The sequence below is a fragment of the Pedobacter sp. BMA genome (assembly GCF_001027745.1).
In the GTDB taxonomy this organism is placed as follows: domain Bacteria; phylum Bacteroidota; class Bacteroidia; order Sphingobacteriales; family Sphingobacteriaceae; genus Pedobacter.
Window position 1 is genome coordinate 1 of record NZ_LECU01000002.1, and the last position, 56,869, is coordinate 56,869.

Genomic DNA, 56,869 nt, shown 5'->3' on the forward strand with positions numbered 1-56,869 from the left:
GGTTATGACAGGTTCTCTTACGGACACGCAGGTTTAGAATTTGCTTTGGGAAGTAAAGAAAAACCACAATTACAAAACTACAGTTCATTAGCTGCTTTAAACAAATCAACAGCAGAAGAAAGTGCTGAATTAAGAAGAGCATTATCTACTGCTGAAGAAAATGCAGCCAGAGACAGAGCACAATATGCTAAAGATCTTGCTGATGATGATAACGATGGTGTAGCAAATAAATTTGACAAATGCCCTGGAACAGCATCAGGTACTGTTGTAGATGGTTCAGGATGTCCGTTAGCTGCTCCAACAACAAAAGTGATTAAAGAAACTACCGTAATTACTGAGGCAGATCGTAAAGTAGTTAGAGATGCCATTTCTAATTTAGAATTCGATTTAGGTAAATCAACTATCCGTTCTAAATCATTCTCAACTTTAAACAGAGTAGCCGGATTATTGGTAGAGAAAAACTTTAGCTTAAAATTAGCTGGTCACACAGATAACACTGGTGGCAGAGAATTAAACTTACGTTTATCTAAAGAAAGAGCTGAATCAGTAAAAGCTTATTTAGTATCTCAAGGTGCTAATGCATCAAGAATTGAAGCTACTGGTTACGGACCTGATCAACCAATTGCAACTAACAAAACTGCAGCTGGTCGTCAAGAAAACCGTCGTGTTGAGTTTACTTTATACTAGTCGTTAATTAAACGATAATGATAAATGCCCCGATGAAGTTCTGCTTCGTCGGGGCATTTTGTTTTACCGCCAGGCAGGTATGATTGATATGTGCGTAGATCGCCGTGATCAGCGGGAAATTGTCAATATAATATTCCGTCGAATGATGTCCCGCAGATTAATGAGATGCATGCAGACTTGTATTGGTTATCTGCGGAAATCAGAGTGATCAGCGGGAGGTTATATGCGCAATCTAAAAACGAAAGTAAAAAACTAAAGCAGTAATCTGCTGGCCAGTCCCAATATCAGTAAGAACCCAAAAACATCAGTAAATGTAGTGATGATGATGGATGAGGCGATAGCCGGATCGATACCCACCCGCTTTAAAATCAACGGGATCCCCGCTCCTGTTATACCTGCAATCAGCAAATTTCCCGTCATGGCTAAAAAGATCACCAAGCCAAGCAGTGGGTTCCCATCGAAAAACCAGGCGAAGCCAAAAACAATTAAGCCATTTGCTGCACCATTAATCAGCCCTACTGTAAACTCTTTTAAAACTGTTCGGTAAGCTTGTTTATCCGTTAAATCATATAGTGAAATACGCCTTACAGTTACTGCCAGGGCTTGTGTAGCCGCATTGCCGCCCATGCCAGCAATGATGGTCATGTAAGCCGCTAATGATGGGATTAGTTTTATTGTAGGGTCAAAATAGCGCACAACTGATGAGGCCAGAAATGCGGTGCCCAGGTTAATGATCAACCAGGGCAAGCGGGATTTCACTGCTTCAATCCAGTTACCGCTTAGTTCTTCATCTTCCGAAACCCCTGAAATTTTGAGGATATCTTCGGTACTTTCCGCTTCCATCACGTCGATAACATCATCGAAAGTTACCCTGCCGAGCAGCTTTTGGTTATCATCAATTACCGGAATACTGGTGAGGTTATATTGAGAAATCAGATTGGCAACTTCTTCCTGATCGGTAGATGGATGCACATATACGGCATCTATTTTAACCAGTTCAGTAATTTTGGCATTGTGTTTTGCCTTAATGATATCCTTAAGCGAAACTATTCCCTTGAAAACTTCTGCGTCATCAACAACATAAATAGTGTAAAACTCCTCCATTTCCTCACTTTGGCGGATAATCTCATCAATCGCATCCTTTTTAGTGAGGTTGATGTTTACGCAGATGAGCTCGGTGTTCATCAAACCACCTGCGGTTTTCTCGTCGTAGGTTAAAAGGTTCCTGATTTCTGTTGCATGTTCATCCTGCAGATCTTCTAAAATTTCATTCTGCTCATGGTCTTCGAGCTGGGAAATAATATCGGTTGCATCATCATAATCCAGTTCTTCGATTACTTCGGTACGCTTATCGGGATGAAGCTGAAACAGTAAATCTTCAGGGTGAGATTCCTCATCCATTTCAGAGATGATCTCTGATGCAGTTTCTGCAGGCAGCAAATTAATAATATGCTGTTGTTGTGACTTATCTAAACGCTCGAAGAGAATGGCGATTTCAGAGGCATGATACTCATCTAAAACCTCTTTTAAGATCTCATCACCAGCTAAGATGGCATTTTTAACTTTAAGTACGTCGCTTTTATCTATTTCGAATGATTGCATCTTTTTATATAACCAATTTTAGCCAGGGGTGCATGCTACACCGTATATATGATACAGCGCAAAACACCTTATTTACCTTTAATATAGCTAAAATTAGGCACAATAAATAGAAAAAGAGATTTATTTAAACCATCCCTTACGCCAGAAGTAAATTACCTGCACAACTGCGATTACACCCATCACAACCCAGGTCCAGAAATAACCATGGGGACTGTAGAGCTCCGGCATATTATCGGGCATGATTTTACCGGTTGCCGGGTCTTCACGACTAAAGTTCATCCCATAAATACCAGCAATAAATGTCAGTGGGATGAAGATGGAGGAAATGATCGTTAGTACCTTCATGATCTCATTCATCCGATTACTGGTAATAGAAAGGTTCATGTCGATATTCGCAGATGCAATCTCTTTAAGCGATTCAATAAAATCAATGATCTGGATGCAATGATCGTAGGCATCCTTCATATAGGTTTTCGTCAAATCAGAGATTAATGGGCTATCGGTTCTGATGATGTCATTGAGCTTATCACGTTCCGGCCAGGCCACTTTTCTGATTGTAATGAGCGAACGCTTGATCGCCTGGGTATCGTACATGATGCGCCTGTCCGGGTGATCGTATAAACGGTCTTCAATGGCGTCGAGTTCCTCTCCCCAGAAATTGAGAAGCGCGAAATAATTATCCACAATGACATCCATAATGGCATACATTAAATAACTGCTCCCACCGATACGGATATTTCCTTTGCCCAGTTCAAGCCGCTTTCTTACGGGCTCGAAGCAATCTTCATAGGTTTCCTGAAAAGTGATCAGGGTACGTTCTGAGAGAATAAATGAAATCTGATCGTTGGTTAAAACATCTTCGTTATTCAGATACAAATGCCGGCTAACCGCAAAAATGTACTTGTCGTTATCATATTCATCAAGCTTAGGCCGTTGGTAAGAACTTGTAATGTCTTCCAGAACCAGCCGGCTGATATCGAGTTTGGCATATAGTGTCTCGAAAATACTGGCGTCACCCAATCCCTTAATATCAAACCAATAGTAAAAGCTTTTGTCCTGTACCAGTTTATCTATATTATTGATGTTTTGCAACTCCTCTTTTTTATAGCTTTTGTCGCTATAGGTATGAAGGACTATTTTAGGTTTAAGCGCATCATCATCAATGGCATATAACCCCGGACTGGTTCCGGGTGCAGGAACGTTATAATGTTTGTGCCGATTACGTGGTTTGTTTTTACCCATAACTTATAAATATAACCGGGCTTGCGGGCCCTGATTAAATAACAAATCTACGATACTTAAGTTGGGTAAAAACTGATGTTTATCTTCAAAAACCTGATAATAGGGTTTGTTACAGGTTAGCTCGTCCGCTTTTTTAGGATTCATGGCCATTCTGAAATCAATTCCTTCCCCTATTTCAGTTTCGTAGGATGTAGTGGTATTGAGGCTAATGTTCAGTTTAAGTTTTTTATTCAACCATTCCAGAAGCTGAATGTTATAGTCGAACAGGTACTCAAACTTGTTTGTATAAAATACAGACAGCTCATCCTCATAATATTCAAAATAAGCGGAACTTCGATAGCAGGTTTCCAGACTTAACCAATGTAGACGCTGCCAGTTGAAATCATAGCTAATCTTCACGTCTTTCATCGTCGTATGCGTTTTGGCTCCTTTTACCAATGGAACGGTTAAATCCAGCTTTCCATTTGGAGAATATATACTTGCCCGGTTTCTATAAGTTTGCTTCACCAGGTGTTCATGCTTTTCGATCAGGAAATCCTGCCCGGCCTGTTGCAATAAACTGAAATAACCTACTGGAGGAAGATAAAATAAAGGAAGTATTGCTGTATTGTGCATTTGAAAATTTATGTTTGTAGCTGAAACGTTTAAAAATAATGATTAAAAGAGGATTTGCGCACCTGGGCGTATTTTTTTTATTTACGCTATCGCTGTTGCCATTGCCTATGCTCTTTTTCTTTGCAAGATTACTATATTATCTGCTTTATTACATAATTGGGTACAGAAAAAAAGTAGTCAGGGAGAATTTAACCAATTCTTTTCCTGAAAAGTCTTCGAATGAAATCATTGTTATAGAGAAGGAATTCTTCAGATTCCTTGCAGATCTCATTTTCGAAATCATCAAAATGTCTACCATTTCTGAAAAGGAAACCTTGAAACGGGTAAAGTTTACAGGGCTTGAGCTTTTGGAAGCACACTTCAAAGCCGGAAAAAGCGTATTGGCTTGTACGGGGCACTATGGGAATTGGGAGCTTGGCACACTTGCATTAGGGCTGAACATTTCTGCCAAAACCCTGGTGATTTATAAGCCATTGAGTAATGAAATATTTGGCCTTTGGTTTGATAAGATGCGCACCAGGTATGGTAATATATTCATCGCTATGCGACAAACATTGAGGGGGATGGCTACATATAAAAATGAACCCACATTGTTATGCTTCGCGAGTGATCAGGCTCCGGTAAAACACGAAACGAAGTATTTTGTCGATTTTCTTCATCAGCCTACTGCTGCACTTCTCGGCGTCGAAAAGATTGCGAAATCTACCGGGCGACCAATTTATTATTTCAAGGTTACAGTAGTTAAGCGAGGATATTATCACGTAGAAGTTTTACCCATGTGCCTTAATCCAATGGAAATGGATGAATATGAAATTACCCACCTGCACTTTAAATTTTTAGAAAATATAATTAATGAACATCCGCAATACTGGCTTTGGAGCCATAAACGCTGGAAGTTTAAACCCGAATAATGAGCATGAACCCATCTGTAGCTGTTGTCATTTTAAACTGGAACGGTAAGGCATTTCTAGAACAATTTTTACCAGGTATACTTTTAAGCGAATATGATAACCTGCAGGTTGTTGTGGGCGATAACGGATCTACCGATGATTCTGTTGCTTTTTTGGAACAAAACTTTCCTGCGGTTAAGGTGCTTAAAAATGATTCAAACTACGGTTTTGCCGGCGGATATAACCAGGTTTTAGCACGGGTTGAGGCTGATTATTTCGTTCTCCTGAACTCCGACGTGGAAGTAACGCCAAACTGGATTAAGCCGGTAATTGATCTAATGGAAAATGATCCGGCTATTGCTGCTGCGCAGCCTAAGATAAAGTCGCAGTTGAGCAAAAATTATTTTGAATATGCTGGTGCCGCAGGTGGCTATCTGGATATTTATGCTTATCCTTTTTGCCGTGGAAGGCTTTTTAATGTGTACGAGCAAGACAAAGGACAATATAACCAGCAATCGGAGGTTTTCTGGGCAAGTGGCGCAGCATTTTTCATCAAGAGTAAATGCTGGAAAGAAGCAGATGGCCTGGATGCCGATCTTTTTGCTCATATGGAGGAAATCGACCTTTGCTGGCGCTTAAAAAACATGGATTATAAGGTCGTGTATTGTCCTGATGCTGAAGTTTTTCACGTGGGTGGCGGTACACTACAAACCGAAAACCCATTCAAAACCTATCTTAATTTTAGAAACAGTCTCATCATTATGCAGAAAAACCTGCCTGCAGGCGATGCGGTGTTCAGAATCACCATCCGTATGTGGATTGATTTTGTGGCTTGGTGGCACTTTCTTTTGTCAGGTAAACCAAAATTTACCCTCGCTGTAAGCAAGGGCCACTGGCATTTTATAAAGTCTATTGCGAAAACAAACAGAAAACGTAAATCCTTTCAAAAGCCATATCAGTCGCATGCGGGTGTTTACGGCCACAGCATTGTTTGGTCATTCTTTATCAAAAAGATCAGGTATTTTTCGAAGCTTACTTAAGCGCCAGCGTCTCATCTATTGATTTTTTGAGCCAATACATGGTATTTGAGGCAAGTCCTGATGCCGAAAAATGAATCTTACCCGTACCATCGATGATTACGTGAGTGGGATAGTATTTCAGGTTGTATTTTGTGGTGATGGACCTGCCGTTGTCGATGATGTGATAATCAAATGGATTTGTTTTAATGAATTCTTTCAGATCATACTTTTCATCAAGTGCAACAGCCAGGAAAACGACATTTTCATTGCCCTTATATGCTGCGACGAGTTCGTTTAACTGCGGGATCTCCTGTTTGCAGGGTGGACATTTGATAAACCAGAAATTCAGCACCACAACTTTTCCATCTGCTTTGCGGAGGTCGCACTTGTTGCCGTTGATATCCGTAGCCTTAAATCCTGAAAACGCCTCCCCTTCTGTAAAACAATCGCTTGCTTTCGGTTTCGGTCGCCTGGCAAAATAGGCTTGTTGTTGGGCTTCAGAAAGCTCATAAAGCAAATATTCAGGCTTTCCACTATCCGTAAATGTCTGGCGGTTTTTTATCGCATACTTACCTGTTGATAACAACTTTCGCCACACGGAATAAGGATAAACGTTACCATCTTCAGCCCTGACAACGGATTGTTCATCCAGTTTATTTGTAGGATTGGTTTGGGCATTCACATTTGCCCAAAGTGTGGATAATAATAAAAAGAGAAGGGTTTTTTTGATCATAATATTATTTTTTAATGAGTAAGCTTTCCAGTGCCAGCCTATAGCCATTCATACCAAAGCCGGTTAGTACACCCTGGCAGTTTTTGCCTGTTAGCGAAACATGGCGATACTCTTCGCGAGCATAAATATTAGAGATGTGAACTTCAACTACTGGCGTTTTGATGGCTGCAATGGCATCGGCAAGTGCTACGGAAGTATGTGTATATCCACCAGCATTCAGTATGATACCATCATAGCTGAATCCAATTTCGTGAAGCTTATTAATTAATTCACCTTCTATATTGCTTTGAAAATATTCAATTTCAACATGTGCATAAATGGCTTTCAGTTCTCCGATATAATCCTCTATACTTGTATTTCCATAAATGGATGGTTCACGAACGCCTAGCAGATTTAAATTGGGGCCGTTTATAATTTGTATTTTCATGAATTTGCAACGCTAAAAATTGTAACGCTGCAATGTTATAAAAAAATCTTAAATAAAAACATGCTTTGGCAATCATATATTAAGGGATTTAGTGCTTATTTGAAGTTGGAGCGTTCGCTTTCAAAAAATTCAATACACGCTTACCTCACTGATGTGGATAAACTTACTCAGTATTTTGCGTCTGTTGGTTTATCGCCAGCTTTGAACGACATAACTCCATCTCACCTTAAGTCCTTTATCTCCTGGCTAAATGAGCTTGGTATGCTGGCCAGTACACAAGCAAGGGTAATATCGGGGTTAAAAGCATTTTTTACTTATCTATTAATTGAAGAGGAAATAGCGCTTGATCCGACTGCTTTGATTGAAGCACCTAAAATTACCCGTAAGCTCCCCGATACGTTGAACCTGATGGAGATCAATCAACTGATCGATGCCATAGATGCCTCGAGGCCGGAAGGCATGCGAAATAAAGCAATATTGGAAGTACTGTATGGCTGTGGCTTGCGTGTGAGCGAATTGACAGAGCTCAGGATTTCAAATCTCTACCGCCAGATTGAATTTATTAAGATTGTAGGAAAGGGAAACAAGGAACGCCTGGTGCCGATTGGCGGTGTCGCACTGAAGCTGCTCGACATTTACCTGCATCAGGTTCGGGTACACGCCAAAGTAAAAAAAGGAAGTGAAGACTATATATTCTTGAACCGTTTTGGTGCCAAGCTTTCCAGAATAACTGTGTTTACCATGATAAAAGGCCTGGCAAGCGCTGTAGGCCTTAAAAAAACCATCAGCCCTCATACCCTTCGGCATTCCTTTGCAACGCACCTGATTGAAGGAGGAGCTGACTTAAGGGCGGTACAGGAAATGCTCGGGCATTCCAGCATCACTACAACAGAAATCTATACTCATCTGGACCGGGATTACCTTCGGGAGGTCGTGACACAGTTTCATCCGCGATCGTAGCCGGCACAAATGCAAAAAGGGCTCTGGCATACCAGAACCCTTTTTGTTTCATACTCGCGAAATATTATTTTCCAGAGTTTTTCTTGTCAGTTACTTCTGCACGGATTTCTTGTGCTAAAACTTTAAGATCTTGCATTGCTTTACGCACACGAGTACCAGCAGCTGCATTGCCAGCATTATAAAATTTTTCTACATCTGCTTCGATAGCAGCAACAGCAGCTTTAACTTTTGAGAATTTTTCCATCGCTAATTGATGTTTTTAAAGGTTTAAAAAATTTATTTTTGTTCAATTATACATATTTACTCCGAATTAACAACAGAATGCAAATATTAATTTAAAATAAGTTTTGCACATTTTCACAAGTCAAAAATGCCGTGGAAATATAGCAGGACTATTTTTTTAAATTTTATGGCCAAATTTCTGTCTTTTAGTTCAGTTGTTTTGAGAGGTTGATCAGGTTGTTAAAGGTATGGTTTGCGCTGGCAATGCAGCGTTCATAGTCGGCTTCTGAAACCGTCTCGTTCAGGATGGATACAAAGGATTTCCATTTTGCACTTAACTCCTCGCCATAAACACCGTAATAATTTAATCCGCCCTCATCGTCTTTGAAGTTAGGATTTGCTAAAATATGCCTTTTAATCATGTTTCCGCCCAGTGTAGCCCCTTCCAGCACGTACAACGCACCCAGTACTTCAGCGTTATTTTTTTCCGGAATAAACAGATCGAAATTCAGGCCGGGCAGCGTAAGGCTATCAATGTTCCAGTAGGCTAAATCTTTTTCCAAAGCGGAGAGCTTCAACCTGCTTTTCATATCCAGTTCACTGGCCAGATCCGCATCAAGCATATTTGCCAGTTTGTTTTCCAGTTTCTGGTGAATAATGTAATTAATGGTTAGTAGTTTTTTATATTGTTCAACGCTCAATGAATTGTTTATAATTTCATTGACGTACATGAGTGATTCAAGTTCTTTGTGGCTTGCGGCCGTTTCGGTTCTCAATAAGTTGGCAATCATATTCGGAATTTTATGATATTAAAGGTTATAAAAAAGAAAAGATTCGAATGTAATGATTCGAATCTTAATATCAGTGTAAGTAATGTTAATTCAGTCGTAAGTGCTGGTTAAACCAGAAGTCGTGCACGGAGTGCAGGCATTTCACCAGATTTTCGTAACCATTAGGTTTGGCAAGATAAGCATTGGCGCCGAACTCAATAGAAGCTTTTACATCGTCCGGATTGTCTGATGTAGAGAATAATATTACGGGGATGCTTTTCAGGTATGGGATGTCTTTTATAAATTTAAGCAGGTCCAATCCTGATAAGCCTGGCAAATTCAGATCCAGTAAAATCAATTTTGGTTTTACCTTACTATCTACAAAGCTCTGTAGTTTGGTCAATGCCTCCTTACCATCTTCAACGATGGTTAAATTTAAAGTATCTTTTACCTCCTGAACCGCGCTCTGCATAAAAAATGCGTAATCGGTATCATCCTCCACGTAAAATATATCTGGCGTTTTCATTTTTATTAATTCTTAAAAGCTACGTAAAAAGTAGAACCCCCATTCAATTTGCTTTCAAACCACACCCGTCCTGAATGACGTTCAACAATACGTTTTACAATAGCCAGCCCTACACCGGTTCCTTCAATTTCCTTCACATTGTCCATGCGCTTAAAAAGCTCAAAGACCCTGTCATAGTAACGGTTATCAATTCCTATACCATTATCTTTAACAGCATAAACAATTTCTGAATTATTTTCTGTAGCTGTAATTTCGATTCTGGGTTTTTGTGCCGCTGATGAATATTTTACTGCATTGCTGATCAGATTCGTAAAAACCTGAGCAAGCATAGTCTTGTCGCCTTTAACGTCGGGCAGCTGCCCTAAAATAAGTTCGGCCTTGTCTGCTTTATAAGCCGTCAATACCTCGCTGGTAACCTCATTGATCAGGCTGGTCATATTAACCCTTTCAAAATTGATCTCCAAGCGGCCTACCCTTGCCAGGTTCAGGATTTCCTTGATCAGGAAGTTCATCTTATCTGCCCCTGTTAATATCCTGGCCAGCATTTTTTGACCATTTTCATCTATGCTTTTATTCTTAAGCATTAACTCTGCATAAGTTTTAATCGATGTAAGTGGCGTTCTTAAATCATGCGAAATGGTATAGCTGAAGGTGTCAAGCTCCTCATAAGCAGTTTGAAGCTTTTCATTAAGCAACCTGATTTCATTGGCTTTTTTGTTGATATGCGCAACAACAATTTCCCGTATCCGCAGTACTGAGGTAATTTCTTCCGGCAACCACTTTTCCGAAGTATTGTTAACTTGCTGAGACCAGATTTCGAAAGACTTTCGCGGGGATAATTGCAGCAATCCTTCAGAAGGAGCGGCGGCTTTGTCGGGATTCCCAGCCCAGTTTACCTTACTGATTTGTTCCGGTTTAAACCAGATTATGATTTCATCGGGGCTTTTGCTGATGGAACCGACTAAAATTCCCGATGCAACCTGTTTGTACATTTTAGCCGGATTAAATATTTCAGACAGGCGGTGCGTATAATAGATCGATTCGTCGCTATTGTTTTTCAGCCATTCGGCCAGTTCCCAGATGTCTTTGTCTTCAGGAGTATTTCCAATTGTTTTAAGTTTATTCTCGAAAATAATGGCTACCCCTGCGCCTTGTGTGGCATTCAGGATCGTGGTACTATGGCCGGTTAGGGCATCCACTAAATACTGGTCTCTTGAAAGGTGTTCAGCAAGTACAATAGCTGTGTCCTTAAACCCTTCCACAATTTCTGAATCCTCCTCCTCCTGCCTGAATTCCAGCGCAGAAGATAAAATTTCGCCGATAAGTTTAGATCCTTCCCTGGCTTTATAGTCAATAAACTTTGGACTATAGTTGTGACAGGCAATCAGCCCCCATAATTCTCCATTAGAAATTAATGAAATACTAAAACTCGAATGCACTCCCATATTTTTCAGGTATTGGATGTGTATCGGAGAAACTGCACGTAAGCTACTGTTGGTTAAATCTAAAGGTGTGTTTTCGCGAAAGGTCAGAATTGGGGCATCAATTGTATTTACATCTGCGATTAATCGTGTCAAATTCAGTTTATACAGCTCCCTGGCTTGTTTAGGGATATCTGAAGCGGGATAGTGCAATCCAAAAAAAGGCTCAAGATGTTTTTCTTTCTCCTCAGCAACAACTTCTCCATGACCATCTTCTAAAAACTTATAAATCATCACCCTGTCGTATTCAATAAGCCTTTTAACCTCTGCAGCTCCAGCTTTTAATAATGCTGGTACACTTTTCCCCTGCAGCATTGATGATGCGGAGCGGCCAATGGAGCTTTGAATGTCGTACTGTAGCGTAAGAGGCTCAAATTCAAGAAGCCAGTTTGTTGCAGATTGATTGATAATCAGGTAATATGCCTTATTGTTTATTTCCACAGGAAGCGGACTGATCGCGTCAAAACTTTTTCTGATCATGCCCAACTTAAGCAAATCTTCCAGATTGAAGTCTGGCTCCTGTTGTTTGATAAATCCCGTAAGCGATGCTACAGGCTGATCCAGTATATTTGAAACCGCGGTGCCTATGAAGGTTTCCGCATTCTCGCTTGCATAACTTATGCTATAGTTGGTTTTATCGATTGCAAGCAAAAAACCATGTGACTGCACTTTACCAGGAATGTGTATTGGTTCCTTATCGCAGTTGGTTAAATCAACGGAGAAATTATTCATAATAGGGTTAAGTATTGCAAAAGTATTAGATTTTTTGAATTTATAAATGCTAAGCTTTTATTAAGATACTCTAATTTGTTCTATACAGTATTATTGATCTGATTTTATTTTATCTTTGTTCGGATTTTTAAATGTTCCCATCGCACTTGGCAAAGAAAAATATACTCGTAGTAGAAGACAACCACGCAATTTTAGACGTTATCACCCTTATTTTGGAAAGTGAGGCCTTCAATGTAGCCGGTTTAAATAAAGGTGCAGATTTTATAGATCATGTTATCGCATTCAAGCCTGATGTAATCATTATGGATATTATGCTTCCAGATATCGACGGCAGGGTGCTTTTGAAGGAACTCAAGGCAACCGGCACCACCAAACATGTGCCGGTATTAATGATATCTGCACGTTACAATTCAACTAATTATGCATTAGATGGAATACTAGCTGATGACTTTATGGCTAAGCCTTTTAATATAGATGAGTTGATGGACAAGATTTATGCGCTAATTAAGAAGTAAGTTTTACTATTTAATAGAGTCTTCATGCCAATCAAATAGATGCTCAGGACTTTTTTTGCTTACTCGGGTCATCTTTTCTTACGTCAACTTTTTTTGCATCTTTTGCCGATGTTACCTTTTCATCCGCGCCTTTTGCTTTTTCTGTTTTTGCTGATGTAGCCTTGCTACTTTCTGCTGCTGTTTTTGAACCTTTCATATGGTAGTGTATTGGCAATGTTTTCAACTGGTGTAATTATTAATAGAACAACGTAAATACTCAAGATGTTTGCAGTTTCGGTAAATTCTGAAAAGTTGTAGGTATGGAAAAACTCTTAAGGATTTCATGGTGTTGTAAAACCAATACTTTGAAACAAAAATACCTATGAAAAACAATTTATTTAAATTCACTGCGGCCGTATGTACCGTAGCGATTTCCATGAGCGCTTGCTCAAGCGGCGATAAGTCGGCAAATCAAACGGATTCTATCATGGCCGATTCAGCAAAAACAGTTGGCTTAAAGCCTGCCGGGCCTGCTCCTGAATGGGGTAAAACCATTAAACCAGAAATGCAGGTTGTAATAGAAAAACTGGCCAGTTATGGTGATAAGCCAATAGAGACATTAACTGCAACCGAGGCCAGGAAAAATCATACTCCAACTGATGCCGTAATGGATTTGGCTAAAGAAAATAACGTGACTATGCCCGAGTCAAAAGTGGATACCATGGGTAAAGATATTGATGTGAGCGGAGCAAAAGTTCATCTGCGCATTTATACGCCAAAAGCAGGCAACGGGCCGTTTCCGGTAGTTGTGTATTACCATGGCGGAGGATTTGTAATTGCTAACCTTGACGTTTATAATGCTTCGGCACAGGGACTGGCGGAACAGGTAAATGCAGTTGTGGTTTCAGTAGCCTATCGTTTGGCTCCTGAAAATAAATTTCCAATAGCACATAACGACGCTTTTGCCAGCTACGAGTGGGTGGTAAAACACGCCGCTGAAATTAAAGGTGATCCGGCAAAAATTGCTGTAGTTGGTGAAAGTGCTGGTGGTAACCTGGCTGCGAACGTATCTATCGCTGCCAGAGATAAGAAAATCATGGTTCCGGTTCATGAAGTACTGGTTTACCCGATTGCACAAGCTGATATGAATACAGAATCGTACAAGATGTATGCAAGTGCCAAGCCCTTGAATAAACCAATGATGGGCTGGTTCACTAAACAGTACCTGAATACGATGATCGAGGCTCAGGATCCGAGAATGTCTTTAGTAAATGCAAACCTTAAAGGTCTTCCCCCTACCACAATCATTACGGCGGAGATTGATCCTTTGCATGATGATGGTGTAATGCTGGGAAACAAGCTTTCAGCAGCTGGTGTTAAAGTGAACAGCAGAAACTACGAAGGTGTTACCCATGAATTTTTTGGAATGGCATTATTGGTGCCAGAAGCCAAAGCGGCACAGGCCTACGCAGCAGAACAATTGAAAGAAGCTTTCAAATAACAGAAAGCGTTTAAAGTAAAAAAGGTCCCGGTATAAAACCGGGACCTTTTTTAATATCATTATCGCCTGGGCGAAAATTTCTATTTTACCGCATCAATCACTGCTTTGAAAGCTTCCGGGTGATTCATAGCTAAATCAGCTAATACTTTACGGTTTAAACCGATTTCTTTAGAAGCTAATTTACCAATTAACTGAGAGTAAGAAATACCGTGCTGACGAGCACCTGCATTAATACGTTGGATCCATAATCCGCGGAATTCTCTTTTCTTAACTTTACGGTCACGGTATGCATACTGCAAACCTTTTTCTACTGTGTTTTTAGCAACTGTAAAAACTTTACTTCTTGCTCCCCAATAACCTTTTGCAAGGTTAAGGACTTTTTTCCGTCTTCTTCTCGAAGCTACTGCGTTTACCGAACGTGGCATGTTGTTGTTGTTTTTTGGTAAGCGGCGTCCATTTAAGGATCTTTAATGCCTGATACCTGGTGAATTAATAAATTACTTTCCGATACAAAGCATACGTTTAACATTACCTGAATCTGCATCTGTTACAATTCCTGCATTTCCAAGAGCACGTTTACGTTTAGTACTCATCTTAGTTAAGATGTGACTTTTGTATGCTTTGTTTCTTTTGATTTTACCTGTTCCAGTAAGCGAGAAACGCTTTTTAGCACTGGAATTGGTTTTCATTTTTGGCATAACCTGTTTTTTAATTTATAAACCTATTTTTATTTTTTCACTACTTTAGGTGCAACTGTAAGGAACATTCGTTTACCTTCTAATTTAGGCAATAACTCTACTTTTCCTACATCTTCCAAAGCCTGGGCAAATTTCAATAATAAAATCTCACCTTGTTCTTTGTATACAATTGCTCTACCTTTAAAATGCACATAAGCACGAACTTTTTCACCGTTCTCTAAAAAGCTAATGGCATGTTTCAGTTTAAACTGGAAATCGTGGTCGTTGGTATTGGGACCGAAACGAATCTCCTTAATTACAGTTTGCTTTGCATTGGCTTTAATTTCCTTCTGCTTTTTCTTTTGCTCGTAAACAAACTTACTGTAATCTATAATCCTACAAACCGGCGGTACAGCATTTGGAGAAATTTCTACCAAATCCAGTTCCAGTTCATCAGCAAGTGCCAAAGCTTTTGCCAAAGGATAAATCCCCGGTTCAACATTATCGCCAGCCAAACGCACTTCAGGCGATTTAATGTACTGATTAATGTTATGTTCTGCTTCTTTTTTCTTAAAAGGCGGACGTGGTCCCCTGTTAAATCCTGGTCTTCCTAATGCCAAATTTGTATTATTTTAATTTAAACTGTTATTTCTGTTCTTAATAAATTGTTGAAGTCTTCCAACGTCATTTCACCTAAATCACCCTCGCCGTGTTTACGTACTGAAACTTTACCTTCAGCCATCTCCTTATCACCGATAATGAGCATGTAAGGGATCTTTTTAACTTCGGCATCCCGGATTTTACGTCCGATTTTCTCATCCCTAAAGTCAATCAGCCCGCGAATATCGGAATTATTTAGTTCATCTAAAACTTTTTTTGCATAATCTTCATATTTTTCTGAAATAGGAAGGATGATAAATTGCTCAGGGCTTAACCATAAAGGGAAGTTTCCGGCACAATGCTCAATCAACACCGCAATAAATCTCTCCAGTGAACCAAAAGGTGCACGGTGAATCATTACCGGTCTGTGCTTCTGGTTATCGCTGCCAGTATATTCCAGCTCGAAGCGTTCTGGTAAATTGTAATCTACCTGAATGGTTCCCAGCTGCCATTTTCTACCCAGTGCGTCTTTAACCATGAAGTCGAGCTTAGGGCCATAGAAGGCCGCTTCACCATATTCCACAACTGTATTTAAGCCTTTTTCAGCAGCAGCCTCAATAATGGCTGTTTCCGATAACCTCCAGTTCTCGTCAGAACCAATGTATTTTGATTTGTTCTCCGGATCTCTCAATGATACTTGTGCTGTATAATTATCGAAACCTAAAGATTTAAATACATATAATACAAGATCAATTACTTTTTTGAATTCTTCCTTTACCTGTTCAGGCATACAAAATAAGTGGGCATCATCCTGGGTAAAGCCACGTACACGGGTTAAGCCATGTAACTCCCCACTTTGCTCATAACGGTAAACGGTACCAAATTCAGCAAATCGAACCGGTAAATCTTTATAAGAGCGCGGTTTGGTTTTATAAATTTCACAGTGATGCGGGCAGTTCATCGGTTTTAAGAAGAACTCCTCTCCTTCTTGTGGTGTTTTAATTGGCTGAAACGAATCCTTGCCATATTTTTCCCAGTGACCGGAAGTTACATACAGGTTTTTATGGCCGATATGGGGTGTTACTACTTGCTCATAACCTGCTTTTGCCTGGGCCCTGGTTAAAAAGTTAACCAAACGCTCACGTAAGGCAGTACCTTTAGGCAGCCACAATGGCAAGCCCATACCCACTTTTTCTGAAAAGGCAAATAATTCAAGCTCTTTTCCCAATTTACGGTGATCACGCTTCTTGGCTTCCTCAATCATGGCAAGATATTCAGTGAGTTCACTCGCTTTCGGAAAAGTTACACCATAAATACGGGTTAACTGTTTTTTGGTTTCATCACCACGCCAGTAAGCGCCAGCTACGTTCATCAGTTTCACGGCTTTCACAAAACCAGTATTTGGAATGTGTGGTCCACGGCATAAATCTGTGAACGAGCCCTGAGTATAGAAAGTAATCTTTCCATCTTCCAAACCATCGATCAGATCCAGTTTGTACTCATCGCCTTTTTCAGTGAAATATTTAACTGCATCAGCTTTGCTTACACTTTCGCGGGTAAATGTTTCTTTCTGTTTAGCCAGTTCAATCATCTTGGTTTCGATGGCTTTGAAATCATCAGAAGAAAATTCCTTTTCCCCAAAATCTACATCGTAATAGAAACCGGTTTCAATTGCCGGACCGATACCGAATTTAGTACCCGGATAAAGCGCTTCCAAAGCCTCGGCCATTAAGTGGGCTGATGAATGCCAGAAAGTTGATTTTCCTGCGGCATCGTTCCATGTCAATAGTTTTACAGCAGCATCAGCTTCGATAGGGCGTGTTGAATCCCATACCTCTCCGTTTACTTCGGCAGCTAAAACATTACGGGCTAAACCCTCAGAAATGGATAATGCAATTTGATGGGCAGAAGTGCCCTTTTCGTACTGACGAACCGAGCCGTCAGGTAAAGTAATGTTAATCATCTACAACTATGATTTGTTCCTCGTTTTCATTAAAATCCGGAACGGTTTAAAAAATAATGTTAATTCTAAATCACATACAAGGTGATTTCTGATTGAGGCGAAGATAGCGAATTAAAATGGAAACGAAACAAAAAAGCCTGTCTGGTTTTATCCAAACAGGCCTGTATATTTATTTTGTTGTGATTATTAAAAAGGACCGCCACCAATGACTACTGCTCTGCCTCCACCGAAATTACCACCAGGACGGTTATTTCTAAAGCGTTTCATCATATTTTCCATCTTGATTTTGTATTCGTCAGCTGTAATTAATTTCGCTTTTTTAGGAGCGGTTACATCTTTACCGCTAACATTACGGTACTCAATACTGGTGGCAACAGATTTGTTTCCTCTGGCTTCAATGGCTAAAACAGCACCTTCAGTCCAGATATTTGGGTTTGGTGAAAAGTCAAAGCCTAAATCTTTAGTATACCAGATCTTAGTCTCTTCAACTACGTTTTTGTCCATATCCAGAATTTTAATGGCTCTTGTAGATTTAACGATAGCCTGGTGACAGGTAAAACCAAGTATTTGTTTCGTAGAATCAGTTTTGACTACTTCAATTGTCGGCTCTGCTGCAGGTTTCGCTTTTGCTGAGTCGTTCGGATTTCCGTTACCACCCATTCTCATTCCTGCCATTGGGTTAGCCAGGGAGAGTTTTAGCTTGTTGGGCATATAATAGGTGGTATCATTCAGATCGAAAACTTCAACCAGGCTTTTATCAGCAAATGTATAATAGTATTCACGGTTTCCGCCTGCACCACCAAAGCGCATCATCATACGACCCATTCCACCTCCGTTACCGCCACCACCATTACTGTCTTCCGTTTCTTCCACAGGCATGTAGCTTGCGTTGGTTGCGGTAAATAATAACTCGAAATTTGTTTTGCTTGATGAGGGCATTCTGGCTTTCATCTGATCAGGGATCTGCATTCCGCTTGCCGATGCCATTGCTGCCGGATCTATTGTGTTTTCAAATTGTATAGCTCCTGATGTTTTCTTTTGAGCGTTGGCCACCGACGCTATCGATAAAACGCCCAGTAAAGCGATGAATATTTTTTTCATTGTTTTATGTTTTGTTGTTGTTAGATATAAAACCCGGATGAAGGTTTAAACTGTAATTTATTATTTACCGTAACGATGATGCAGCCTTAGTATTCCGTACTTTCCAACCAGCCATTACATAAAACATCGGCTATGTGCATGGTCTTTATCGGCAGATTGTTTTTATCAATATAGCCCTGCAGGTGCAGCAGACAAGAAAGATCAGTAGAAATAATGTAATCAGCCTGCTGATCAAGTGCGTGATTCACTTTTTGCTCGGCCATTGCTGATGAAATGGCGTTGAATTTTACGGCAAATGTACCTCCAAATCCACAGCACATATCACTGTCTTTCAGCTCTAGCATTTCAAGTCCATGTACTTTCGACAACAGCTGACGGGGCTCATCTTTGATTTTGCATTCCCGGAGCGCGCTGCACGAATCGTGGTAAACGGCCTTGCCTTCCAGCTCTGCCCCAAAATAATCTTTTTTGGCTACGTTGATCAGGAAATCAGAAAGTTCCCAGATATTGGACTGCAAACTGCGGCATCTGTTGTGTACAATGGTATTGGTAAACAGGTCATTATATCCGCTCTTAATCATCCCTACGCAGGAGGCTGAAGGCGCAACAACGTAAGTATTTTCAGAAAAGTCGTTCAGAAATTTTGTTCCTACCTGTTTGGCTTCATCCCAATAACCAGCGTTGTAGGCGGGCTGTCCACAGCAGGTTTGTTTTGAATTGTATTCTACGTTACATCCCGATTTCTCTAATAATCTTATAGTATTAAATGCGGTTTCGGGATATAACTGGTCTACAAAACAGGGAACAAACAATTCTACTTTCATCTATAATAATTACAATTCGAGTTGCAAACTTACAATTTTAGTGATTCTTTAGCCTCGATTTTTTTCAAGAATAGCAAAAACACCAATCCAACGATAAAAAATGATGCCAATGCGATGATTGACTGACGCATGTTGTGTGTGATTCCCTCAATCATAGCGAAACTAAATAATCCGATCACAATGGCCAGCTTTTCTGTGGCATCATAGAAGCTGAAGAATGATGCCGTATCGTTGCTGTGTTCAGGGATGTGTTTCGAATATGTAGAACGCGATAACGATTGTATTCCTCCCATAATTAAACCAACTATTGCAGCTAAAGCATAAAATTGAGTTTCATTAACAATGGAATATCCGTAAATGCAACAGGCTATCCAAACCAGTACAACGATGATCAACACATTTGTATTGCCTATTTTTTTTGCCAGTAGCGACATGATCCAGGCACCTAAAATGGCCACCAGCTGGATAATTAAGATAACAGCAATCAAACTGCCCGATTCCAGTTTTAATACCTTCGCACCAAAACCCGCTGCCGCAAGCATAATGGTTTGTACGCCCATCGAATAGAAAAAGAACGCAAAAAGATAGGTTTTTAGGAACTTCATCTGTTTCAGCTGATTCCATACTTTTACAAATTCACTAAAACTGCTTTTGATAATCCCCTGATCTACATGCGAAGTTTGAGGTACATCTTTTGGTAATGCTTTAAATGGAATCTGGGCAAATACAAACCACCAGATTCCCACCAGCAGGAAAGAGATCTGAGCCGGCAATGACGGATCAGTTATTCCAAACAGATCGGGTTTCAATACAAAAACAAAACAGATCAGTTGTAGAATTACACTTCCGATATAACCATAGGAGAAGCCCTGGGCGCTCACCTTATCCTGATTTTCAGCTGTTGCGATGATTGGCAGATAAGCATTATTAAACATTACACCACCAACATAGCCCATTGCTGCCAACACAAAGCAGATGATTCCTGTTTCCAGGGTTTCGAGTTTAAAGAAAAACAAGCCCATACAAGCGAAAGAGCCCAGGTAGGTGAAAAGCTTCATGAAGAATTTCTTTCTGCCTTTCGCGTCGGCATAAGAAGAAAGTATTGGAAGCAAAATTACCATGATCAGGTAGGCAAAAGCAAGGGCATAATTAGATAATACCGTATTGATAAAGGTTTTCCCAAAAAAAGTTACCTCATCCCCATGTGCTTTGGTGGTGGTGATGGCAACATAGTATACCGGAAAAATAGTGGAGGTAATGACCAGATTATAGGCTGAATTGGCCCAGTCGAAGAAAGCCCATGATCGGATGGTTTTCTTATTGTTTTTTTCTATCATCGAGAGTTGAAACAGTTTATTGGCTAAAGATAATATTTCTTCCCGTCAGTTTTGATCTTACCTGCGTCTAATAATTCACGGATAGCTTCTATGCGGTCATTTTCAGTGCCGTTTTTAATACTGGTGACCAGGTCATCAAGGTTCAATGGTTGTTGTTGCAATAGCGATACGATCTCGAACTCCAGTTCATCATTGAGCTGCACTTGCTGCCCTGAGCGCTTTTCTGCCAGGCAAACATCGCAAACACCGCATTTAGGAGCACTGGGTTCATCGAAATAGCTCAGCAATTGAATACTCCTGCAAATGTAGGTTGTCGTGTATTTGGAAACGGCATCGATCTGTTTGAGCAGGATTTTTTTTCTGAGCTCCAGGTATTTTACATCTACGTCAAAATGATCCATATCTACCCTCGGCCTGATGTATTGCAATTGCGGCTGGTCTGTTTGCTGGAGGTAAGTAATCATTTCAATTTCCTGTAATTTATTCAGCACCGCAATAATATCTTTGTATGACAGGCCAATCCGCTTCGCCAGATCAGCTTCATTTATCTTTACAAATCCATCAAAGGCTCCACCGTACGACCGGAGAATGGTTTTGATCAGGTTGTCGTAGGCTTTATTTTCTATCTGGAAACGATATACATCTTCGTGGCCAACTATAAACATTAATCTGGATGGCAGAAAGACACTTTCGGATAAAGTAACATAACCATCGTGCTCCAGAAATTTCAGTGCAGAAATTGTTTTTAAAACGCTAATGTTAAATCTTTTGCAAAAGTCAGCGATGTCGAAGGTAAAGGTTAGCCCCTCACCTGCCCCAAAAGCCAGCTGAAAATAATTACCCAGGTAATGATAGGTTTTCCTGATTTCATCGGGCGCTGGAAAGCTGTTGATATACCTGGATTCAAGGCTGAGCACATCCGCTTGATTGGCCAGCAGTACGGCATAACTTCGTTTTTCGTCGCGTCCTGCCCTTCCGGCTTCCTGATAATACGCTTCCAGACTTTCAGGGAGGTCGAGGTGTACCACGAAACGCACGTCGGCCTTATCAATACCCATACCGAAAGCATTTGTTGCGACCATGATGCGGATTTTATTCATCTTCCAGTCTTCCTGTTTCTGAAAGCGAATATTCTTTTCCAAACCGGCATGATAAAAATCAGCCTTGATCTGGTTTCGGTTGATGAAATTTGATACTTCTGCAGTTTCCCTCCGGTTACGCACGTACACGAGTCCTGTGCCCTTTACATTTTTGCAAATCTCGATCAGCTTCTTATACTTATCTTCCTGATCAAAAACCACATAACTCAGGTTGTCTCTTGCAAAACTCTTTACAAATACCTGGGGCTCTTTCATTTCAAGTTTATCCACAATGTCCGCTCTTACATCAGCGGTTGCAGTTGCAGTTAGAGCCAGTACAGGAACATCGGGAACAATCTCTCTTAGTTTTGCAATCTGAAGATATGGTGGGCGAAAATCGTATCCCCACTGTGAGATACAATGTGCTTCATCTATCGCAATCAAATTTACATTCATATAGGAAATGCGCACGCGAACCAGGTCAGACAGTAGCCGCTCGGGCGAAAGGTAAAGGAATTTAATTTTTCCGTAGATGCAGTTATCCAGCAGGATATCGATTTCCCGTTTACCCATACCAGCGTATATCGCAATGGCTTCAATTCCTTTCGATTGAAGGTTCTCCACCTGGTCTTTCATTAACGCGATTAGTGGAGAAACCACGATACATATTCCTTCTTTAAGTAAAGCAGGTACCTGAAAGCAAATTGATTTTCCCCCACCTGTAGGTAAAAGGGCCAGGCTGTCTTTTCCTTCCAGCACAGCGCTGATGATGTCTTCCTGTAACGGACGGAAAGCCTGATGTCCCCAATACTTTTGTAAAATCTCTATTGCTGTCATAAATCGGAAGATTCAAAACTATAAAAAAGCTTGTGATATTGCTAAATTGCGCTCCTATATAATCCATATTTTAAATGAAATCACTCTACCTGCTATCTGCGCTCTCACTTTTCTTTATTACCTCAAACGCACAGGAAAAAAAATGGGACGTTGAAAAATTCCAGGGAACAACCAAAAACTTCACCTTAAACACTGATGAGGGTACGTGGATGAATCTCGATGTAAGCCCGGACGGTCAGGAAATTGTATTTGATCTGCTGGGCGATATTTATAAAATGCCGGTTACCGGCGGGGTTGCCAGTTTGATTAGCGGAGGGATAGCCTGGGATGTGCAACCGCGTTTTAGCCCGAATGGGAAATATATCTCCTACACCAGCGACAAAAGCGGGGGCGACAATATCTGGATCATGAACCGTGACGGAGGTGACAAAAAACAGATTACCAAAGAAACCTTCAGGTTGTTAAACAATGCAACATGGATGCCGAATAGTGAGTACATTATCGCCCGTAAACATTTTACAGCAGGCCGTTCGTTAGGCGCGGGTGAAATGTGGATGTACAGTATTAATGGTGGCGAAGGTATTCAGTTAACGAAACGCAAAAATGATCAGCAGGATGCCGGAGAGCCTAATGTGTCTCCCGATGGAAAGTATGTTTACTTCAGCGAAGATGTGAGTCCGGGTCCGAATTTTGAGTATAGCAAGGATCCTAACGGAACAATTTATGCAATTCGCCAGCTGGATTTAACAACGGGAAAGCTCACCACCCTGATTAATGAACAGGGCGGAGCATGCCGTCCGCAGGTTTCGCCTGATGGTAACCTGATCGCTTTTGTTAAACGGGTCCGTTTAAAATCTACACTTTATGTGCAGAACTTAAAAACAGGCGAAGAGTGGCCGGTAAATGAGGATCTTTCACACGATCAGCAGGAAACCTGGGCGATATTCGGCGTGTATCCAAATTTTGCATGGACACCTGATAGCAAGAGTGTTGTATTTTATGCAAAAGGTAAAATCAGAAAAACAGAAATCTCCACACTAATTAATTCTACCATTCCCTTTCAGGCCAATACCATTCAAACTGTTCAGCAAGCTTTGCATTTCGAACAACAGGTTTTTAATGCAGACTTTACCTCAAAAATGCTGAGGCAACTGACAACTTCCCCTGATGGTAAAGTGATTGTGTTTAATGCAGCGGGTTATTTGTATAAGCAGGAATTGCCGAATGGAACGCCAGAACGGTTAACAAATGGAATTGATTTTGAATTCGAACCCGCATTTAGTCCGGATGGAAAATATATCATTTATACCACGTGGAGTGATGAACTTCGCGGAGCCATTAAACGTTCGGATATTAAATCAGGTAAAACCATTACGCTGAGTGATGAAAAAGGTTTTTATTATTCACCGCAGTATTCTACAAAAGGAGATAAAATTGTTTTTAGAAAAGGCAGTGGAAATGATGTACTGGGTTACAACTATGGTCGGGGAACAGGTATTTTTACCATGTCGGCGAATGGTGGAGCTAAAACCCTCGTTTCAGATAACGGAATAAAGCCCTCGTTTAATAATACTGATACACGCATTTACTTTCAGAGTTATGCTGACGGAAAAAAAGCATTGAAAAGTATTGACTTAAACGGCGCGAACGAAATAACGCATTTCACTTCTCAGTATGCGAACCAGTTTGTGGTGAGTCCAGATAACAAATGGCTCGCTTTTAACGAGCTTTTCAACGTTTATATCACACCGATGATTAACATTGGTACAGCGCAGGATGCTTCGGCAAGTAACAAATCAATACCAGTTACAAAAGTGACTACCAATGGTGGTACCTACATACAGTGGAGTGCCGACAGTAAAAACCTGCACTGGACTTTAGGCCCTAAGTATTTTACGATTGATGTAAACAGTGCTTTTAATTTCGATGGCAGTACGCCAAAAACGGCAGCCAGTTCTCTCGATATTAACCTCAGTTTAAAAAGCGACGTGCCTACTGGAATTGTCGCATTAAAAGGTGCCCGAATTATTTCGATGAAAGGCGATGAGGTAATTGAAAACGGTACTATTTTAACGGATGGAAACAAAATTACTGCCATTGGGAAAACAGAATCTGTGACTATTCCTGCCAATGCAAAAGTGATTGATGTAAACGGTAAAACGATCATGCCGGGCATTGTAGATGTACATGCGCATCTGCGCACCAGTCCGGATGGTATTACACCACAAAGCGACTGGAGTTACATGGCTAACCTGGCATTTGGTGTTACAACATCTCACGACCCTTCGAGCAATACGGAGATGGTATTTAGTCAGAGTGAAATGTTAAAGGCGGGTCGCATGATTGGTCCCCGCGTATATTCAACTGGTTCAATTTTATATGGTGCAGATGGCGATTTCAAGGTTGTGATTAACAGTTTAGATGATGCACTGGCCAACCTTAAGCGCCTGCAGGCTGTGGGTGCTTTTTCCGTGAAATCATACAATCAACCACGGCGGGAACAGCGCCAGCAAATCCTGGAAGCGGCCAGGCAACTTAAAATGGAAGTGGTTCCGGAAGGTGGATCTACGTTTTTTCATAACATGAATATGATTGTCGACGGACATACCGGCATCGAGCACAGCATCCCGGTGTTACCGGTTTACAAAGATGTAACCAGCCTTTGGAACAGCACTTCTGTTGGCTACACGCCTACCTTAATAGTGGCTTATGGTGGTCAATGGGGCGAAAACTACTGGTATGATAGAACTAATGTATGGGAAAACGAAAAGCTGATGACCTTCACACCACGTTCGATTATTGATTCGAGGGCAAGAAGGAGAACGACTTCAGAATATAGTGATTATAATCATATCGACATTGCTAAGGCAACGAAACAAATCGCTGATGGCGGCACGAAGGTCAATCTTGGGGCTCATGGTCAGATTCAGGGCCTTGGGGCACACTGGGAATTGTGGATGTTCGTGCAGGGCGGATTTTCTCCCCTTCAAGCCATCAGAAATGCCACACTAAATGGCGCACATTACCTGGGTATGGACAAAGAAATAGGATCTTTAGAAGTTGGCAAGCTCGCTGACCTGGTGATTATGGATGCCAATCCTTTAGATGATATCCGCAACTCAGAGAAAATCAAATCTGTGATGATTAACGGCCGCTTGTACGATAGTGCTACCTTAAATGAAATTGGTACCCGCGAAAAACTACGTGGCAGGTTATGGTTTGAAAATGCGAAAGGGAACGGTTACATCGTACCTACCGGTGAATCAGAAACCTGGACGTTTACCGTGCCACACTGCGATTAATACCCTTAAATGATGAAGCCGGAGTGTTACAGATTTTTTTAACCTGTAATGCTCCGGCCTTTTCCTTGTAAGAAACTAGTTTACTGACAGGGAATTATCGCTTTTGTTTTTATCAGGGGTATGAACATCACCCATTACCACCTTCGATAATTTTTTGCTGGTTTTTAACTTCACTACAGTAGTCTTATTCCCCTTTTCCCAAACACCAATTGTGTTGTGGTTCTTTTCTACAGCTCCATCTGCATAGGTTAAAGTTAAATCGACCGGTAGCGCTTTCATTCCTTTATTTTCAATGGTTATGTTGTAGCCATCAGTTGCCTTATCCACAGCTGTTACAGCCATATCTAAAATTCCACCGTCGAAAAACCATGGTTTCCAGAACCAGTTCAGATTTTTACCACTCCCCTCATTCATGCTGTAAAAAAAATCGTAAGGCATTGGGTGTTTTCCGTTCCAGTTCTTGATATAGTTATGAAGGGCTTTCGTAAACAATTCTTCGCCCAGGTAATCTTTGATGTATAAATAGGCCAGCCCTGGCTTCGGGTACGAATTGGTAAATGAACCTGAGCCTTTCAAATCAGGAGTTAAAGTCATAATTGGTGAATCATCTTTACCTCCGGATGAAGACGCAGTGGGTTGGATGCCATATTCATCAACCAATGTAGAATCGATCATTGGAGAAATTAACCACTCGCCTATTGTTGCCCACCCTTCATCCATCCATCCGTATTTGGTTTCGTTAATCCCCATGTAAAAAGGGAACATGGTATGAAAAATCTCATGGTCTGTGAGGGTAATTGCATCTTCCCTATTGTCAACCGGATTATCGTTAACCATCATTGGATACTCCATCTGATCCAAACCATCGAAAACGGTTTCATGATTATAAGGGTAAGGCCACTTTGGAAATTTGTAACTCATGGCATCGACTGTTTTACGGGCAAAATCAATTACCTCATAATAGTCTTTGTGTTTAGGGTTGAAAACGGCATCCACACGCGTCCTTCTTTTGGTTTTCGGATCAACCATTAGGCTGCTCGATTTCCATAAATAATGATCGCTGACGGCAAACACGAAATCGGTTACATTGCTGGCTTCAAACTTAAAAGTATTAAAGGTATTTGGCTGGGTTACCCCTTTGGCCAATAAATCATCAGGCGTAATAATATCCACTACAGGATCATTTTTTTCGGCAGAAGCGATACGGGCAACAATTTGCTTTTGAAATACTTCAGCAGTGTTTTTCAGGTCGCCGGTAGCCCAAACGGCATAACCACCGGGAACTTTAACCTCAGCATCAAACTGATCGAAATCATTATAAAACTCCTCGGCACCTGTATAAGGAAACTTGTTCCAGCCATCAACATCGTCGTATACAGCAATTCGCGGAAAGAAATAAGCCACGAAATGCGATCCTTCATCTACCTGGCCTGTTCGCAGATGTGAACCTTTATTCAGCATGTAGCTATAGCTGATGGAGAATGAAATGGTTTTGCCTGGTAAAACCGCCGGAACGGCAACAGTCATGTTTGTTCCGTCGACTTTAAAGTCAGCAATGTTTTTTCCGTTGGCCGACAGCTGGGATATGGTTACCCCATTACCCTGGTCTGACTCTGAAATTTTAGATTTCCTGGGCGTTCCCTTTTTATAAAGGTTAGGATAAAGTTTAAACCAGATTTCATTAAGTGTATCCGGACTGTTGTTGGTATAAACTACTTCAACTCTACCAGACAACAGTCTGCTAACCGGGTTGAAATCTACTTTTAAATTGTATTTGGATTTATTTTGCCAGTACTTTTTGCCTGGCTTGCCGCTGGTGCTTCTTGTTCCGGCCTGGTAGGTTTTTTCAAATACTGGTTCTATTGGCAGTATAGTTTGTGCTTTTACACAAGCTGCAGAGAGCATTAAAACACAAAGGATGTTGATCGATTTCATTTTTGGATAATAAGGTATGAAGTAAGCGGCATTAAACCGTTTTGCTATTTTCCAAACTTCATTTTCAATTGTTCCAGCATATCATTGTTAACTGGCTGCGCAGGTTTCTCGGCAACAGGTTTCGGTTTTTGCTGATAAGGTGCTTTCGGAGTGGCACTTTGATTTTGAGGGCGCGCCGGTTTATTTTCGTTCTTCTTTGCATTGAACTTTGCCCACTCTTCATCCAGTTTCTTTTTGGTATATAAAGGAAAATCTCCCTGTTTCATCCAGGCGTAATAGCTCGGCTCAACAGAAAATACCTGTTCGGTTGTTTTGCCTTTATGCTTACCGAAGTTGAAACAAACTTCACCATTATCGTTATACACCATACGTCCTGCAAAATCCACCGGACGGTGCAAATTGGTAAATGCATGGAGCGCATCTACATCATTTACTACGGGAATACTTTTTTCGCCTTGCTTGTTCTCAAACTCTTTTTCTTTATACATTTCCAGCTGGCCTAACAACACTTTGTAGGTTGCAATTACATCGGCTTCAGCGGCATGTGCATTGACAAGATCTTCCTGGCAATAAAACTTATAAGCAGCCTTTAATGTGCGTTGTTCCATTTGATGAAAGATATTTTGCACATCTACAAACTTCCTTTCGCTCATATCAAAATCGATGTCGGCCCTTAAGAATTCTTCCAACAGCATCGGAATATCGAATTTATTTGAATTGTAACCTGCCAAATCACTTTCGCCAATAAACGCAGCAATTTCTGCAGCCAGCGTTTTAAATGCAGGCTCATTTGCAATATCCTCATCATAAATACCATGAATGAGTGAAGTTTGCAACGGAATGGGCATTTCAGGATTTACCCTCCAGGTTTTTACTTCTTCGGATCCATCCGGAAAGGCTTTCAATATTGCTATTTCCACAATCCTATCAGCACCAACATTTATACCCGTAGCTTCTAAATCAAAAAAGGCTAGAGGACGTTTTAAATTTAATTTCATTCTGTATTGATCTTTATTTTTGGCATAATCAAGCGTAGAAATGCCGGTTTTCATTTTTACCAAAAGTGCTAAAAAGGTTTCATTAGTTCTGTAAGATGAAAGGAATAATTTATTAAAATTAATTGAGAAATTATTTCTGATTGTTGCCGACTAGCCTTAAATTGGCTCAATTTAATTTCGCTCTAATGAATAAAATATTTCTGGTCCTGATTGTATTGCTCACAACGAGTATGGCCATACGTGCACAGGACTTTACTTTTGGCGCCATCACCTACGCAGATTATGAGTTTGACAAAAAAACGCTGGATAGTAATGCCAATGCGGTTGTATTAAAAGAATTTGGAACCGCATCAATTCAGCTCGATGAAAGTACCGGCCATCTTGAGCTCGTTTTCGTTCATCATGTAAAAATTAAAATTTACAATAAGGAAGGCTTTAAAGAAGCAAATATCATCATCCCCATGTCTAAGGATGATAACCAGGAAGAAACGATCAGTGAACTGAAAGCCTCAACCTTTAACTTAGATGGCGGCAGATTTGTGGAAACGTTAATGGATAAAAAGGCTGTGTTTACGGAGAACAGATCCAAATACACCCGGTTAACGAAGTTTACCCTTCCAAACCTGAAAGAGGGATCAGTGATCGAATACAGTTATCGTCTGCGATCTCCAGGTCTCTTCAATTTTAAAACCTGGGAGTTTCAGGCTGATATTCCAAAGGTGATCAGTGAATACCTCGTTTACATACCCGGCATTTATACCTATAATGTTTCTTTAAGGGGTTATCAAAAATTAACCGATCAAAAAGTTGAGCTCAACAAAGAATGTTTGAGGCTATCAGGTGTAGCCATTGATTGTTCGAAAATCAGCTATGTAATGAAAGATATTCCTGCATTCATAGAAGAAGATAACATGACTGCCCCCAGTAATTTCAAGTCGGCCATTTACTTTGAACTTGCTGAAGTCCAGAGCTTGTCGGGCGGTAAAACATCCTATACTAAAAGCTGGAAAGATGTTGACTACGAGCTGGTATCTGATAAAAACCTGGGAGGCCAGATGAAGCGTAAAGACGTTTTCAAAGACCTTTTGCCAGCCATTATTAAAGATGCCCCGGATGATCTGGCAAAAGCCAAAGCCATTTACAATTACATCAAAAAGCAGATTAAATGGAACAATTACTATGGCAAGTACACCGAAGACAATATCAAAAAGGCACTTGATTTCCGATCGGGTAATGTGGCCGATGTAAATTTGAGCCTGATCGCTGCACTTTCAGCAGCGAACCTGGATGCTGAGGCTGTAATTTTATCGACGCGTGAAAACGGGACGGTGAATAAGCTTTATCCTGTACTTTCAGATTTCAATTATGTTGTGGCGAAGGTGAACATCGGTGAAACCAGTTATCTGCTGGATGCTACTGAACCATTGATGCCTTTCGGTTTGCTACCCTTGCGCTGCATAAACGATCAGGGCCGGGTGATTAATATTAAGAAGCCATCGTATTGGTTAGATTTGAAGGCTAGCCAGAAATCATCTACCAATTATATCTTAACAGGTAAATTAACACAGGAAGGAAAAATTGTAGGTACATTGGTTACTCACTCTTTGGGTTATGCTGCCTACAACAAACGCAGAGACATACTAAAATACAGTTCTCCTGATGAATATGTAGAGAAGCTTGATGACCGGTTGACAAGAATCAGAATATCAGACCATCAGATAACCGGACTGGACAGTGTTGAAAATGCATTAACAGAAACCTATCAGGTAGAATTTTCCATTAACGATGGCTTAAAAGATCAGTTTTATTTCAGTCCTTTTTTTATCAATTCCATATCCAAAAATCCGTTCAATTTAAATGAGCGCACCTACCCTGTTGATTTGGGTGCTGCTTCTGATGAAAGGGTAATTATTAATGTGTCTATTGCTGATCAGTATGAGATGCTGGAGAAGCCAAAGAATATGGCCATCGCTTTACCTAATGCTGGCGGGAAATATCTGGTTCAATGTGATTTCGATGGAAATACTTTGTCAATGAGTCAGATTTTACAGTTTAACAATGCCATCTACCAGCCAGATGATTATTTTGCTTTGAAAGAGTTTTACAGCAAGATCATACAAAATCAGAAGTCAGAAATTTTATTGAAAAAGGTTAAAAAATGAAATATTTATTTACGCTTGTTTTATCAGTTTCATTTGTTGTGACCTGTTTCGGGCAGGATAATTATGATGTCGATTTGATTCCTTCGCTGCTCCGCAACAGAGCTAACTCGTGTATTAGAAAAGAGGAAACGACGATCGATATGCGCTCACCGGATAACGTGATGTTATACGTTAAAAAGGCGGTTACCGTGTTTAACGAAAATGGGGAGCGGGAAGCGGAACTGGTGTTGTACTACGATAAAAATACGGCGATAAAGGGTATTAAGGGGGAAGTATACAATGCCGTTGGCATGCCGGTAAGCAAATTTACCCAAAATGATTTTTCGGATATAAGTGCCGCAGATGGATTTTCATTATTCGTTGATAGCAGGGTGAAACACTATCTGCCTAACGTAAACCAATTTCCTTACACGGTAGTGTACAGTTACGAAATCAGAAATAAACAAAGTTTAATTATACCCGACTGGCAACCTAAACCAGCAAGCGACGTATCGGTTGAAAAGAGCATTTATACTTTCATTTCAAAGCCTTCAGATCAGGTTAGGATCAAAGCCTCAAACTATCCGGGCGTTCCTGAGGTAACTGTTGACGAAAAACAGAAGAAAATGGTTTGGAACGTGAGCAGTTTACCAGCGGTTAAAACCGAACCCTATAGCCCTGACCCGGAAACTTACTTTACAAGTATAAAAATTGCACCTGAGCATTTTACATATTATAACCATAAAGGAAGCTATACCAATTGGCAGGACCTTGGTAAATGGGTGTATGAGGATTTGCTGAAAGACAGAACAGCACTTTCTCCTGCAACTATACAGACAATAAAAGAGCTGGTAAAAGATGAAAAAACGGATAAAGAAAAATCTAAAAAAATATACCAGTACTTGCAAAACAGAACCCGTTACATTAGCGTACAAATTGGTATCGGGGGCTTTCAGCCGGTTTCGGCAAGCGAGGTTGACCGTTTAGGATATGGGGATTGTAAAGCTTTGGTTAATTATATGCAGAGCCTACTGAAAGCTGCAGATATTGAATCTTACTATTGTGTAGTTGAAGCTGGATCACAGAAGAAAAGTGTAGACCCCGGTTTTGCCAGTATGGTGCAAGGCAATCACATCATTTTATGTTTGCCTTTGAAAGGTGATACCACCTGGCTGGAATGTACCAGTCAGAAAATTCCTTTTGGTTTTTTAAGTGATTTTACCGACGACAGGTTGGTTCTGGCATGCACAGCGGAGGGTGGTAAACTTTTGCGTACACCTAAGCTAACTACACAGGAGAACAGGCAGTTCAGAAATGCCAGGTTAATCATTTCTGCTGATGGTAATGTTACCGGAAGTATGAATACAGTTTTTTCGGGTGCGCAATATGATAACCATGAAGCCATGATTGGCAAGTCTGTATCTGAGCAGCATAAAATGCTAAAGGCATCCTATAATGTAGATAATATTGACATCAAATCGGTCTCATTTGCCCAGAAGAAGGACATAGCGCCTGAATTTACCGAGAATATTGATATAGACATTCCTAATTACGTTCCTGTAAATGGTAAAAAAATGTTCCTGCAGCCGAATGTTTTCAATACAATGAGATCGATACCTGAGCTTAGAAACAGGACGCTCCCTGTTTATATTAACCGCGGTTATACCGACGAAGATACGATTGTTTACACGCTGCCTGATAATGTAGATACAGATTTGATTACAACAAATGAGCGGGTATTGAGTAGTGTGTTTGGGAGCTATATTTCGAAAGCCAGTGTTGCGGGTAATCAACTTACCTATTACAGGAAAATTGTACTTAATGACGGCACCTTCCCTGCTGAAAAGTATGCTGAATTCTCTAAGTTTATGAGTGATGTAAATGCCACAGATTTTTTAAAACTGGCACTTAGCTTAAAATAAGTATTCCCAAACCGATTCCGATAATCATAATCAGGTACATCAAAATCTCTGTGGTGGCAAATCTTTTGTATTTGGTCCAGAATGAGTATTCGTGCTTATGATTGGCCATTTGATTACTTTTTCGACAAAAATAAGTAAAATTCAAATGGTCTGGAGCCTTATAACCCAAATAATCGTTTTGTTTCACTATTAAACTACCCTTTCTTTCACGGTGGAGAAGGACAAATGATGAATTAGTGGAATCATGGTATAAGAATAGTTAATCCTTAGGTCGGCTTTCATTCGACGATTCGTCACTGTTTGGTCGGGTACAATTGTCACAAGCCCGACCAATCCCCGACCAAAACCCGAATTAGCTGTGACGAAGCTACACGGTTAAGCTAGGGCGTTCTTACGAAAATATTAATTTCTGTGGCCTCTTTACAAGCATGGTTTTGCAACGCAAATGATGTGCACTACTAAAAAATAGCATTCTTAAAAGCTATATCAAGGTGAAATCAGGCTATTTTTGCCCAAAACTTATTGTATTTCCAGAACTACAGAAAGAGAAGCACAACAAATGCAAAAAATGTTCGTATAATTAGTTCAGTATCAAACAAACATATCTGGATGAAGAGAGAAACCGTGGGCATTGCTATGTTTTTATTAGTGAGTATAGGCATTGTCGGAGTAAGTTGGAAAAAGGTTGAGGGGCCACAAACACAACAGGAAACCATAAAAAATATTGCAGCTGATAGTTTATACAGCCGATACATTGACACTTTGTATCATGCAGTCCGCCTGGATTCTGCCGGACTTAAAGAAGAAGTTTTTGAGAAAGCCCTTACTGGCTTTTACAACATGAAGTATTCAGGCCTGTTGCATGCTAAATCAGTATTAACTATTGCCGATTTTGATCAGGAAAGCTGTAAAAAAAGATTATACATTATCGATCTGGATCACAAAAAATTAATTCTCAATACCTGGGTTGCCCATGGGCAGAATAGCGGTGGAGATAAGCCTTCTTATTTTTCAAATGTTCCGAATTCTAATCAAAGTAGTATTGGCTTTTTTCTTACGGGGGAGATTTATTACGGTAAACATGGCCGTTCGCTGAAACTTGATGGAATGGATCAGGGGTATAATAATAATGCTAGGGAAAGGGCAATTGTTTTACACGGAGCCGATTACGTATGTCAGGAAACGATTGATCAGCTCGGGCGATTAGGCCGTAGCCAGGGCTGCCCGGCAGTAGCAACTAAGCTTGCAAATCAGGTAATCAATGCCATTTCTGATCGTACTGTTTTATTCATCAATAATTCTGAGCAGTCTTATCATTCTGCATTTCTAAATGAAACGCTGGCTGCGAGTGTAGCCCTGCGTCAGGATGAATTACTGGCGGCAAAAATGGATTAATATTTTTTGAGGTTGGTGGCATTTAAGTTGTGAGGTAATAGGACAAAGAATGCTCCGTTAAAGGGAACCAGCAAATCCCATACCCACCGGTTGCCATCTTTCGCTGTCTCACCACAATCTACAACTTCTGCACGCAGCAGTAGTTTTTTTACTAGTTTTTGTATTCCGGTGATTCGGACATATCTGTTAAAGGCGAGCCCCAGGTAATCACAATAGACATGTACGAGAATTTCCAGGATTAAGGATTTTGTGCTGATCTGGAGTGGCTTACTGAACAAGGCGGCATACTCATTCTTTATTGCTTCAGCCAGCAGTGTCAGGCGTTCTTTCGCTTTTCCATTCAGATACTGCCAGAGTTGTGCATTACTGTAAACCCTGATGATCCCTTCATCAAATTTGATTTTAATAATACAATCATACAATCTGAGTTCCTTTTCCATTCCATAATAAGATGCTGTGTCTTGTTTTTTGTTACCTCAATGTTGCTGTTTAACAAAAGAATTCATGAAATGTTTATGATCCAACGCATTACGATGTGAGTAAAATTATGGTTTTAAAAACGAATATTTTTACATCTTTGAGGTTGGAAAATTAAACCCATTTAATGAAGATTGTTATTGCAGAAAAGCCCTCTGTTGGACGTGAGCTTGCAAAAGTTTTCGGTGCGACCACCAGAAAAGATGGATACATTGAAGGTAAGGGGTATTCCTTTACCTGGGCTTTTGGGCATTTGTTGCAGCTTGCACCCCCTCAGGATTATGGCTTTATCGGTTGGCGCAAACAGCATTTACCAATGCTTCCTGCAAAATTCAAACTCGCTGTACGAAAGATTAAAACAAAAGATGGCTTTGTTGAAGATCCTGCTGTGCGGAAACAGCTGGATACGATTAAGAAGCTTTTTGATGAAGCCAGTGAAATCATTGTAGCAACGGATGCGGGGCGCGAGGGTGAATTGATTTTCCGGTATATTTACTATTACCTGAAATGTAAAAAGCCATTTAAGCGTTTGTGGATTTCATCGCAAACAGATGAGGCCATAAAGGATGGATTCAGAAACCTGAAACCCGGGACAGATTACGATACGCTCTTTAATTCAGCGCATTGTCGTTCTGAATCCGATTGGCTGGTTGGTATGAATGCCACCCAGGCGCTAAGCATCTCTGCCGGCAACAGAACAGTACTGTCACTGGGAAGGGTTCAAACGCCTACCCTTGCGATGATTTGTGCCCGTTCTCTTGAAATAAAGCATTTTGTTCCGCAGATTTACTATCAGATCAGCATATTGCTGGTGAAGGATGAACAGGTTTTTAAAGCGGTTTCCACATCCAATTACAAAAACAAGGAAGAGGCTGAGAAATTATTTGCGCTGGTGGAGGATGTTCCATCGGGTTTTCCAAACGGTGGAAATATATCAGCAGTTGAGGCCAAGCCGAGGAAAGAACCACCACCACTTTTACATGATTTGAGTAGCCTGCAGCAAGAGGCGAATAAAAAGAAAGGCTTTACTGCCGACCAGACTTTAAGTCTCCTGCAAAATTTATACGAGAGCAAACTGGTCTCCTATCCCCGTACCGGTTCTCGATATATAGGCGACGATATTTTTGCAGGCATTCCTGATCTGATTTCGAAGTTCACCAGTCACCCTGACTTCGGTAAACAGGCACAATATTTACAAACCACAGCGCTGAATAAAAGAAGCGTAAATGCGAAAAAAGTGACCGATCACCACGCGATTTTGCCTACAGGAGAAGAAGCGTATGGCCTAAGCAGCGATAAACAAGCCATTTACGATATGGTTGTGGGCAGAATGGTGGAAGCATTTCATCAGGAATGTTTAAAAGAAATCACCAAAATAACCATTCAGTCGGGACTTACATTTATTGCCAATGGAACAGTAATTCGCTCAGCAGGGTGGCGATCTGTATTTAATGAAACCGAAGAGGATAAAAAGGATGAGGATAATGCAGCCCTACCAAAAGTGGCGGTTGGCGAGCAATTACCCATCACTGAGAAATCGTTTCTGGAAAAGCAGACTAAGCCTAAGGCCATGTACAATGAGGCATCGCTGTTAAAGGCTCTGGAAACGTGCGGTAAAGAAATTGAGGATGAAGAGCTGCGGTATGCCATGAAAGACAGTGGTTTAGGCACTCCCGCCACACGGGCATCCATAATTGAAACTTTGATTACCCGTGAATATATCACCCGTGAGAAGCGGAATTTAGTGCCCACTGTTAAGGGATTAGCAGTTTACGAGGTAGTTAAAGACAAACAAATTGCACAGGCCGAACTCACCGGTCAATGGGAGAAACGACTCGAAGAAATTCGTTCCGGTTCTTCGGTGAAAGACTTTAAATCTGAAATCACCGAATATACGAAAACCATTACTCATGAATTATTAATTGCCGGTGCCACCATTTCGGGTAAGCTTGAAGATAAAAAGGAAGAAAAGGTTATTTAAAGGCTGATTTTAAAACATCTTCTAATGCTGCAGGAATTTTATGATCCTTTTGAATAAAGGCTATCGCCCCTGCTTCCAGATATGAATGGGAAAGGAGGTTTTTATCATTTCCTGTGAACATGCAGATCTTTAGCTGAGGCTGGATGGCTAATATTTCCTGTACCGACTGCGGATCACTATCGCCCCCTGGCATATTGATGTCAAGTAACAGAAAGTCAAATGACTGCTGTTGCAATCTGGAAAAAGTATCTTTAAGATTTGCACAAACAACAATTTCCGGATTGTGGAGCAACCGGCTGAAAAGGGCTTTCATGACCGTTTGCATCAATTCATTATCATCCGCTATTAAAACTTTTACCTGTGCGTTCATTTAAATGACCTGGCTTTGAATCATTTAAATTGAGAAGACCGAAAGGCAAAATACTGGTATAAGCCAATAGTTTAAAGCGGAAAATTCAGAATTTGGATGATTTCCTCAAATTTAACAATTTTATGAACTTTAAAAAGAGTTATGTCAAATATCCATAAACTCCCAGGCGCTGTGATACGCATTCAGCTGCTCTGCGTAGCGGATAAAGTCGGCATAAAACTTAGCTGTTGATAAAGTCGCACTGTCACCGATTACAACCAGCTTCTTTTTGGCCCTCGTCATTGCTACATTCATCCTTCTGGTGTCTGAAAGAAATCCGATATGTCCATCTTTATTGCTCCTGGTGAGACTGATGTAAACGATGTCTCTCTCCTGTCCCTGAAAGCTATCTATCGTATTTACTGAAATTTTATCTTTATGCGTGATTGGTATATCGCTGTCATTTACGAGCGAATTTAGAACCTGTACCTGTTGTTTGTAAGGCGATACAATGGCGACGGAAGGGATGCCGCTATCTCCGTAATTCAAGTCTAAATCATTTAAAAAGGCCGATAGATGCTTTACTAAGAATGCGGCTTCATCAGGATTTGTGGTGCTTGTTCCATCCAGTTGTTCATCGAAGCTGCAGCCCGCCGAGTCGATAAATGTGAGTGCCTCATCGCTATCAAAAATCAAATGACGGGCTATACTGCTATGTGCCCTGAGTTGGTTTTCATAAAATACCTGGGATGAGTATCCCATAATGTTTTCATGCATACGGTACTGTTCGTTAAGCAACACAACTGATTCGGGATGTAGTTTAACTGATTTTTCCAGTAGGGTTTGGTATAATCCGTTTTTACCTGCATCGGTTGATTTTATAGTAGGTGGCAGCTGAAAGTGGTCGCCAGCCAGCACTACTTTCTGTGCTTTTAAAATCGGGATCCAGCATGCGGGCTCCAGGGCCTGTCCGGCTTCGTCGATGATTACCGTACTGTATTTCAGGTTACGTACCGTATAATGATTTGCGCCCACTAAGGTAGCGGTAATGATCTGGGCTTTATTAAGTAAGCTATCCATGATATACTGTTCCGTTTTCTCCACTTCCCGGCCAATCTTATGGGCTTCGTCGAAAAGTGCTTTACGTTGTTCACGCTCTGCCCTGCCAAAACTGCGCTTGTATTTATGGGCCATGTTTTTGTATTCGCTGGCTTGTTTTTTAAGCGCTTTAATGGTTTTCATTTCGGTATGATCGGCCATTTTATGCTCCAAGGTTGCCGCTAAGAGTCTTTCTGACACCCGGGCGGGATTGCCAACACGGATTACGTTTAGTCCGGCGGCAGATAATTTGTCTGTCAGTAAATCTACAGCGGTATTGCTGGGGGCTACGACGAGGATTTTCTGATTACTGTGTTTAATCAGCGATTTTATGGCATGCACGAGAGTGGTGGTTTTTCCGGTTCCCGGAGGACCGTGAATAATGGCCAGATGATCTGCTGAAACAATTTTGTTCACAGCTAACTGCTGGGATACATTCAATTTGTTGGGGATAATAAATTTTTCTTCACTCTGAAACGACGGCTTTTCGCCTGTAGTCAGGATTCTGATGAGCTTGCTGTTTTCCCCTTCTTCAACGCCGATTAAAGCCTGTTTAAGTGCATTCTGCATTTCATCGTAGCTGTTGTTATCAAAGAGGAGGTCGACCCCGAGTTTACCATCTCTGGTCCATTCGGGCAGCTCATCAATGCGGAGGCTAATCTTCATTTTATTACCAGCCAGGTTTGAAATGGTTCCTTCAATCCTATCTTCACGGGCATTGTGGTTTGAAAAAAGTACAACAGCCGAACCAAACCTGAACTGATGAGAAATCTCTTGATGGCTCGGGCGTTCCAGTTCGATTGTAAGGTAGTCGCCGCGACCAATCTCCGTATTGCGGATGGCGATTGGATACCATGACAAACCTAGTGCTCTCCTGTCTGAAGCCGAAGTATTTTCGGTAAGCTTTGCATAAGATCGCAGATCTTCTTCGCGCTCTGTATTCAGAAGATCCTGGAGTTTCTTGAAGTATTCTTTGGGCAATGGGAATGTATTAGTTGTGCAAAAAATAGTTTCGCTGAATATTTGACAATTATAGTACGAGTTCCTGATGTAGCCTCAATAAGGTTTCTTCAGGGTTGATACAAAAGCCAGGGTGTACTTTTGAGCACTGTACTACGGTGCTTCTTGTGGCTGTTAGCCACCTGAACCTGGAAGGTTGATCGTATTCGCCAATAGGACCGGAACCTTTTGTTCCACAACTGATTCGTTGAAAGGCCATCAGATTGGCATTTAGCTCACTGAGGTCGGTTTCGGGGGAAAAGGCGGATAGTTTAATTTCATTTAAAGAGAATACACTTTGCAGAAACTTCTTTTTTGCGCAATACAATATGATTCCGACATTTAGAAACTCTTCGCGCTCTACCCTGGGCATCACGCGGATTACGGCATACTCAAATAAGAATTTCTCTTGCATGCTGTGCTTCTTTTAAAAAGATATCAGAATTTGCTAAACGTGTTTTTAGAAAATACGTGTAAGCATTACGATGGGCTTCTTTGGTTTCGAAACTGGTGTCGCCTTCCAGCCAGTTGTCGGGAATAAGATCAATAATCTGCTGAATTTTTTGGGCGTTTAGAATGGCACGGAACTCTTCATCTACGCTAGACAGTTCAGAAGCCCAGGGTAAGAGTACATGGTCCTTAACCAAAAAGAAAGGCCTTGTTGCCTGCTCTTCCCAATTCTGCCATGAGTGATGGAAATATAGTGCTGCACCATGATCAATTAACCATAGCTCTTTATGCCACAACAGCATATTGGTATTGCGGCAAGTACGATCCATATTGGTCAGGAAACAATCCAGCCAAACAATTTGTGAAGCCAGTTTTGCATCAACAGTAGTTACCGTCGGATCGAAGGTTATTGCTCCGGAAAGATAGTGTAGGGCAAGATTTAAACCTACACTTGCTTTGAGGAGGTCCTGGATTTCTTCATCAGGTTCCGTACGGCCGAATGCCTCGTCAAGATTTGCGAAAACAAGTTCCGGAACACGAAAGCCTAATAACCTGGCAATCTCTCCTCCTATCAGTTCGGCAATAAGCGCTCTGGGCCCCTGACCGGCACCACGGAATTTTAATACATAAAGGAAACCGTCGTCTGCCTCTGCGATGGCCGGCATTGACCCGCCTTCGCGCAAAGGTGTAACGTAACGGGTAACATTTACGCTTCTAAGTTGGAAATCGTTCATAAAAAAGGGTCAGAAGCACATCTTAGAAAAATTGTGATGTACCCTGGATCTGCTGCAAATTTAAAAGATTATACCGATAAATTTTTACAGATTTAGGCAAAAGGCTAAATTGCTAATCGTGCCCCAAATATGCATTTCCCGCAGGTGTCATTACGGCGGCCCATTGAACAGACTCACGGTTGATTTTTACCAGACCCATGCTTTCCAGTTCTTCATAATCATCTTCCCTACCGCCCAGAATCGGCGAGTTGACCTGCTGGTTAATTACTTCCAGTAAATCTAAAATTTCTGATCTTTCCATATTTCGAATTATTAGTTAAACAAGTAACAGGCAGGTTTGAAAAATGTTTATTTAACCGGGATGTTTTCGATATTTGCGCCCGATAACCAAATTCATCGGCAGCATAAACACTGTTAGCTGCATTTTTACCCCCCTGTTCATATGCCCGGTTAGAAAAAAAAAACGCAATTCAGAATAATTCTATATAAATTCCAATTAATTGATTATAAGCCAATTATTTAACGCTTTGCTTCAAATTGAAGCAATAATGGTAATCTCATGGTAAAAGAAGTGTTAAACAATTTTGAATTTCCGACAGGAGCTCTATATTTGTACCCGAGAGCGTTAATTTAGATACGGGTATATGGCTTAGGCTGTATGCCCGTTTTTTATTTGCGGAGTGCCAGATGGTCAATCATTTCATCCAGGCATATTTTTAACCACTCCGTATACAGGGTCGGATTTTTTCTAATGTCGAGGTTCAATTCCTCCAGGCTTAGATATCGAAAGCTTTCAACTTCATCGGTGTTGATAATGGGCAGTTCATCTGACTGCCCGATAAATACATGGTCCAGTTCATGCTCAGTTAAACCATCTCCAAAAGCAGCCTTGTAGGTGAAATTGAACGCATACTCTAAATTACAATTCATGCCCATTTCTTCGTTCAGGCGTCGGTTTGCAGCTTCGAGGTTGGCTTCACCGGGGCGCGGATGGCTACAGCAGGTATTTGTCCACAACCCCGCAGAGTGATATTTGGATTTTGCGCGTTGCTGCAAAAGAAGTTCGTTTTTTGAATTGAAAATAAAAATGGAAAATGCCCGGTGTAGTATGCCCTTTAGATGCGCCTCGAGTTTCCCCATCTGGCCCGTAGGCGAGTCATTTAAATCAACCAGTATTACCTGTTCTTCCATTTTTATATGATTGCTTTCAACTGTTATCTGATTATCATGTCAAACATCAGGTCGGTGACAGACAGGTTCAACAAAACTTTTCAGTATATTTTGGTTAAAAATAAATATCAGACTTTGAAATGCAAATTCTTTTAATTTTTTAAACATCCGGTAACCAGATTGTTTCCGGATGTTATTGGAATCAGTTGCTGGAAGACTGCTTACAGAAAGGCTGTTTCAGATAATAAAACCCCTCTTTCGCCGTTTCCTGTTTCAATAGTGTGAACATTTTTATAGGATTGGCTAAAAAAATCATATCCATTATCAATCCGTTTGATAGAAACGGTATTCAAGGGATAGTTGTAGTTGGTTTGCATGCAATGGAGATTTCCGTTGGCGAGTAAAAGGAAGTCGCAGTCGTAACCTTGCTCTTGCAGTTCAATAAGTTGATTGGTCAGCGAGACGTTGAGCCTGTTTGTGGTTCTGGTTTTGTTTTTCATCGGGACTTGGTTTAGGTTAAAGATAAATATCAAAGCGTATATCTAACTTACGATTTTGTTTGCAATATATTGTAATACAATGGATTAAATTAGATTGTTTTGTTCATTATTTGGCAGGAGGCGTTTAAACACTGTTCATTTTTTAATAAAAGCTTCACACGTTATGGAAAAATGGAAAAGGTAACATCATCAATTCGTCACCGGAATCCACTTTTAAGAAATTTATTTTTTTAATCAGTAACGATCAGGTAATTTGGCAATATCTAATCTATCTCTATGAAATTAAGCTGCATCGTAATCGACGATGACATTTATGCCATAAATGGTATAACCGCATATATTAAGGCGCTGTCTAATCTGCTGCTCATCCAAACCTATTCTGACCCGCTATTGGCCTTAACCGAAATCAGCAACGGATCAGGTGCAGACATTTTATTTATGGATGTGGATATGCCGATGATATCTGGAATTGAGCTTTCTAAAATGATCAGGCAAAAAGCAAATAAACTCATCTTTACTACTTCTCATTCGAAATATGCGTATGACGCTTTTGAGCTTAATGCAGATGCCTATTTATTGAAACCCTACACTTTTGCCCGTTTTGCTGAAACTATTAACAGGCTTTTTCCACAGACATCTCAGTTGCAATATCCGGAAATAGAACAGACAGATGATTACTTTTTTGTCCGGAATAAGAATGACAATAATAATCTGATTAAAGTGCGGTATGCTGAAATTGTTGCTGTAGAGAGTCTGCAAAATTATGTCAGGATTTACACGCTGAATGAAGTTATCGTTTCCTATATTTCGTTATCAGAAATAAAGACTGTTTTAGAAGATCATTCAAACTTTACTCAGGCTCACCGTTCCTTTATTATTGCAAAGAACTTTATTGAAAAGGTTGAAGGGAACACGTTGAAACTCATCAATGACTTGTCGATTAGCCTTGGTAACCATTATAAAGATGATATTTTGGAGTATATTAAACAAAAAACGATTAAAACCAACAGGACTTAAAAAGGAAACGCTGTGCCATTATTTACATAAAATATGGCAGTTTAACTACCTTTGTCTTTATACTTTGCAGATACCACGTTATTAGCCGTTGCCACATTATGAGTACTAACCATTTAAATCAATCTACCCAAAATGCTATCCTTCAGTGGATAGTGAAAAAGAGATTTCATTTTATTGTCTGGGTCATCTTCATCTTTTATGAAGTGGTGATTGCGGGATTAATTTCAGGAAGATTTGCTAAAATACCCACCTACATACTTTATTACGCGCTTAACATTGCCCTATTTTACTTTCATGCGCACGTTGTACTCGCATTTGGCCTGAAAAATAAAAAGACGTTGTGGGCGCTCCCACTTTTGTTGTTGTCAGAACTGACAGGATACTTCCTTATCAGCATGTGCCTGGATTACATTATCATTAACTATGTTGGATACAATGGGCCGAAATTTGAAATTTTGAGTGTACATCATTTAATCGGCCCGCTGTACCGGTGCATCTATTTTATTATTTTTTCTTCAGGTTATTATTTTCTGATGAATTATCTAAGTGAAAGGCGAAAAACTGCCGACCTGGAATCGCAGCGTTTGAACAATGAAATTCAGATAGCAAGATCTGAGAATGCATTCTTGAAAGCACAGATTCAGCCACATTTACTATTTAATACGCTAGATTTTATTTACCACAGTGCGAGAGAAAATTCGCCCGTTGCTGCGGAGACTATTCTATCGCTTTCGGAAATGATGCGGTATTCGGTGGACAGCAATCACGATAAAGACCTTATTCCTATAAAGTCAGAAATTGTTCAGGTAGAAAATCTGATTAACCTTCATCAGCTTCGTAAGGATCATCTGCTCCAGATTCATCTGTTTTACGAAAATGAAATTGAAGATATATCCATTATTCCACTTGTTTTGATCACTCTTGTTGAAAATATCTTCAAGCATGGTGATTTATCCCAATTGGACAACCCCGCCCAAATCAGAATCACTTATCAGGCAGGTGTACTGCTCATTGAGACCGTCAATTTAAAAAAGAGCGGAAATAATCAATCAGGATTGAAATCCGGACTTGAAAACATCAGAAAAAGGTTGAATTTTGCCTATAGAGACCGGCATAACTTCATTGTCAGCGCCGAAAATGATCCTACTTTTAGCATCTGGTTATCAATTTCCGATCCAGGCAACATTGATTAGGTATAACTGTCATAATGTATGTTGAAATGTACTGAAAACTAAGTATTTTGTAGTGTATTCTAAACATATTAGGAGTACAGGGCTGTTTTTTTTCTTTTTTATTCCATAGAATTGTAATTTGCATTATCTAAAACTAAAAAATGTCAATAAGTTGCATTGCTATAGATGACGATCCGCATTCTCTGGAAAGTTTAACGGCATATATGAATAAATTGCCTGATCTTGAACTGGTTCAGAGCTTTACTGAACCGCTTGAGGCATTGGCAGAAATTTCTGATGCAAATCCTGTAGATATTATTTTTATGGATGTGGAGATGCCATCCCTTTCAGGCATTGAGCTTGCCGGTTTGCTCAGAAGAAAAACGAAGCACTTAATTTTTACCACAGCGCATGCAAGATACGCTATTGATGCTTTTAAGGTAGATGCAGATGCTTATCTGTTAAAACCTTATTCGATGATGCATTTCGCCAAAACCATCAATAATCTGTATCCAACTGGAAAAAAACACAATACCGGGTTTTCTGATTTCGAAGATCATTTCTTCTATCTGCCTGTACAGGGTAAGGAAGGTGAATTAATCAGAATTGATCTAAATGAATTAATTTCTGTTGAAGAGTTTGGTGATGAAGTTCGGTTTAAAACCACTGTTGATAGCTTTTCAAGTGCCAGATCCAATTTTGTCAGAACCATCAAAATGCTCAAGGAACATACTGCTTTCATTCAGATCAATGCATTTGTAATTGTTTCCAAGCAATATATCAAGAGTGTGCTGGGCAACCGCGTTTTGCTTGCCGGAGAGCTGTCCTATTCCATTGCACCTTCCCATGAATTGTTGTTTAATAATTTTATTAAGAATAACGTAAACAATAATCCTGAGTCCGGAGAATAGCTTTTCTTTTCCGGCACATGCCCTTTTTTTGATATCACAAAACTTTATAGCTTGAGTATTGTATTAGCTTAGTCTAATTTTACTAGTTTATTATTCGTTTTGAAAAGAGTTTTAGTTGTGGATGATGACCCCGATATACTTGAGGTTTTTCAGATGGCGTTGGAAAGTGAGCGATACGAAGTTTTACCGCTTCTTTCGCCCAGATATATTTTTAAAAACATAAAAGATTTTGAACCTGATTTGATTATTCTTGACATTATGTTAAATGGAATGGATGGTCGCATTGTGTTTAAAGAATTAAAGTCTAATCCCGATACAGAAAATATTCCTGTTATTCTGGCTTCGGCCCGATACGATGAAACTTACATTCATTCGCAGCAGTATCACCCTGATGCCTATTTAGAAAAGCCGTTTGAGGTTGCAAGGTTACTTCAGGAAGTTAAAACATTAACCTAAAAAAATATGAAACTAAAAATTCTTTTGCCATGTCTACTGCTGTTGTCGGTAGCTTCGCTGCGAACGTTCGGACAAAGTAGCAGGCCCGACAAATTGTATTCGATGAGCGGAATAGGCTTTGCTTTTCCAATGGGACAAACCTCAGACTATTTTAAACCCAAATTTTCTACCACATTAGGTGTGAATCTTGGCCTGGGTGATGGCGGATTGTTCTTATATCCTAAAGTAAGTTTACATGCTTTTAGCTACAATCAGATTAAACCTGACGCGGGATATACCTACACCCTGCAAGATAGCCGTGCTACTACTTATTTGCTTAATGTGGCGCTAGGATACCGAAAAATTGTTGATAAATGGGCATTTTATGGATTTGCCGGGGCCGGTGGCGGTTTTATTCTTACTCCTCAGGCCGCTGTTAATGCTTCAACGTTGCAGGTTACGATGAGCAACCAGTCAAACAGCCTGGGTATTGCCGAAGGTGGCGGAGGTATTGAATACAATATCGGAGGTGCAAACCTGTTTGCTGAAGTAAGCTACATGTACGGATTTAGCAAAATTCAAGACAGAACATTCAATACGGTTCCGGTTACTATTGGTATTAAACCAAATTTGAGTAAACTTTTAAGGAAACGTTAATTTTATCTATATCATTTTTGGATGCGACCACGTTATTACGTAGGTCGCTTTTTTTGTGAGTTGAGAAAACTAAAAATTAGCGGATAATAAATTTTATATACTAATTATTTTAGTATAAATTTGTGCTTCATCTCAGATCATGTTATACGCAGTTGTAGATATAGAAACCACGGGAGGCCATGCGTCGGCAAATGGAATAACCGAAGTTGCCATTAACATTCACGATGGTAGTGAAATTGTTGAGTCATATACCACGTTAATCAATCCCAAACGGCCTGTGCCGATGCACATTACTGCATTGACAGGTATAGATGATGAGATGTTGGTCGATGCACCTTCGTTTGAAGATGTTGCCCTGCAGATTTACCAGTTGCTTCGGGACAAAGTGTTTGTTGCTCATAATGTCAATTTTGATTATTCATTTTTGAAACATCATTTAGCGGCCGCAGGATATGAGCTCAATTGCCGTAAATTATGTACGGTTCGGCTAAGCCGTAAGCTAATCCCTGGTCAACCATCGTATAGTTTAGGCAAGCTTTGTGCGGCGTTGCAAATTCCGATTCAGAACCGTCACCGTGCGGCTGGAGATGCGGATGCCACGAGCATATTGTTCAAACTATTACTGAATCATGATCAGGACGGCATCATTTCAGAAATGCTCAAAAAAACTTCAAAGGAGCAGGTTTTGCCGCCACACCTGGACAAGGCTTCGGTAACCAGATTACCCAATCATCCGGGAGTGTATTACTTCAAAGATAATAAGGGAAAGATTGTTTATGTGGGAAAGGCAAAGGATCTGAGGAAACGTGTATTGAGTCACTTTTCAGGGAATAAACCAAACAGGCAGCGTCAGGATTTTTTGCGTACGATTCACAGTGTAGACTATGTTACCTGTGGAACTGAATTAATGGCTTTGATTTTAGAGGCAAATGAAATCAGAAGGTTGTGGCCTGAAAATAACAGGGCGATGAAGCGGTACGAACATAAATATGATTTGTATGCTTTTGAGGATCAGAACGGATATTTGAGGCTAGCAATAGACAGGCATAAAAAAAACATCAAAGCTTTGCATAGCTTTAATAATTTGCTGGAAGGTTACAACTACCTCAATCGTCTTGTTGAAAAATATCAACTTTGCGCCAGACTTTGTTATTTGCAAAAAACGGTTACCAAATGTTTGGCTCACGAGAATGGACAATGTTTTGGTGCTTGCAGCGGCATTGAAACAGTTGCAGTGTACAATAAACGATTAAATAAGGCACTTTTAGAGATTGAAAGTGAGCAGCCCAGCTTTGCCCTGGTTGATGAAGGCCGCAACCCTGATGAATTTAGCTGTTTGGTGGTAGAGCAGGGTAAGTTCTATGGAATGGGATATTTTACAGATAAAAATTTTTTAAATGAGGGCTTATCCCCTATTAAAAACGACCTGGCGGTTTACCAATCTAACAGTTACATTATAAACCTGATTTTAAATCATGCCGAACAGTATCCGCAAAAGTTATATAAATTGTAAATAATATCTGTCCTGATTCAAAAATGATGTAAGTTTGTACCTCAAAATTCTGATAGGCGGCCTCTCAGACAATCATTATAAAAATTAAATCATATGACCCCAGATTCTTTCAGAGAACTTGCTTTATCATTCGAGAATGTTGTTGAGACACCTAATGTTAATAAAAATTCGTTTAAAGTAGATGAGAAGATTTTCATCACCATCGACAATGTTAATATGAAAGCAGTTTTCAGATTAACGCCAAAAGAACAGCAGAAATTTTCTGATTTGGATCCATCTGCAATTTACCCTGCGCAAGCTGGATGGGGTAAGCAAGGCTGGACTATTTTCGAACTTAATTTTATTGAGGCTGAAACAATTGAGGAGGTATTGAAATTATCATACTGTTCGGCTGCGCCGGATGAACTGGCAGCAAAATATAAATAAATATATTAAGTTATGACAAAATCAATCTGGATCAATCTTCCTGTGAGAGATGTAAGCGCATCAAAGCAATTCTTTACGGCAATTGGCTTTACACTTAATACGCAGTACGGTGTTAGAGATGATTCCGCGAGCTTTTTAATTGGTGATTCTAGTTTCGTATTGATGCTTTTTGAAAAGTCACTTTACGAAGGGTTTGCCGGCGTTGAGGTTTCGGATACAATAGCAGGCAATGAAGTACTGTTTTCTATTGATGCAGAAAGCCCTGAAGAGGTAAATGAGCTGGCGGAAAAGATAGTTGCAGCCGGGGGTACAATTTATGGTGAGCCAGGTTACAGAGATGGCTGGATGTATGGGTGCGGATTCATTGATCTTGACGGGCAGCGGTGGAGCATTCTTTATATGGACGTGAGCAAAATGCCTTTAGGATAATTCATTCAGAAGATAGAAATTAACAGCAAATGTCATTTCCATAGTGGCATTTGCTATTGCATCAAGACAAGTTTTGCTTTAAAAGCTGAGCAACTGTTTTATCAGTACGAAAGGTAATTTCGTCAATGTTTAAATTTACTATCGGAACCCACCGAAAAGCCTGAAGTAAGTCTCCCTCCCCATCGAAATCATAAATTTTAGTTTTGAAATTGAGTTTAAGCGGATCTTTCTCTTTTACCATATAATATATGCTGATGATCTGGCTATCGTTAAAAGAAGATTTTTCATAGAAATCTGTTGTGTAGAAATGAGATAAGACTTCAATTTCTGCGTTGCATTCTTCCATAAACTCTCGTTTTAATCCGTCGATTAAACCCTCTCCAAACTCCAGTCCGCCACCCGGGAATTTGCTGAAACGAAAACCATGTTCTTCTTCATCACTTACCAAAACTTCATGCTGATCATTGATTAACAGGCCGTATACCCTGACATTAAAGTAGCTCATTTTCGAAATGTTTTTTGTTTCTGATGACAATTTCCGGGGTCCAGGTAATTTCCTTTCTGAATGGTTCCTGTCTGACCGGACATTCACTCATGTGGCAATAATTGCAGCATTCAGGTAAGCATGGATCAGCATGAATAAAAAGTTCTGCCTTTCTTACGCCACTTTTATTGATTAACTCGTCGATTTGTGAGATTTCCCTGTGAACCATGTTCAAATCGAAATAGTAAGGTAAAGTAACATGGCAATCAATATGAAACTCTGGTCCGTATTGTTGGGTACGAAGGTTATGGACATCAATCCAGGGATTGTGGCGGTTCTTCTGCAGCACTTCAACCACTTCTTCAACCAACTGAAAATCGCTTTCATCCATTAACCCGCCGATTGATCCCCGGGTAAGCTTATAACCAGAATATACAATATAAAATCCAACGAGAACAGAAAGCAGACTATCCAGCCAGATGACATCAGTAATCTGGATCAGTATTAGTCCAAAAACAATGGCGATGCTAGTATAGGTATCCGTAAGCAGGTGTTGTCCATCTGCCTTCAGTGTGATGGAATGTTCGCGCTCACCAGTTCTGATGAGGTATAACCCAACAATTAAGTTGATGACACCGGTGATGCCAATGATCAAAGTTCCTTCTAAAAGCTTCCCTACGGCATGTGGATAGATGAGGTTGTATGAAGATTTAAAAATAATGATAACACCGGCTATGAGTATAAGTATTCCTTCTACAAAAGCTGAAAAGAATTCAACCTTACCATGTCCATAAGGATGATTTTCATCGCGTGGTTGCGTACTCAGGTAAATACTGTAGAATGCAAAGCTCCCTGCTATTACATTCACAATGCTTTCGGCTGCATCAGTGAGAATGGCATTGGAACCTGTGATGAAGTATGCAACAAACTTGGCTAACATCAATATCACACTCACTGCCAGTGAAATTACAATTGCTTTCTTCTTTACCGTCACGAACTTTTTTTTACAAAAATACGCTTATGCCAGAAATAAAATGAGAAAAACTCGGGCTTTTTTAGTGCAGAATAATATTTGGTTTATATATTTGCGCTCAAAGTAATTAACCATGAGCACCTTATCTAAAAGAATCAACAGCCTGTCAGAATCTGCAACCCTTAAAATGACTAAACTTGGCCGCGAACTCGCTTCCAAGGGAATTAACATTATTAGTTTAAGCGTTGGTGAACCCGATTTTAATACTCCAGAACACGTTAAAGATGCTGCAAAAAAAGCATTAGACGAGAATTACACCCGTTACTCGCCGGTACCAGGTTATCCTGATTTACGCCAGGCAATCGTGAATAAATTAAAAACTGAGAATTATCTGGATTACGACATTTCTCAGATCGTTGTTTCAACTGGTGCCAAACAGTCACTGTCGAATGTGATTTTAACATTAATTGATCCGGATGATGAAGTAATTATTCCTACTCCATACTGGGTTTCTTATTCAGAAATGGTAACCCTGGCAGAAGGTAAATCGGTATTTATCGATACTGATCTGGAAAGCAATTTCAAAATTACACCAGAACAGTTAGAAGCGGCTATTACACCAAAATCCAAACTGTTCATGTTCTCATCTCCTTGTAACCCAACAGGTTCTGTTTATAGCAAGGATGAACTGGCTGCATTGGTTAAAGTTTTTGAAAAATATCCGAATATCTACATCCTGTCTGATGAAATTTATGAGCATATTAATTTTGTTGATCAGCACGAATCAATTGCTCAGTTTGAAAGCATTAAAGATCGCGTAATCATTGTAAATGGTTTCTCCAAAGCTTTTGCTATGACTGGTTGGAGATTAGGGTATATTGCCGCAAATAAAGAGATTGCAGCCGCCAATGATAAGTTACAGGGGCAAACTACCTCCGGTACCTGTTCAATTGCCCAAAGGGCTGGTATTGTTGCTTACGAGCAGGGTCTTGAAAGCGTCCTGAAAATGAAAGAGTCATTCCTGCGTCGCAGAGAACTGGTTTACAATTTATTGAATGACATTCCTGGTGTTAAAACCAACTTACCTGACGGTGCTTTCTATTTCTTCCCTGAAATCAGTTCTTTTTTCGGTAAAAAAGATGCTGAAGGTAACGTGATCAAAGATTCATCTGATCTGGCCTTATACCTGTTGAACGTGGGGCATGTGGCTACCGTAGGCGGCGATTCATTCGGCAATAATAATTACATCCGTTTATCATACGCTGCATCAGACGAGAGTTTGGTTGAAGCTTTGAAAAGAATTAAAGAAGCATTGGGTAAGTTGAACTAACAGCTGCCTGTTAAGTATTAATCCCCCGTTAGCAAGAAACTAACGGGGGATTTTTTTATTGCAGACTGCCACTCGCATGGTGAAGCTGAGATCTGAATATGGTGGATAGGCGTTAACTTCTTATCGCTTCAACCGGATCTAATTTCGATGCAGAATATGCAGGCCAGAATCCAGAGATGGTTCCTATGATAATTGAAATACCTATGCCAAGTGCAATGTTATTTAAGCCCAGTATGATATGAAAATCGGTTGCGGCACCTATAGCAAGAGCCATCAGGTAAACAAGGACCAATCCCAGTAAGCCACCGAGAATACAAAGCGATATAGACTCGAAGATAAACTGCAACAAAATAAAATAGTTCTTGGCGCCGAGAGATTTCTGGATTCCGATAATGTTTGTTCTTTCTTTAACGGATACAAACATGATGTTAGCGATACTGAAACCCCCTACTAATATTGAGAAACCACCAATAATCCAGCCCGCCCAGTTTACCATAGTAAACATAGAGTCGAGCTTATTGGAAATAATAGATGTTTTATTAAGGGCAAAATCATCTTCCTGACCGGGGCGTATCCTGCGGATCGATCGCATCAGGCCCTGCAGTTCACTTTCGATTTCGTCTAGTGATACATTGTCATTTCCGCGTACCGTTATCTGTGGATCGTAACGTTCACTTTGAATATCGAGCACACCTTTAGCAAAGTTTACGGGTATATTTACATTTTTGTCCAGTGTCGTTCCGAAAATATCCTCACCTTCCTTTTTAAATACGCCAATCACGGTTAGTCGTCGTCCCAGTATTTGTACCTGTTTGCCTTTGGGATCTTCGGATCCAAATAAACCTTCTGCAATATCTGCACCCATGATGAGGACCGGCGCTCCGTTATTACTTTCGGTTTCTGTAAAGTAACGTCCGTCCTGCAGTTCGAAATTCCAGGTCTTATCAAAGTCTTGTGACGCGGCTGAAATGGTTACGCCCTCAACAGAGTTGCTCCTGTATTTGATTGTTCTGTTGCTGGTTGAAATTTCGAAAGTGATGCCCTTGGCATTTTCCATACGTTCTTTTAGTGACTGGAAATCGCGTAATGAGGGTTGCGGACGGTTCATGTATTTCCACCATGGGTAATTGTCGCTAAAGCTCCAGGGCCATTTCTGGACAAATATGGTGTTTGAGCCGAGTTTATCTACGCTAGCCTGTAGTTTACCCCGAAAGGTGTCGACTGCAGAAAATACCGTGATGATGGTGAATATCCCGATGGTTATGGCCAAAAGCGATAACATGGTACGTAATTTATTCTGACGTAGTGCATCAAACGCAAAACGGAAACTTTCGCCTATTAGCCTAAAAATAATCATAATCAGTGTTTAGATGCTTTACTGTTAAAAAGGTTACAGCATATCATCAAAACTAGTCAATTTTATATTTAATGCGCAGTTCCATACAGAATTAAGTCATATAAACTCATTCAAAACATAATATCATTAATTGCGTTCTTTAAATACAAAAAAGAAAAATTAAATTCGTATTTTTGCACCTCAAAAAATTCATCAAGAATGAAATTATCACAATTTAAATTCAACTTACCAGAGTCGTTAGTTGCCCATAATCCATCAGAAGAACGCGATGAAGCACGTTTAATGGTTTTGCACAAAGACAGTGGTAAAATTGAGCATAAAATATTTAAAGATGTTCTGGGTTATTTCGATGACAAGGATGTTATGATATTGAACAACACTAAGGTTTTTCCTGCCCGTTTGTATGGTAATAAGGAGAAAACAGGTGCTACTATTGAAGTTTTCCTTTTACGTGAGTTGAATAAAGAATTACGTTTGTGGGATGTTTTGGTAGATCCGGCGCGTAAAATCCGTGTTGGAAATAAACTTTACTTCGGAGAGGATGATTTATTGGTTGCTGAGGTTGTGGACAACACGACTTCACGCGGTCGTACCATTCGTTTCTTATTTGAAGGTACTGATGAAGAGTTTAGAAAAAATGTTGAGATTTTAGGAGAAACTCCACTTCCAAAATATATTAAACGTAAAGCTACTGCTGAAGATAAAGAGCGTTACCAGACTATCTTTGCCAAGCATGAGGGTGCCGTTGCTGCTCCAACTGCTGGTTTGCACTTTAGCCGTGAATTAATGAAACGCCTGGAACTTAAAGGTGTTGAGTTTGCTGAGGTTACTTTACATGTAGGTTTGGGAACTTTCAGAACCGTTGAGGTTGAGGATTTAACCAAGCATAAAATGGATTCTGAACAATTCATTATCGAGCCAAAAGATGCGGCGATTGTAAATAAAGCCCTTGAAGCTAAAAGAAGAGTTTGTGCAGTAGGTACCACATCAATGCGTTCAATCGAGTCGGCTGTTTCTGCTAACAGAACTTTGAAGGCTGCAAATGACTGGACGAGTAAGTTCATCTTCCCTCCTTACGATTTCAGTATTGCAAATTCGATGATAACCAATTTTCATACCCCTGAATCAACACTATTGATGATGGTAAGCGCTTTTGGTGGTTACGAAAACGTAATGAATGCATATGAAGTTGCTGTAAAAGAAAAATATAAATTTTACAGCTATGGCGATGCCATGCTGATTATCTAAAATGGATTCAAGTATTGAGTATCAGGTATCAAAAAATCAGTTTTGTACTTGCTACTTGATACTAAATACTTGATGGTTTTGATGATGAAATACTACGCTATAATTGTGGCCGGCGGTTCTGGTAACCGGATGCAAACCGAAACCCCAAAACAATTTCTCTTGCTAAAAAACCTTCCTGTTTTGATGCATACCATTAGAGCTTTTGCGCAAAGCCATACACAACCCAGGATATTGTTGGTTCTGAGTGCTGAACAGCAGGGATACTGGAGGAGGCTTTGTGATGAGTTTAATTTCCACATCCCACACCAGGTAATTGACGGCGGATCTGAGCGTTTCTATTCTGTAAAAAACGCGATTGAGGTGATCCCGGAAGATGCCTATGTTGCCATTCACGATGCAGTAAGACCGCTGGTGTCGAAGGAACTGATTGACAGCTGTTTTTTGCATGCTGAACATCAGGGTAATGTCATTGCCGCAGTTCAATCGAGTGACAGTGTCAGGCTGTTGCGTAATGGAAAAACTTCATCGTTAAAGCGTGATGAGATTTATCTGGTTCAAACGCCTCAGACTTTTAGTTCAGAGATTTTAAAGCGCGCCTATACACAGGATTTTGCGAGCCATTTTACTGACGATGCGAGTGTTGTGGAAGCAATAGGAGAAGAGATTAATATTATTGAAGGCGAGAGGAGCAACATCAAGATTACTTTTCCGATTGATCTGGAACTTGCAGAACTTCTTCTTAAAAAATAAAAAGAAAAGGTGTCCTGATCATCAGAACACCCTTTCTAATTCATCATTTGTAAAGCCATGCTTTCGAAAATGATGAATGTTTGCTTAAATATATCTTAAGCAGCCCTGCCGATGACTTTCAGCAAAATAGCTATAACTGCGATTACTAATAGCACGTGGATGATGTTACCTACATCTCCGAATCCGTGGAACAAAAATCCTATAACCCATAGTATTACCAATACTACCGCTACTAAATACAATAAATTTCCCATAGTGTTAATTTTTAAGTAAATGTTGATGTAGTAACAGTATGGTGCAGTATTTTGTTTAAAAAATGTAAAAAAAAACCGCTCAACGTTTGCTGAGCGGTCTTTATCTTTTTAGATTTTTAATATTCATCCTCGTTAAAAAAGAAATCTTCTTTAGTTGGATAATCAGGCCAGATTTCCTCAATAGTTTCATAAGGCTCGCCATCATCTTCTAATGCCTGTAAGTTTTCAATAACCTCTACCGGTGCACCAGAACGGATACCATAATCAATTAATTCGTCTTTAGTTGCAGGCCATGGTGCGTCTTCCAGGTGCGATGCTAATTCTAATGTCCAATACATATCTTTAATTCAGTTAAATTTTTATTCTTAACTATGCGCAAAGTATATTAAAATATTTGAGCAAAGCAAAATTATTTTTCCACTATTAAACACGGGGAATCCAAATGTTTTCTTCCACGTTGAAATCCTTTGTCAGTTTTCGTGCCAGAACAAATAAATAATCGCTCAGGCGATTCAGATAAACTGTTATACGCTCATCTACAAAGGTATTTTCTGCCAGTTGAGTTGTTAGTCTTTCTGCCCGCCTGCAGACACATCTGGCAATATGACAATATGAAACGACACTATTGCCACCTGGCAGAACGAAATGTTTCAATACTGGCAGTATTTCATTCATCGCGTCCATCTCTTTTTCCAGCAGTTCGACATCCGAATCATGTAAATCGGGTAGTTTCATTTTTGATTTTTCCGGATCTGCTGCTAAAGAGGCACCTACTGTAAATAAGCGGTCTTGTATTTCTTTTAGGAGCTGTCTGGAGTGTGAATCAATTTCCTGGCTCATGATTAATCCTATATAGGAATTTAATTCATCAACGGTGCCATACGTTTCAATGCGTAAATGATATTTCGGTACACGCGTGCCACCGATTAATGAAGTTTGACCTTTGTCTCCGGTTTTGGTATAGATTTTCATGATATCTTTTCCCAATCACTACCGCTCTCTTTTAAGGCTTGTAATCGTGGTGAGACGTTTTTAACATCTGTATTGATGTAGTCGTTTTCGATCAGGCCATCCCGCATCCGAACAATCCGATGTGCATGTTGAGCGATATCTTCCTCATGCGTAACCAGGATAATGGTATTTCCCTTGCTGTGAATTTCCTCCAGTAAGCCCATGATCTCGATTGAAGTCTTGGTATCAAGATTTCCGGTAGGCTCATCGGCAAGAATTATAGATGGATCGTTAATTAGTGCACGCGCAACTGCTACACGCTGGCGCTGACCTCCGGACAGTTCATTGGGTTTGTGATCCATCCGGTTGCCTAGTCCAACATTCTGTAATGCGGTAGCGGCACGCGCTTCGCGATCTTTCTTACTATTACCAGCATAGATCAAGGGCAGTGCTACATTATCTAGCGATGTAGAACGTGGCAATAGATTGAATGTTTGAAATACAAAACCAATTTCCTTGTTTCTTACTTCTGCTAAAGCATCATCGCTCATGCGACTAACATCTGTACCGTTGAGGATATAAGATCCGCTTGTTGGTGTATCAAGGCATCCAAGGATATTCATTAAGGTTGATTTTCCTGAACCTGAAGGCCCCATTAAGGCAACGAATTCCCCCTTGTTAATGTCGAGTGAAACTGATTTTAAAGCATGGATAATTTCAGATCCAATAACATATTTACGACCAATTTCTTTTATCGTGATGAGTGGTTTCTCCATGTTTTTTCTTTTTTAGACAAGGATTGCGTTTGAGATGTTACAGTATCGGGAAAAAATAGGCAATAACTGGCTTGGAATGTGCATACTGGTTTATTTCTCAATAATTTTTGGCACCATGAAAAATGCATCACTATGTTTCGCAGCATTCTTAAGTCCGTCTGCCGTAGAAATTTCCTGCTTGACAATGTCTTCACGCCAAACGTTAGTTGCCTCATTCATGTAAACCAATGGCTTCACGTTCGCAGTATCCAATTCATTTAGCTTTTCCATAAAGGATAAAATTTTATTCATTTCTGGAATGAGCGTATCGACCTGGTTATCATCAACATGAATTCTGGCTAAATCGGCTATTTTGTGAATGGTTTTTGCGTCTAAATTCATAATATCAGTTTACTTTCGATTAAATGGAATACCTG

General features: G+C 40.2%; 60 protein-coding genes (1 of these 60 cut by a window edge). 22 read left to right on the plus strand and 38 right to left on the minus strand.

Annotation, left to right across the window (positions count from 1 at the left end; all coding sequences use genetic code 11):
• On the plus strand, positions 1–687 hold a 687-nt coding region (locus AB669_RS02420; protein ID WP_047797728.1), incomplete at its 5' end, for an OmpA family protein.
• A 252-nt stretch (positions 688–939) separates the two neighbouring features.
• Here the strand turns inward: AB669_RS02420 and mgtE are convergent.
• From mgtE to AB669_RS02435, 3 genes are all read right to left on the minus strand, one after another.
• The gene (mgtE, locus tag AB669_RS02425) at positions 940–2,289 is read right to left on the minus strand and encodes a magnesium transporter (protein WP_047797729.1); all 1,350 of its coding nucleotides are present in this window, start codon (positions 2,287–2,289) and stop codon (positions 940–942) included.
• 120 nt (positions 2,290–2,409) lie between these two features.
• Positions 2,410–3,531 (minus strand): magnesium/cobalt transporter CorA, encoded by a 1,122-nt coding sequence (gene corA, locus AB669_RS02430; RefSeq protein ID WP_047797730.1) that lies wholly within the window; start codon positions 3,529–3,531, stop codon positions 2,410–2,412.
• A gap of 3 nt (positions 3,532–3,534) precedes the next feature.
• On the minus strand, positions 3,535–4,146 hold the full coding sequence (locus AB669_RS02435; protein WP_047797731.1) for a WbqC family protein: 612 nt from the start codon (positions 4,144–4,146) through the stop codon (positions 3,535–3,537).
• Between the two features lie 38 nt (positions 4,147–4,184).
• Between AB669_RS02435 and AB669_RS02440 the strand changes: the two genes are divergently transcribed.
• Together AB669_RS02440 and AB669_RS02445 are read left to right on the plus strand one after the other, a co-directional pair.
• Entirely contained in the window at positions 4,185–5,057 is an 873-nt protein-coding gene (locus AB669_RS02440; RefSeq protein WP_047797732.1) for a lysophospholipid acyltransferase family protein, read from the plus strand.
• 5 nt (positions 5,058–5,062) lie between these two features.
• On the plus strand, positions 5,063–6,076 hold the full coding sequence (locus tag AB669_RS02445; protein WP_082120583.1) for a glycosyltransferase family 2 protein: 1,014 nt from the start codon (positions 5,063–5,065) through the stop codon (positions 6,074–6,076).
• Here the strand turns inward: AB669_RS02445 and AB669_RS02450 are convergent.
• On the minus strand, positions 6,069–6,788 hold the full coding sequence (locus tag AB669_RS02450; RefSeq protein WP_197082317.1) for a TlpA disulfide reductase family protein: 720 nt from the start codon (positions 6,786–6,788) through the stop codon (positions 6,069–6,071). The genes AB669_RS02445 and AB669_RS02450 overlap by 8 nt on opposite strands.
• A 4-nt stretch (positions 6,789–6,792) precedes the next feature.
• On the minus strand, positions 6,793–7,215 hold the full coding sequence (aroQ, locus tag AB669_RS02455) for a type II 3-dehydroquinate dehydratase (RefSeq protein ID WP_047797735.1): 423 nt from the start codon (positions 7,213–7,215) through the stop codon (positions 6,793–6,795).
• Positions 7,216–7,275: 60 nt separating this feature from the next.
• On the opposite strand from aroQ, the gene xerD reads away from it, so the two are divergent.
• Positions 7,276–8,175 carry a site-specific tyrosine recombinase XerD gene (gene xerD, locus AB669_RS02460; protein WP_047798039.1) on the plus strand — a complete coding sequence of 300 codons (900 nt, stop codon included), beginning with the start codon at positions 7,276–7,278 and terminating at the stop codon, positions 8,173–8,175.
• 64 nt (positions 8,176–8,239) lie between these two features.
• Here the strand turns inward: xerD and AB669_RS02465 are convergent, their stop codons facing one another.
• From AB669_RS02465 to AB669_RS02480, 4 genes are all read right to left on the minus strand, one after another.
• Positions 8,240–8,419 (minus strand): hypothetical protein, encoded by a 180-nt coding sequence (locus AB669_RS02465; RefSeq protein ID WP_010602585.1) that lies wholly within the window; start codon positions 8,417–8,419, stop codon positions 8,240–8,242.
• A gap of 184 nt (positions 8,420–8,603) precedes the next feature.
• A complete protein-coding gene (locus tag AB669_RS02470) occupies positions 8,604–9,188 on the minus strand; it encodes a biliverdin-producing heme oxygenase (protein WP_047797736.1) in 585 nt (194 codons plus the stop codon).
• 85 nt (positions 9,189–9,273) lie between these two features.
• Positions 9,274–9,693 carry a response regulator gene (locus AB669_RS02475; RefSeq protein ID WP_047797737.1) on the minus strand — a complete coding sequence of 140 codons (420 nt, stop codon included), beginning with the start codon at positions 9,691–9,693 and terminating at the stop codon, positions 9,274–9,276.
• A 5-nt stretch (positions 9,694–9,698) separates the two neighbouring features.
• Positions 9,699–11,906, minus strand: a complete 2,208-nt coding sequence (locus AB669_RS02480; RefSeq protein WP_047797738.1) for an ATP-binding protein — start codon at positions 11,904–11,906, stop codon at positions 9,699–9,701.
• 146 nt (positions 11,907–12,052) lie between these two features.
• On the opposite strand from AB669_RS02480, the gene AB669_RS02485 reads away from it, so the two are divergent.
• Positions 12,053–12,421 (plus strand): response regulator transcription factor, encoded by a 369-nt coding sequence (locus AB669_RS02485; RefSeq protein ID WP_082120584.1) that lies wholly within the window; start codon positions 12,053–12,055, stop codon positions 12,419–12,421.
• Positions 12,422–12,464: 43 nt separating this feature from the next.
• Here AB669_RS02485 and AB669_RS22010 read toward each other — a convergent pair whose 3' ends face one another.
• Complete coding sequence (locus tag AB669_RS22010) at positions 12,465–12,617, minus strand: hypothetical protein (RefSeq protein ID WP_156166631.1); 153 nt, start codon at positions 12,615–12,617, stop codon at positions 12,465–12,467.
• A 165-nt stretch (positions 12,618–12,782) separates the two neighbouring features.
• Between AB669_RS22010 and AB669_RS02490 the strand changes: the two genes are divergently transcribed.
• On the plus strand, positions 12,783–13,901 hold the full coding sequence (locus AB669_RS02490; RefSeq protein WP_047797740.1) for an alpha/beta hydrolase: 1,119 nt from the start codon (positions 12,783–12,785) through the stop codon (positions 13,899–13,901).
• A gap of 80 nt (positions 13,902–13,981) precedes the next feature.
• Here the strand turns inward: AB669_RS02490 and rplT are convergent, their stop codons facing one another.
• From rplT to AB669_RS02530, 8 genes are all read right to left on the minus strand, one after another.
• A complete protein-coding gene (gene rplT, locus AB669_RS02495) occupies positions 13,982–14,326 on the minus strand; it encodes a 50S ribosomal protein L20 (protein ID WP_010600881.1) in 345 nt (114 codons plus the stop codon).
• Between the two features lie 72 nt (positions 14,327–14,398).
• Positions 14,399–14,599 (minus strand): 50S ribosomal protein L35, encoded by a 201-nt coding sequence (rpmI, locus tag AB669_RS02500; RefSeq protein WP_010600880.1) that lies wholly within the window; start codon positions 14,597–14,599, stop codon positions 14,399–14,401.
• A 29-nt stretch (positions 14,600–14,628) separates the two neighbouring features.
• Entirely contained in the window at positions 14,629–15,198 is a 570-nt protein-coding gene (infC, locus tag AB669_RS02505; RefSeq protein ID WP_047797741.1) for a translation initiation factor IF-3, read from the minus strand.
• A gap of 17 nt (positions 15,199–15,215) precedes the next feature.
• Positions 15,216–17,141 carry a threonine--tRNA ligase gene (thrS, locus tag AB669_RS02510; RefSeq protein ID WP_047797742.1) on the minus strand — a complete coding sequence of 642 codons (1,926 nt, stop codon included), beginning with the start codon at positions 17,139–17,141 and terminating at the stop codon, positions 15,216–15,218.
• 186 nt (positions 17,142–17,327) lie between these two features.
• Complete coding sequence (locus AB669_RS02515; protein ID WP_047797743.1) at positions 17,328–18,242, minus strand: hypothetical protein; 915 nt, start codon at positions 18,240–18,242, stop codon at positions 17,328–17,330.
• 86 nt (positions 18,243–18,328) lie between these two features.
• Entirely contained in the window at positions 18,329–19,066 is a 738-nt protein-coding gene (locus AB669_RS02520) for a (Fe-S)-binding protein (RefSeq protein WP_047797744.1), read from the minus strand.
• 29 nt (positions 19,067–19,095) lie between these two features.
• Positions 19,096–20,403 carry an MFS transporter gene (locus AB669_RS02525; protein WP_047797745.1) on the minus strand — a complete coding sequence of 436 codons (1,308 nt, stop codon included), beginning with the start codon at positions 20,401–20,403 and terminating at the stop codon, positions 19,096–19,098.
• A gap of 23 nt (positions 20,404–20,426) precedes the next feature.
• The gene (locus AB669_RS02530; protein ID WP_047797746.1) at positions 20,427–22,319 is read right to left on the minus strand and encodes an ATP-dependent DNA helicase RecQ; all 1,893 of its coding nucleotides are present in this window, start codon (positions 22,317–22,319) and stop codon (positions 20,427–20,429) included.
• Positions 22,320–22,393: 74 nt separating this feature from the next.
• Here AB669_RS02530 and AB669_RS02535 point away from each other — a divergent pair, with 74 nt between their 5' ends.
• A complete protein-coding gene (locus tag AB669_RS02535) occupies positions 22,394–25,621 on the plus strand; it encodes an amidohydrolase family protein (protein ID WP_047797747.1) in 3,228 nt (1,075 codons plus the stop codon).
• A 75-nt stretch (positions 25,622–25,696) separates the two neighbouring features.
• Here AB669_RS02535 and AB669_RS02540 read toward each other — a convergent pair whose 3' ends face one another.
• A complete protein-coding gene (locus AB669_RS02540) occupies positions 25,697–27,556 on the minus strand; it encodes a M1 family metallopeptidase (protein WP_047797748.1) in 1,860 nt (619 codons plus the stop codon).
• Between the two features lie 44 nt (positions 27,557–27,600).
• Positions 27,601–28,554 carry a 3'-5' exonuclease gene (locus AB669_RS02545; RefSeq protein ID WP_047798040.1) on the minus strand — a complete coding sequence of 318 codons (954 nt, stop codon included), beginning with the start codon at positions 28,552–28,554 and terminating at the stop codon, positions 27,601–27,603.
• Positions 28,555–28,739: 185 nt separating this feature from the next.
• Here AB669_RS02545 and AB669_RS02550 point away from each other — a divergent pair, with 185 nt between their 5' ends.
• Together AB669_RS02550 and AB669_RS02555 are read left to right on the plus strand one after the other, a co-directional pair.
• Positions 28,740–30,716, plus strand: a complete 1,977-nt coding sequence (locus tag AB669_RS02550; protein WP_047797749.1) for a DUF3857 domain-containing protein — start codon at positions 28,740–28,742, stop codon at positions 30,714–30,716.
• Entirely contained in the window at positions 30,713–32,617 is a 1,905-nt protein-coding gene (locus AB669_RS02555) for a DUF3857 domain-containing transglutaminase family protein (protein ID WP_047797750.1), read from the plus strand. Before AB669_RS02550 ends, AB669_RS02555 begins: the two co-directional genes overlap by 4 nt.
• Here AB669_RS02555 and AB669_RS22460 read toward each other — a convergent pair.
• Entirely contained in the window at positions 32,604–32,726 is a 123-nt protein-coding gene (locus AB669_RS22460; RefSeq protein ID WP_255352135.1) for a hypothetical protein, read from the minus strand. The two genes, AB669_RS02555 and AB669_RS22460, sit on opposite strands and share 14 nt — an antisense overlap.
• 500 nt (positions 32,727–33,226) lie before the next feature.
• On the opposite strand from AB669_RS22460, the gene AB669_RS02560 reads away from it, so the two are divergent.
• On the plus strand, positions 33,227–34,012 hold the full coding sequence (locus tag AB669_RS02560; RefSeq protein WP_047798041.1) for a murein L,D-transpeptidase catalytic domain family protein: 786 nt from the start codon (positions 33,227–33,229) through the stop codon (positions 34,010–34,012).
• Here the strand turns inward: AB669_RS02560 and AB669_RS02565 are convergent.
• Positions 34,009–34,452, minus strand: a complete 444-nt coding sequence (locus AB669_RS02565) for a hypothetical protein (RefSeq protein WP_047797751.1) — start codon at positions 34,450–34,452, stop codon at positions 34,009–34,011. The genes AB669_RS02560 and AB669_RS02565 overlap by 4 nt on opposite strands.
• A gap of 164 nt (positions 34,453–34,616) precedes the next feature.
• On the opposite strand from AB669_RS02565, the gene topB reads away from it, so the two are divergent.
• Entirely contained in the window at positions 34,617–36,470 is a 1,854-nt protein-coding gene (gene topB / locus AB669_RS02570) for a DNA topoisomerase III (protein ID WP_047797752.1), read from the plus strand.
• On the opposite strand, the gene AB669_RS02575 is transcribed toward topB, so the two are convergent.
• The 7 genes from AB669_RS02575 to AB669_RS02605 form a co-directional block, all read right to left on the minus strand.
• Positions 36,463–36,840 (minus strand): response regulator, encoded by a 378-nt coding sequence (locus tag AB669_RS02575; protein ID WP_047797753.1) that lies wholly within the window; start codon positions 36,838–36,840, stop codon positions 36,463–36,465. The two genes, topB and AB669_RS02575, sit on opposite strands and share 8 nt — an antisense overlap.
• Positions 36,841–36,984: 144 nt before the next feature.
• Positions 36,985–38,898, minus strand: a complete 1,914-nt coding sequence (locus tag AB669_RS02580) for an AAA domain-containing protein (protein WP_047797754.1) — start codon at positions 38,896–38,898, stop codon at positions 36,985–36,987.
• Positions 38,899–38,947: 49 nt separating this feature from the next.
• Complete coding sequence (locus tag AB669_RS02585; RefSeq protein ID WP_047797755.1) at positions 38,948–39,331, minus strand: DUF3037 domain-containing protein; 384 nt, start codon at positions 39,329–39,331, stop codon at positions 38,948–38,950.
• Positions 39,309–40,100 carry a HipA family kinase gene (locus AB669_RS02590; protein ID WP_047797756.1) on the minus strand — a complete coding sequence of 264 codons (792 nt, stop codon included), beginning with the start codon at positions 40,098–40,100 and terminating at the stop codon, positions 39,309–39,311. Before AB669_RS02590 ends, AB669_RS02585 begins: the two co-directional genes overlap by 23 nt.
• Before the next feature lie 112 nt (positions 40,101–40,212).
• Entirely contained in the window at positions 40,213–40,401 is a 189-nt protein-coding gene (locus tag AB669_RS02595; protein WP_047797757.1) for a hypothetical protein, read from the minus strand.
• 368 nt (positions 40,402–40,769) lie between these two features.
• Entirely contained in the window at positions 40,770–41,291 is a 522-nt protein-coding gene (idi, locus tag AB669_RS02600) for an isopentenyl-diphosphate Delta-isomerase (protein ID WP_047797758.1), read from the minus strand.
• A gap of 200 nt (positions 41,292–41,491) precedes the next feature.
• Entirely contained in the window at positions 41,492–41,770 is a 279-nt protein-coding gene (locus AB669_RS02605) for a hypothetical protein (RefSeq protein WP_047797759.1), read from the minus strand.
• Between the two features lie 276 nt (positions 41,771–42,046).
• On the opposite strand from AB669_RS02605, the gene AB669_RS02610 reads away from it, so the two are divergent.
• From AB669_RS02610 to AB669_RS02645, 8 genes are all read left to right on the plus strand, one after another.
• Positions 42,047–42,787 (plus strand): LytTR family DNA-binding domain-containing protein, encoded by a 741-nt coding sequence (locus AB669_RS02610; RefSeq protein WP_047797760.1) that lies wholly within the window; start codon positions 42,047–42,049, stop codon positions 42,785–42,787.
• 98 nt (positions 42,788–42,885) lie between these two features.
• Positions 42,886–43,980 (plus strand): sensor histidine kinase, encoded by a 1,095-nt coding sequence (locus AB669_RS02615; protein ID WP_047797761.1) that lies wholly within the window; start codon positions 42,886–42,888, stop codon positions 43,978–43,980.
• A gap of 140 nt (positions 43,981–44,120) precedes the next feature.
• Positions 44,121–44,870, plus strand: coding sequence for a LytTR family DNA-binding domain-containing protein (locus AB669_RS02620; protein ID WP_053058221.1), 750 nt, complete (start codon positions 44,121–44,123; stop codon positions 44,868–44,870).
• Between the two features lie 99 nt (positions 44,871–44,969).
• Positions 44,970–45,326, plus strand: coding sequence for a two-component system response regulator (locus AB669_RS02625; protein WP_047797762.1), 357 nt, complete (start codon positions 44,970–44,972; stop codon positions 45,324–45,326).
• Positions 45,327–45,332: 6 nt separating this feature from the next.
• Entirely contained in the window at positions 45,333–45,962 is a 630-nt protein-coding gene (locus AB669_RS02630) for an autotransporter outer membrane beta-barrel domain-containing protein (protein WP_156166632.1), read from the plus strand.
• A gap of 139 nt (positions 45,963–46,101) precedes the next feature.
• The gene (locus tag AB669_RS02635; RefSeq protein WP_047797764.1) at positions 46,102–47,475 is read left to right on the plus strand and encodes an exonuclease domain-containing protein; all 1,374 of its coding nucleotides are present in this window, start codon (positions 46,102–46,104) and stop codon (positions 47,473–47,475) included.
• Positions 47,476–47,568: 93 nt separating this feature from the next.
• A complete protein-coding gene (locus AB669_RS02640) occupies positions 47,569–47,901 on the plus strand; it encodes an MmcQ/YjbR family DNA-binding protein (RefSeq protein ID WP_047797765.1) in 333 nt (110 codons plus the stop codon).
• Between the two features lie 12 nt (positions 47,902–47,913).
• Complete coding sequence (locus tag AB669_RS02645; RefSeq protein WP_047797766.1) at positions 47,914–48,330, plus strand: VOC family protein; 417 nt, start codon at positions 47,914–47,916, stop codon at positions 48,328–48,330.
• A gap of 61 nt (positions 48,331–48,391) precedes the next feature.
• Here the strand turns inward: AB669_RS02645 and AB669_RS02650 are convergent, their stop codons facing one another.
• Positions 48,392–48,835, minus strand: a complete 444-nt coding sequence (locus tag AB669_RS02650) for an NUDIX domain-containing protein (protein WP_047797767.1) — start codon at positions 48,833–48,835, stop codon at positions 48,392–48,394.
• Positions 48,822–49,808, minus strand: coding sequence for a cation diffusion facilitator family transporter (locus AB669_RS02655; protein ID WP_082120570.1), 987 nt, complete (start codon positions 49,806–49,808; stop codon positions 48,822–48,824). Before AB669_RS02655 ends, AB669_RS02650 begins: the two co-directional genes overlap by 14 nt.
• Before the next feature lie 112 nt (positions 49,809–49,920).
• Between AB669_RS02655 and AB669_RS02660 the strand changes: the two genes are divergently transcribed.
• Positions 49,921–51,117, plus strand: coding sequence for a pyridoxal phosphate-dependent aminotransferase (locus AB669_RS02660; protein WP_197082319.1), 1,197 nt, complete (start codon positions 49,921–49,923; stop codon positions 51,115–51,117).
• Between the two features lie 112 nt (positions 51,118–51,229).
• Here AB669_RS02660 and AB669_RS02665 read toward each other — a convergent pair whose 3' ends face one another.
• Entirely contained in the window at positions 51,230–52,474 is a 1,245-nt protein-coding gene (locus AB669_RS02665) for an ABC transporter permease (RefSeq protein WP_082120571.1), read from the minus strand.
• Positions 52,475–52,672: 198 nt separating this feature from the next.
• Here AB669_RS02665 and queA point away from each other — a divergent pair, with 198 nt between their 5' ends.
• Together queA and AB669_RS02675 are read left to right on the plus strand one after the other, a co-directional pair.
• Positions 52,673–53,722 (plus strand): tRNA preQ1(34) S-adenosylmethionine ribosyltransferase-isomerase QueA, encoded by a 1,050-nt coding sequence (gene queA / locus AB669_RS02670; RefSeq protein WP_047797769.1) that lies wholly within the window; start codon positions 52,673–52,675, stop codon positions 53,720–53,722.
• Between the two features lie 81 nt (positions 53,723–53,803).
• Positions 53,804–54,472 carry a 2-C-methyl-D-erythritol 4-phosphate cytidylyltransferase gene (locus AB669_RS02675; RefSeq protein WP_369799727.1) on the plus strand — a complete coding sequence of 223 codons (669 nt, stop codon included), beginning with the start codon at positions 53,804–53,806 and terminating at the stop codon, positions 54,470–54,472.
• Positions 54,473–54,567: 95 nt separating this feature from the next.
• Here the strand turns inward: AB669_RS02675 and AB669_RS22015 are convergent, their stop codons facing one another.
• From AB669_RS22015 to AB669_RS02700, 6 genes are all read right to left on the minus strand, one after another.
• Positions 54,568–54,726 carry a lmo0937 family membrane protein gene (locus tag AB669_RS22015; protein WP_156166633.1) on the minus strand — a complete coding sequence of 53 codons (159 nt, stop codon included), beginning with the start codon at positions 54,724–54,726 and terminating at the stop codon, positions 54,568–54,570.
• A gap of 116 nt (positions 54,727–54,842) precedes the next feature.
• Positions 54,843–55,064 (minus strand): DUF2795 domain-containing protein, encoded by a 222-nt coding sequence (locus AB669_RS02680; protein WP_010603503.1) that lies wholly within the window; start codon positions 55,062–55,064, stop codon positions 54,843–54,845.
• Between the two features lie 85 nt (positions 55,065–55,149).
• Positions 55,150–55,698: a cob(I)yrinic acid a,c-diamide adenosyltransferase gene (locus AB669_RS02685; RefSeq protein ID WP_047798046.1), complete on the minus strand. Its 549-nt coding sequence runs from the start codon at positions 55,696–55,698 to the stop codon at positions 55,150–55,152.
• The gene (locus AB669_RS02690; protein WP_047797770.1) at positions 55,695–56,453 is read right to left on the minus strand and encodes an ABC transporter ATP-binding protein; all 759 of its coding nucleotides are present in this window, start codon (positions 56,451–56,453) and stop codon (positions 55,695–55,697) included. Before AB669_RS02690 ends, AB669_RS02685 begins: the two co-directional genes overlap by 4 nt.
• A 90-nt stretch (positions 56,454–56,543) precedes the next feature.
• Entirely contained in the window at positions 56,544–56,834 is a 291-nt protein-coding gene (gatC, locus tag AB669_RS02695; protein WP_047797771.1) for an Asp-tRNA(Asn)/Glu-tRNA(Gln) amidotransferase subunit GatC, read from the minus strand.
• On the minus strand, positions 56,831–56,869 hold the end of the coding sequence (locus tag AB669_RS02700; RefSeq protein WP_047798047.1) for a 1-acyl-sn-glycerol-3-phosphate acyltransferase. 690 nt of this gene lie beyond the right edge of the window; the window shows 39 of its 729 coding nt (coding positions 691–729); its start codon lies off the right edge, out of view; it ends in the stop codon at positions 56,831–56,833. Before AB669_RS02700 ends, gatC begins: the two co-directional genes overlap by 4 nt.

What these genes read in the sequence shown, in the direction of transcription:
- queA (WP_047797769.1), top strand. Translation starts at nt 52,673, where the DNA reads ATGAAATTATCACAATTTAAATTCAACTTACCAGAGTCGTTAGTTGCC.
- AB669_RS02630 (WP_156166632.1), top strand. Translation starts at nt 45,333, where the DNA reads ATGAAACTAAAAATTCTTTTGCCATGTCTACTGCTGTTGTCGGTAGCT.
- AB669_RS02665 (WP_082120571.1), bottom strand. Translation starts at nt 52,474, where the DNA reads ATGATTATTTTTAGGCTAATAGGCGAAAGTTTCCGTTTTGCGTTTGAT.
- AB669_RS02555 (WP_047797750.1), top strand. Translation starts at nt 30,713, where the DNA reads ATGAAATATTTATTTACGCTTGTTTTATCAGTTTCATTTGTTGTGACC.
- AB669_RS02620 (WP_053058221.1), top strand. Translation starts at nt 44,121, where the DNA reads ATGTCAATAAGTTGCATTGCTATAGATGACGATCCGCATTCTCTGGAA.
- AB669_RS02525 (WP_047797745.1), bottom strand. Translation starts at nt 20,403, where the DNA reads ATGATAGAAAAAAACAATAAGAAAACCATCCGATCATGGGCTTTCTTC.
- gatC (WP_047797771.1), bottom strand. Translation starts at nt 56,834, where the DNA reads ATGAATTTAGACGCAAAAACCATTCACAAAATAGCCGATTTAGCCAGA.
- AB669_RS22460 (WP_255352135.1), bottom strand. Translation starts at nt 32,726, where the DNA reads ATGGCCAATCATAAGCACGAATACTCATTCTGGACCAAATACAAAAGA.
- AB669_RS02605 (WP_047797759.1), bottom strand. Translation starts at nt 41,770, where the DNA reads ATGAAAAACAAAACCAGAACCACAAACAGGCTCAACGTCTCGCTGACC.
- AB669_RS02490 (WP_047797740.1), top strand. Translation starts at nt 12,783, where the DNA reads ATGAAAAACAATTTATTTAAATTCACTGCGGCCGTATGTACCGTAGCG.
- thrS (WP_047797742.1), bottom strand. Translation starts at nt 17,141, where the DNA reads ATGATTAACATTACTTTACCTGACGGCTCGGTTCGTCAGTACGAAAAG.
- AB669_RS02585 (WP_047797755.1), bottom strand. Translation starts at nt 39,331, where the DNA reads ATGCAAGAGAAATTCTTATTTGAGTATGCCGTAATCCGCGTGATGCCC.
- AB669_RS22015 (WP_156166633.1), bottom strand. Translation starts at nt 54,726, where the DNA reads ATGGGAAATTTATTGTATTTAGTAGCGGTAGTATTGGTAATACTATGG.
- aroQ (WP_047797735.1), bottom strand. Translation starts at nt 7,215, where the DNA reads ATGAAAATACAAATTATAAACGGCCCCAATTTAAATCTGCTAGGCGTT.
- AB669_RS02530 (WP_047797746.1), bottom strand. Translation starts at nt 22,319, where the DNA reads ATGACAGCAATAGAGATTTTACAAAAGTATTGGGGACATCAGGCTTTC.
- AB669_RS02680 (WP_010603503.1), bottom strand. Translation starts at nt 55,064, where the DNA reads ATGTATTGGACATTAGAATTAGCATCGCACCTGGAAGACGCACCATGG.
- AB669_RS02440 (WP_047797732.1), top strand. Translation starts at nt 4,185, where the DNA reads ATGATTAAAAGAGGATTTGCGCACCTGGGCGTATTTTTTTTATTTACG.
- xerD (WP_047798039.1), top strand. Translation starts at nt 7,276, where the DNA reads ATGCTTTGGCAATCATATATTAAGGGATTTAGTGCTTATTTGAAGTTG.
- AB669_RS02675 (WP_369799727.1), top strand. Translation starts at nt 53,804, where the DNA reads ATGATGAAATACTACGCTATAATTGTGGCCGGCGGTTCTGGTAACCGG.
- AB669_RS22010 (WP_156166631.1), bottom strand. Translation starts at nt 12,617, where the DNA reads ATGAAAGGTTCAAAAACAGCAGCAGAAAGTAGCAAGGCTACATCAGCA.
- AB669_RS02550 (WP_047797749.1), top strand. Translation starts at nt 28,740, where the DNA reads ATGAATAAAATATTTCTGGTCCTGATTGTATTGCTCACAACGAGTATG.
- AB669_RS02615 (WP_047797761.1), top strand. Translation starts at nt 42,886, where the DNA reads ATGAGTACTAACCATTTAAATCAATCTACCCAAAATGCTATCCTTCAG.
- AB669_RS02565 (WP_047797751.1), bottom strand. Translation starts at nt 34,452, where the DNA reads ATGGAAAAGGAACTCAGATTGTATGATTGTATTATTAAAATCAAATTT.
- AB669_RS02520 (WP_047797744.1), bottom strand. Translation starts at nt 19,066, where the DNA reads ATGAAAGTAGAATTGTTTGTTCCCTGTTTTGTAGACCAGTTATATCCC.
- AB669_RS02590 (WP_047797756.1), bottom strand. Translation starts at nt 40,100, where the DNA reads ATGAACGATTTCCAACTTAGAAGCGTAAATGTTACCCGTTACGTTACA.
- AB669_RS02645 (WP_047797766.1), top strand. Translation starts at nt 47,914, where the DNA reads ATGACAAAATCAATCTGGATCAATCTTCCTGTGAGAGATGTAAGCGCA.
- rpmI (WP_010600880.1), bottom strand. Translation starts at nt 14,599, where the DNA reads ATGCCAAAAATGAAAACCAATTCCAGTGCTAAAAAGCGTTTCTCGCTT.
- AB669_RS02535 (WP_047797747.1), top strand. Translation starts at nt 22,394, where the DNA reads ATGAAATCACTCTACCTGCTATCTGCGCTCTCACTTTTCTTTATTACC.
- AB669_RS02540 (WP_047797748.1), bottom strand. Translation starts at nt 27,556, where the DNA reads ATGAAATCGATCAACATCCTTTGTGTTTTAATGCTCTCTGCAGCTTGT.
- corA (WP_047797730.1), bottom strand. Translation starts at nt 3,531, where the DNA reads ATGGGTAAAAACAAACCACGTAATCGGCACAAACATTATAACGTTCCT.
- AB669_RS02685 (WP_047798046.1), bottom strand. Translation starts at nt 55,698, where the DNA reads ATGAAAATCTATACCAAAACCGGAGACAAAGGTCAAACTTCATTAATC.
- AB669_RS02595 (WP_047797757.1), bottom strand. Translation starts at nt 40,401, where the DNA reads ATGGAAAGATCAGAAATTTTAGATTTACTGGAAGTAATTAACCAGCAG.
- AB669_RS02650 (WP_047797767.1), bottom strand. Translation starts at nt 48,835, where the DNA reads ATGAGCTACTTTAATGTCAGGGTATACGGCCTGTTAATCAATGATCAG.
- AB669_RS02640 (WP_047797765.1), top strand. Translation starts at nt 47,569, where the DNA reads ATGACCCCAGATTCTTTCAGAGAACTTGCTTTATCATTCGAGAATGTT.
- AB669_RS02470 (WP_047797736.1), bottom strand. Translation starts at nt 9,188, where the DNA reads ATGATTGCCAACTTATTGAGAACCGAAACGGCCGCAAGCCACAAAGAA.
- AB669_RS02465 (WP_010602585.1), bottom strand. Translation starts at nt 8,419, where the DNA reads ATGGAAAAATTCTCAAAAGTTAAAGCTGCTGTTGCTGCTATCGAAGCA.
- mgtE (WP_047797729.1), bottom strand. Translation starts at nt 2,289, where the DNA reads ATGCAATCATTCGAAATAGATAAAAGCGACGTACTTAAAGTTAAAAAT.
- AB669_RS02450 (WP_197082317.1), bottom strand. Translation starts at nt 6,788, where the DNA reads ATGATCAAAAAAACCCTTCTCTTTTTATTATTATCCACACTTTGGGCA.
- AB669_RS02545 (WP_047798040.1), bottom strand. Translation starts at nt 28,554, where the DNA reads ATGAAATTAAATTTAAAACGTCCTCTAGCCTTTTTTGATTTAGAAGCT.
- AB669_RS02560 (WP_047798041.1), top strand. Translation starts at nt 33,227, where the DNA reads ATGAAGAGAGAAACCGTGGGCATTGCTATGTTTTTATTAGTGAGTATA.
- AB669_RS02445 (WP_082120583.1), top strand. Translation starts at nt 5,063, where the DNA reads ATGAACCCATCTGTAGCTGTTGTCATTTTAAACTGGAACGGTAAGGCA.
- idi (WP_047797758.1), bottom strand. Translation starts at nt 41,291, where the DNA reads ATGGAAGAACAGGTAATACTGGTTGATTTAAATGACTCGCCTACGGGC.
- AB669_RS02660 (WP_197082319.1), top strand. Translation starts at nt 49,921, where the DNA reads ATGAGCACCTTATCTAAAAGAATCAACAGCCTGTCAGAATCTGCAACC.
- AB669_RS02575 (WP_047797753.1), bottom strand. Translation starts at nt 36,840, where the DNA reads ATGAACGCACAGGTAAAAGTTTTAATAGCGGATGATAATGAATTGATG.
- AB669_RS02610 (WP_047797760.1), top strand. Translation starts at nt 42,047, where the DNA reads ATGAAATTAAGCTGCATCGTAATCGACGATGACATTTATGCCATAAAT.
- AB669_RS02480 (WP_047797738.1), bottom strand. Translation starts at nt 11,906, where the DNA reads ATGAATAATTTCTCCGTTGATTTAACCAACTGCGATAAGGAACCAATA.
- AB669_RS02635 (WP_047797764.1), top strand. Translation starts at nt 46,102, where the DNA reads ATGTTATACGCAGTTGTAGATATAGAAACCACGGGAGGCCATGCGTCG.
- AB669_RS02690 (WP_047797770.1), bottom strand. Translation starts at nt 56,453, where the DNA reads ATGGAGAAACCACTCATCACGATAAAAGAAATTGGTCGTAAATATGTT.
- rplT (WP_010600881.1), bottom strand. Translation starts at nt 14,326, where the DNA reads ATGCCACGTTCGGTAAACGCAGTAGCTTCGAGAAGAAGACGGAAAAAA.
- AB669_RS02435 (WP_047797731.1), bottom strand. Translation starts at nt 4,146, where the DNA reads ATGCACAATACAGCAATACTTCCTTTATTTTATCTTCCTCCAGTAGGT.
- topB (WP_047797752.1), top strand. Translation starts at nt 34,617, where the DNA reads ATGAAGATTGTTATTGCAGAAAAGCCCTCTGTTGGACGTGAGCTTGCA.
- AB669_RS02515 (WP_047797743.1), bottom strand. Translation starts at nt 18,242, where the DNA reads ATGAAAAAAATATTCATCGCTTTACTGGGCGTTTTATCGATAGCGTCG.
- AB669_RS02475 (WP_047797737.1), bottom strand. Translation starts at nt 9,693, where the DNA reads ATGAAAACGCCAGATATATTTTACGTGGAGGATGATACCGATTACGCA.